52 protein-coding genes and 4 tRNA genes are annotated in these 56,455 nt (G+C 68.9%); 26 read left to right on the top strand and 30 right to left on the bottom strand.

The window, feature by feature from the left end; genetic code table 11:
- Positions 1-559 precede the first annotated feature (559 nt).
- From IG04_RS0135585 to IG04_RS0135600, 4 genes are all read left to right on the top strand, one after another.
- Positions 560-1,267, top strand: coding sequence for a hypothetical protein (locus IG04_RS0135585; RefSeq protein WP_144065548.1), 708 nt, complete (start codon positions 560-562; stop codon positions 1,265-1,267).
- Between the two features lie 60 nt (positions 1,268-1,327).
- Entirely contained in the window at positions 1,328-2,512 is a 1,185-nt protein-coding gene (locus IG04_RS0135590) for a hypothetical protein (RefSeq protein ID WP_030481140.1), read from the top strand.
- A 126-nt stretch (positions 2,513-2,638) separates the two neighbouring features.
- Positions 2,639-2,872, top strand: coding sequence for a hypothetical protein (locus IG04_RS0135595; RefSeq protein ID WP_030481141.1), 234 nt, complete (start codon positions 2,639-2,641; stop codon positions 2,870-2,872).
- 155 nt (positions 2,873-3,027) lie between these two features.
- The gene (locus tag IG04_RS0135600) at positions 3,028-3,525 is read left to right on the top strand and encodes a hypothetical protein (RefSeq protein WP_030481142.1); all 498 of its coding nucleotides are present in this window, start codon (positions 3,028-3,030) and stop codon (positions 3,523-3,525) included.
- A gap of 6 nt (positions 3,526-3,531) precedes the next feature.
- On the opposite strand, the gene IG04_RS0135605 is transcribed toward IG04_RS0135600, so the two are convergent.
- Complete coding sequence (locus IG04_RS0135605; protein WP_030481143.1) at positions 3,532-4,572, bottom strand: fatty acid desaturase family protein; 1,041 nt, start codon at positions 4,570-4,572, stop codon at positions 3,532-3,534.
- Between the two features lie 346 nt (positions 4,573-4,918).
- Here IG04_RS0135605 and IG04_RS0135610 point away from each other — a divergent pair, with 346 nt between their 5' ends.
- From IG04_RS0135610 to IG04_RS46890, 4 genes are all read left to right on the top strand, one after another.
- Positions 4,919-5,383 carry a MarR family winged helix-turn-helix transcriptional regulator gene (locus IG04_RS0135610; protein ID WP_030481144.1) on the top strand — a complete coding sequence of 155 codons (465 nt, stop codon included), beginning with the start codon at positions 4,919-4,921 and terminating at the stop codon, positions 5,381-5,383.
- A 48-nt stretch (positions 5,384-5,431) separates the two neighbouring features.
- Positions 5,432-6,352, top strand: coding sequence for an SDR family oxidoreductase (locus IG04_RS0135615; RefSeq protein ID WP_030481145.1), 921 nt, complete (start codon positions 5,432-5,434; stop codon positions 6,350-6,352).
- Between the two features lie 830 nt (positions 6,353-7,182).
- Positions 7,183-7,656, top strand: coding sequence for a DUF3995 domain-containing protein (locus tag IG04_RS0135625; protein ID WP_051771361.1), 474 nt, complete (start codon positions 7,183-7,185; stop codon positions 7,654-7,656).
- A 664-nt stretch (positions 7,657-8,320) separates the two neighbouring features.
- Complete coding sequence (locus IG04_RS46890) at positions 8,321-8,476, top strand: hypothetical protein (RefSeq protein WP_157513070.1); 156 nt, start codon at positions 8,321-8,323, stop codon at positions 8,474-8,476.
- A gap of 224 nt (positions 8,477-8,700) precedes the next feature.
- Here the strand turns inward: IG04_RS46890 and IG04_RS0135635 are convergent.
- From IG04_RS0135635 to IG04_RS0135645, 3 genes are all read right to left on the bottom strand, one after another.
- Positions 8,701-8,774: transfer RNA gene (locus tag IG04_RS0135635), tRNA-Lys, on the bottom strand.
- 77 nt (positions 8,775-8,851) lie between these two features.
- Positions 8,852-9,463, bottom strand: a complete 612-nt coding sequence (locus tag IG04_RS0135640) for a lysoplasmalogenase (RefSeq protein WP_030481147.1) — start codon at positions 9,461-9,463, stop codon at positions 8,852-8,854.
- A gap of 25 nt (positions 9,464-9,488) precedes the next feature.
- Positions 9,489-10,328 (bottom strand): helix-turn-helix domain-containing protein, encoded by an 840-nt coding sequence (locus tag IG04_RS0135645; protein ID WP_051771363.1) that lies wholly within the window; start codon positions 10,326-10,328, stop codon positions 9,489-9,491.
- A gap of 106 nt (positions 10,329-10,434) precedes the next feature.
- On the opposite strand from IG04_RS0135645, the gene IG04_RS0135650 reads away from it, so the two are divergent.
- Complete coding sequence (locus IG04_RS0135650) at positions 10,435-10,788, top strand: VOC family protein (protein ID WP_030481149.1); 354 nt, start codon at positions 10,435-10,437, stop codon at positions 10,786-10,788.
- Here the strand turns inward: IG04_RS0135650 and IG04_RS0135655 are convergent.
- A complete protein-coding gene (locus IG04_RS0135655; protein ID WP_084401899.1) occupies positions 10,703-12,265 on the bottom strand; it encodes a flavin-containing monooxygenase in 1,563 nt (520 codons plus the stop codon). The two genes, IG04_RS0135650 and IG04_RS0135655, sit on opposite strands and share 86 nt — an antisense overlap.
- A gap of 99 nt (positions 12,266-12,364) precedes the next feature.
- On the opposite strand from IG04_RS0135655, the gene IG04_RS0135660 reads away from it, so the two are divergent.
- Positions 12,365-12,991 carry a TetR/AcrR family transcriptional regulator gene (locus tag IG04_RS0135660; protein ID WP_030481151.1) on the top strand — a complete coding sequence of 209 codons (627 nt, stop codon included), beginning with the start codon at positions 12,365-12,367 and terminating at the stop codon, positions 12,989-12,991.
- Here IG04_RS0135660 and IG04_RS0135665 read toward each other — a convergent pair.
- Both IG04_RS0135665 and IG04_RS0135670 read right to left on the bottom strand, forming a co-directional pair.
- The gene (locus IG04_RS0135665; RefSeq protein WP_030481152.1) at positions 12,988-14,178 is read right to left on the bottom strand and encodes an amidohydrolase; all 1,191 of its coding nucleotides are present in this window, start codon (positions 14,176-14,178) and stop codon (positions 12,988-12,990) included. The two genes, IG04_RS0135660 and IG04_RS0135665, sit on opposite strands and share 4 nt — an antisense overlap.
- Positions 14,179-14,247: 69 nt before the next feature.
- Complete coding sequence (locus IG04_RS0135670; protein WP_030481153.1) at positions 14,248-15,189, bottom strand: hypothetical protein; 942 nt, start codon at positions 15,187-15,189, stop codon at positions 14,248-14,250.
- A gap of 226 nt (positions 15,190-15,415) precedes the next feature.
- Here IG04_RS0135670 and IG04_RS0135675 point away from each other — a divergent pair, with 226 nt between their 5' ends.
- Complete coding sequence (locus IG04_RS0135675; protein WP_030481154.1) at positions 15,416-16,621, top strand: M23 family metallopeptidase; 1,206 nt, start codon at positions 15,416-15,418, stop codon at positions 16,619-16,621.
- A gap of 74 nt (positions 16,622-16,695) precedes the next feature.
- Here the strand turns inward: IG04_RS0135675 and IG04_RS0135680 are convergent, their stop codons facing one another.
- Positions 16,696-17,856 carry a DUF418 domain-containing protein gene (locus IG04_RS0135680; protein WP_030481155.1) on the bottom strand — a complete coding sequence of 387 codons (1,161 nt, stop codon included), beginning with the start codon at positions 17,854-17,856 and terminating at the stop codon, positions 16,696-16,698.
- A 242-nt stretch (positions 17,857-18,098) separates the two neighbouring features.
- Here IG04_RS0135680 and IG04_RS0135685 point away from each other — a divergent pair, with 242 nt between their 5' ends.
- Positions 18,099-18,932, top strand: coding sequence for a GbsR/MarR family transcriptional regulator (locus IG04_RS0135685; protein ID WP_063758355.1), 834 nt, complete (start codon positions 18,099-18,101; stop codon positions 18,930-18,932).
- Between the two features lie 200 nt (positions 18,933-19,132).
- Here IG04_RS0135685 and IG04_RS0135695 read toward each other — a convergent pair.
- Positions 19,133-19,206, bottom strand: a tRNA-Lys gene (locus IG04_RS0135695).
- Positions 19,207-19,489: 283 nt separating this feature from the next.
- On the opposite strand from IG04_RS0135695, the gene IG04_RS0135700 reads away from it, so the two are divergent.
- Complete coding sequence (locus tag IG04_RS0135700) at positions 19,490-20,626, top strand: L,D-transpeptidase (RefSeq protein WP_338043644.1); 1,137 nt, start codon at positions 19,490-19,492, stop codon at positions 20,624-20,626.
- A 4-nt stretch (positions 20,627-20,630) separates the two neighbouring features.
- Here the strand turns inward: IG04_RS0135700 and IG04_RS0135705 are convergent, their stop codons facing one another.
- The 3 genes from IG04_RS0135705 to orn all read right to left on the bottom strand — a co-directional run bounded on the left by IG04_RS0135705 (position 20,631) and on the right by orn (position 23,057).
- The gene (locus tag IG04_RS0135705; protein ID WP_030481158.1) at positions 20,631-22,256 is read right to left on the bottom strand and encodes an ABC-F family ATP-binding cassette domain-containing protein; all 1,626 of its coding nucleotides are present in this window, start codon (positions 22,254-22,256) and stop codon (positions 20,631-20,633) included.
- A gap of 57 nt (positions 22,257-22,313) precedes the next feature.
- Positions 22,314-22,386 (bottom strand) — tRNA-His (locus IG04_RS0135710).
- A 65-nt stretch (positions 22,387-22,451) separates the two neighbouring features.
- Positions 22,452-23,057: an oligoribonuclease gene (gene orn, locus IG04_RS0135715; RefSeq protein ID WP_030481159.1), complete on the bottom strand. Its 606-nt coding sequence runs from the start codon at positions 23,055-23,057 to the stop codon at positions 22,452-22,454.
- A gap of 72 nt (positions 23,058-23,129) precedes the next feature.
- On the opposite strand from orn, the gene IG04_RS0135720 reads away from it, so the two are divergent.
- Positions 23,130-24,650: a helicase HerA-like domain-containing protein gene (locus IG04_RS0135720; protein WP_030481160.1), complete on the top strand. Its 1,521-nt coding sequence runs from the start codon at positions 23,130-23,132 to the stop codon at positions 24,648-24,650.
- Here the strand turns inward: IG04_RS0135720 and IG04_RS0135725 are convergent.
- The gene (locus IG04_RS0135725) at positions 24,582-25,847 is read right to left on the bottom strand and encodes an MFS transporter (RefSeq protein ID WP_051771365.1); all 1,266 of its coding nucleotides are present in this window, start codon (positions 25,845-25,847) and stop codon (positions 24,582-24,584) included. The two genes, IG04_RS0135720 and IG04_RS0135725, sit on opposite strands and share 69 nt — an antisense overlap.
- A 71-nt stretch (positions 25,848-25,918) precedes the next feature.
- Here IG04_RS0135725 and IG04_RS0135730 point away from each other — a divergent pair, with 71 nt between their 5' ends.
- Positions 25,919-26,854: a GlxA family transcriptional regulator gene (locus IG04_RS0135730; RefSeq protein ID WP_030481162.1), complete on the top strand. Its 936-nt coding sequence runs from the start codon at positions 25,919-25,921 to the stop codon at positions 26,852-26,854.
- Here IG04_RS0135730 and IG04_RS0135735 read toward each other — a convergent pair.
- The 3 genes from IG04_RS0135735 to IG04_RS48755 all read right to left on the bottom strand — a co-directional run bounded on the left by IG04_RS0135735 (position 26,833) and on the right by IG04_RS48755 (position 29,119).
- Positions 26,833-28,380: a PH domain-containing protein gene (locus IG04_RS0135735; RefSeq protein WP_051771366.1), complete on the bottom strand. Its 1,548-nt coding sequence runs from the start codon at positions 28,378-28,380 to the stop codon at positions 26,833-26,835. The two genes, IG04_RS0135730 and IG04_RS0135735, sit on opposite strands and share 22 nt — an antisense overlap.
- Positions 28,377-28,859 carry a PH domain-containing protein gene (locus IG04_RS0135740; RefSeq protein ID WP_245816513.1) on the bottom strand — a complete coding sequence of 161 codons (483 nt, stop codon included), beginning with the start codon at positions 28,857-28,859 and terminating at the stop codon, positions 28,377-28,379. Before IG04_RS0135740 ends, IG04_RS0135735 begins: the two co-directional genes overlap by 4 nt.
- Positions 28,860-28,984: 125 nt before the next feature.
- Entirely contained in the window at positions 28,985-29,119 is a 135-nt protein-coding gene (locus IG04_RS48755; protein WP_276326733.1) for a hypothetical protein, read from the bottom strand.
- A gap of 28 nt (positions 29,120-29,147) precedes the next feature.
- On the opposite strand from IG04_RS48755, the gene IG04_RS44535 reads away from it, so the two are divergent.
- Positions 29,148-30,386, top strand: a complete 1,239-nt coding sequence (locus tag IG04_RS44535) for a helix-turn-helix domain-containing protein (RefSeq protein ID WP_159460497.1) — start codon at positions 29,148-29,150, stop codon at positions 30,384-30,386.
- A gap of 228 nt (positions 30,387-30,614) precedes the next feature.
- Here the strand turns inward: IG04_RS44535 and IG04_RS47815 are convergent, their stop codons facing one another.
- The 3 genes from IG04_RS47815 to IG04_RS0135765 all read right to left on the bottom strand — a co-directional run bounded on the left by IG04_RS47815 (position 30,615) and on the right by IG04_RS0135765 (position 33,873).
- Positions 30,615-31,928 (bottom strand): response regulator transcription factor, encoded by a 1,314-nt coding sequence (locus IG04_RS47815; protein ID WP_051771370.1) that lies wholly within the window; start codon positions 31,926-31,928, stop codon positions 30,615-30,617.
- A gap of 191 nt (positions 31,929-32,119) precedes the next feature.
- Positions 32,120-33,619 carry an AMP-binding protein gene (locus IG04_RS0135760; protein ID WP_036016590.1) on the bottom strand — a complete coding sequence of 500 codons (1,500 nt, stop codon included), beginning with the start codon at positions 33,617-33,619 and terminating at the stop codon, positions 32,120-32,122.
- A gap of 53 nt (positions 33,620-33,672) precedes the next feature.
- A complete protein-coding gene (locus IG04_RS0135765; RefSeq protein WP_030481167.1) occupies positions 33,673-33,873 on the bottom strand; it encodes a hypothetical protein in 201 nt (66 codons plus the stop codon).
- A gap of 174 nt (positions 33,874-34,047) precedes the next feature.
- On the opposite strand from IG04_RS0135765, the gene IG04_RS0135770 reads away from it, so the two are divergent.
- Positions 34,048-35,235, top strand: coding sequence for an NAD(P)/FAD-dependent oxidoreductase (locus IG04_RS0135770; RefSeq protein WP_030481168.1), 1,188 nt, complete (start codon positions 34,048-34,050; stop codon positions 35,233-35,235).
- On the opposite strand, the gene IG04_RS0135775 is transcribed toward IG04_RS0135770, so the two are convergent.
- Positions 35,232-35,705 carry a MarR family winged helix-turn-helix transcriptional regulator gene (locus IG04_RS0135775; RefSeq protein WP_169746027.1) on the bottom strand — a complete coding sequence of 158 codons (474 nt, stop codon included), beginning with the start codon at positions 35,703-35,705 and terminating at the stop codon, positions 35,232-35,234. The two genes, IG04_RS0135770 and IG04_RS0135775, sit on opposite strands and share 4 nt — an antisense overlap.
- A gap of 82 nt (positions 35,706-35,787) precedes the next feature.
- Here IG04_RS0135775 and IG04_RS0135780 point away from each other — a divergent pair, with 82 nt between their 5' ends.
- From IG04_RS0135780 to IG04_RS0135810, 7 genes are all read left to right on the top strand, one after another.
- On the top strand, positions 35,788-36,369 hold the full coding sequence (locus IG04_RS0135780; protein WP_030481170.1) for an FMN-dependent NADH-azoreductase: 582 nt from the start codon (positions 35,788-35,790) through the stop codon (positions 36,367-36,369).
- Positions 36,370-36,379: 10 nt separating this feature from the next.
- Positions 36,380-36,772 carry an NUDIX hydrolase gene (locus IG04_RS0135785; protein WP_030481171.1) on the top strand — a complete coding sequence of 131 codons (393 nt, stop codon included), beginning with the start codon at positions 36,380-36,382 and terminating at the stop codon, positions 36,770-36,772.
- Between the two features lie 142 nt (positions 36,773-36,914).
- Complete coding sequence (gene rox / locus IG04_RS0135790; RefSeq protein ID WP_030481172.1) at positions 36,915-38,342, top strand: rifampin monooxygenase; 1,428 nt, start codon at positions 36,915-36,917, stop codon at positions 38,340-38,342.
- Positions 38,343-38,387: 45 nt separating this feature from the next.
- The gene (locus tag IG04_RS0135795; RefSeq protein ID WP_030481173.1) at positions 38,388-39,338 is read left to right on the top strand and encodes a tetratricopeptide repeat protein; all 951 of its coding nucleotides are present in this window, start codon (positions 38,388-38,390) and stop codon (positions 39,336-39,338) included.
- Positions 39,338-39,661, top strand: coding sequence for a hypothetical protein (locus tag IG04_RS0135800; protein ID WP_030481174.1), 324 nt, complete (start codon positions 39,338-39,340; stop codon positions 39,659-39,661). The genes IG04_RS0135795 and IG04_RS0135800 overlap by 1 nt, the downstream gene beginning before the upstream one ends.
- Positions 39,662-39,702: 41 nt before the next feature.
- Positions 39,703-41,856: a protein translocase subunit SecD gene (gene secD / locus IG04_RS0135805; protein ID WP_051771372.1), complete on the top strand. Its 2,154-nt coding sequence runs from the start codon at positions 39,703-39,705 to the stop codon at positions 41,854-41,856.
- 66 nt (positions 41,857-41,922) lie between these two features.
- Positions 41,923-43,083, top strand: coding sequence for a lactate 2-monooxygenase (locus IG04_RS0135810; protein WP_030481176.1), 1,161 nt, complete (start codon positions 41,923-41,925; stop codon positions 43,081-43,083).
- Positions 43,084-43,089: 6 nt separating this feature from the next.
- Here IG04_RS0135810 and IG04_RS0135815 read toward each other — a convergent pair whose 3' ends face one another.
- From IG04_RS0135815 to IG04_RS0135830, 4 genes are read right to left on the bottom strand one after another with little or no spacing between them, the layout of a single operon-like run.
- Positions 43,090-43,869, bottom strand: a complete 780-nt coding sequence (locus tag IG04_RS0135815) for an ESX secretion-associated protein EspG (RefSeq protein WP_030481177.1) — start codon at positions 43,867-43,869, stop codon at positions 43,090-43,092.
- A 9-nt stretch (positions 43,870-43,878) separates the two neighbouring features.
- Complete coding sequence (locus tag IG04_RS0135820; RefSeq protein WP_030481178.1) at positions 43,879-45,192, bottom strand: PPE domain-containing protein; 1,314 nt, start codon at positions 45,190-45,192, stop codon at positions 43,879-43,881.
- A 4-nt stretch (positions 45,193-45,196) separates the two neighbouring features.
- On the bottom strand, positions 45,197-45,772 hold the full coding sequence (locus IG04_RS0135825) for a DUF3558 domain-containing protein (protein ID WP_030481179.1): 576 nt from the start codon (positions 45,770-45,772) through the stop codon (positions 45,197-45,199).
- 16 nt (positions 45,773-45,788) lie between these two features.
- Positions 45,789-46,202 carry a hypothetical protein gene (locus IG04_RS0135830; RefSeq protein ID WP_030481180.1) on the bottom strand — a complete coding sequence of 138 codons (414 nt, stop codon included), beginning with the start codon at positions 46,200-46,202 and terminating at the stop codon, positions 45,789-45,791.
- Between the two features lie 147 nt (positions 46,203-46,349).
- Between IG04_RS0135830 and IG04_RS0135835 the strand changes: the two genes are divergently transcribed.
- Entirely contained in the window at positions 46,350-47,177 is an 828-nt protein-coding gene (locus IG04_RS0135835) for a hypothetical protein (protein WP_030481181.1), read from the top strand.
- Here the strand turns inward: IG04_RS0135835 and IG04_RS0135840 are convergent.
- The 4 genes from IG04_RS0135840 to IG04_RS0135855 all read right to left on the bottom strand — a co-directional run bounded on the left by IG04_RS0135840 (position 47,159) and on the right by IG04_RS0135855 (position 51,125).
- Positions 47,159-47,800 carry a DUF6597 domain-containing transcriptional factor gene (locus IG04_RS0135840; RefSeq protein WP_030481182.1) on the bottom strand — a complete coding sequence of 214 codons (642 nt, stop codon included), beginning with the start codon at positions 47,798-47,800 and terminating at the stop codon, positions 47,159-47,161. The two genes, IG04_RS0135835 and IG04_RS0135840, sit on opposite strands and share 19 nt — an antisense overlap.
- Before the next feature lie 63 nt (positions 47,801-47,863).
- A tRNA-Val gene (locus IG04_RS0135845) sits at positions 47,864-47,935 on the bottom strand.
- Between the two features lie 54 nt (positions 47,936-47,989).
- Entirely contained in the window at positions 47,990-49,369 is a 1,380-nt protein-coding gene (locus IG04_RS0135850; protein ID WP_030481183.1) for a carbohydrate-binding protein, read from the bottom strand.
- A 112-nt stretch (positions 49,370-49,481) separates the two neighbouring features.
- Entirely contained in the window at positions 49,482-51,125 is a 1,644-nt protein-coding gene (locus IG04_RS0135855; RefSeq protein ID WP_030481184.1) for a bifunctional 3'-5' exonuclease/DNA polymerase, read from the bottom strand.
- Positions 51,126-51,303: 178 nt separating this feature from the next.
- Here IG04_RS0135855 and IG04_RS0135860 point away from each other — a divergent pair, with 178 nt between their 5' ends.
- The gene (locus IG04_RS0135860) at positions 51,304-53,718 is read left to right on the top strand and encodes a tetratricopeptide repeat protein (RefSeq protein ID WP_144065547.1); all 2,415 of its coding nucleotides are present in this window, start codon (positions 51,304-51,306) and stop codon (positions 53,716-53,718) included.
- Here IG04_RS0135860 and IG04_RS0135865 read toward each other — a convergent pair.
- On the bottom strand, positions 53,705-54,628 hold the full coding sequence (locus tag IG04_RS0135865) for a proline dehydrogenase family protein (protein ID WP_030481186.1): 924 nt from the start codon (positions 54,626-54,628) through the stop codon (positions 53,705-53,707). The genes IG04_RS0135860 and IG04_RS0135865 overlap by 14 nt on opposite strands.
- 87 nt (positions 54,629-54,715) lie before the next feature.
- Positions 54,716-56,341, bottom strand: a complete 1,626-nt coding sequence (pruA, locus tag IG04_RS0135870) for an L-glutamate gamma-semialdehyde dehydrogenase (RefSeq protein ID WP_030481187.1) — start codon at positions 56,339-56,341, stop codon at positions 54,716-54,718.
- Between the last annotated feature and the right edge of the window lie 114 nt (positions 56,342-56,455).

Here is a 56,455-nt window from a genome sequence, read left to right on the forward strand (position 1 = left end):
CGTGAAGACCGCCAACGCCACCGTGTACCTCATCGACTCGGTCCTGATGCCCGCCTGACATCTCCAGGGCAGCAGTACCGCGACTCCGGGAACCGCGCTATGCGTGCGGTTCCCGGAGTTTTCACGTCTGCTCATCCAGATGTGGATCCGCTGAACGCGGTCGTTAGTCACTCCATCAGGTGGATCGGGCGGTACGGCCGATCCGGAACCACCGCGTCGCGCGGATGTAGAGAGCGCGGATCCGCCAGATGCGGTTCAGCCGGCTCGGGACGGCGCCACGCACGTCCCTGTGCGTCCACGATTGGATCCGGGCGCACAGGGACGCGGCTCCCCCGTCTGATGCAATTCGAAACGTGGCCGTTCCCGCAATGGTGATCACTGTGTGTTGACATGTAGTGCGCGATCTTGTGTCGTAAAGTAGTCAAGAATTGATGTTTGAATTATTTTGTGTCTTTGAGCTGCGACAACAAAATCTCTTCCACTTTCGAGTGAACCAGTGTCCGTGGGGTACCGAATACACGGACGTACAGGTGCTGATTCGTCGAAAGGGGGTGATTGCATGAAGTCGACATGCTCCACAACACTGCGGCGGGCACTCGGCGTGGCCGGGTTCCTGATCGGATTCGGTCTCCTGTCCGCCGGAGTGGCGAGTGCTGACGAGGGTGACCCACCCGGCCTGCTGGACGGGGTCACCACTCTCGTCGCTCCCGTGACCGAACCGGTGCTGGCGCCGCTGGCGCCGACCGTGGACACCGCCGTGCAGGCCCTGAGTCCGGTGTTGGAGCCACTCCAACCCGTGACGGCGCCACTGCTTGCTCCTGTGGCGCGCACGGTGCAGGACGTGCCCGTGGTGCCGCGGGTCGTGGAACCGTTGGTGGCACAGCCATCTGATCAGGCTGACGCTCCGCCGCCGGTCGCCGCGCAGCCCGTGCCGGAAGTACCGCGGGCACCGGCCGCCGCGCCGGAGATCCACACTGCAGCACTGTCCGACCGAGTAGCGCCGGCCACCACGCCGCGGCAGCAACAGATGTACGCACCTGATGTGGCGCCACCCATCGAGGCGCCCGAGCGGCAGTCGCCTGACGTGCCGTTCGCTCTACCCGGCACGACAGGATCGGCGTCGTCGAACGGATCGACGAGCCCGGCCGTGTCGGATCTCCCAGCTGGACCGGGAGTGCGCCCGCACGGTGAGTCGCTCGTCGTAAGCCGGGACCACCAGGTCCACGGGTCGTGGTGCTACTACTACGGCCGCAATCATCCCAGTTGATTAGTCCTGCCAACCAAGCCGACCAGATCACCAAGCTTGATTGACAGGAAAGGTTCGACAATGCACAACTCTGTGCGACGCGGCCTGCTGGCCGCAGCGTTCTCGGGAGGATTCCTCCTGTTCGGAACGGCGATGGCAAGCGCCGACACAGGAGGCAACGGTCTCCTCGGCGGCGTCGGTGACGTCGTGAACTCGGTCGTGAACGGTGGAAACGGCGGGAATTCGGGCAATGGCGGCGACGCCACCAGCTCGAACAACGCCACGTCCGGCAACTCGGGCAATTCCGGGAACTCCGGCGCCACCGGCGGCAACAGCGCCTACGGCGTGTGCGTGCTGGCCGAGTGCCACACGAACGTCAGTTCGGGCGACTCGGGTGACACCGGTGCCACGGGTGCGACCGGCGACGCTTCCAACCACAGCAACACCGTGGGCGGGAACTCCGGTCCCGCCGGCAACGGCGGCGACGCCACCGCGGCAGGTCGTGCGAAGAACGCCGATGCGACCGCGGGCAACGGTGGCAACTCGGGCAACGGCGGCGACGCCACCAGCTCGAACACCGCGCGGTCGGGCAACTCCGGTAACTCGGGCAACTCGGGTGACACCGGCGGCAACAGCGCTTACGGCGTCTGTGTGCTGGCTGAGTGCCACACGAACGTCAGTTCGGGCGACTCGGGTGACACCGGTGCCACGGGTGCGACCGGCGATGCTTCCAACCACAGCAACACCGTGGGCGGGAACTCCGGCCCGGCCGGTGACGGCGGCGACGCGGCGGTCATGAACAAGGTCCAGAAGTGGGGCCACCACGGCAAGTGGAACAACCACGGCAGGTCCGGTTCGACCGAGGCCACCGCGGGCAACGGCGGTAACTCGGGCGACGGCGGCGACGCCACCAGCTCGAACAAAGCCACGACCGGTAACTCGGGCAACTCCGGGAACTCGGGCGACACCGGCGGCAACAAGGCAGTGGTGAAGACCGAGAACAAGCACCAGAAGTGGTCCGGCCACCGCGGCGGCGACAACTGCCACGGCTGGAAGCACCACAACGGCTGGAAGCATGACTGGAAGAACCACGGCACCAAGTCCTGGACCGAGGTCACCTCGGGCGACTCCGGTGACACCGGCGCCACTGGTTCGACCGGCGACGCGTCCAACCACAGCAAGACGGTCGGTGGCCACTCCGGTCCCGCGGGCGACGGCGGCGACGCCGCGTCCTGGACCCACGGGAAGCACTCCGTGAAGGCGTGACCACCAGGTGATCACAGGGCGGGGCCGGCATCTGCCGGTCCCGCCCTTCGCTTTCCGGCGATGTGTCTTCCTCGGCCGGTGGGGTAGTCGAGTACAGGAGAACGCGATACCGGACGAGGAGGAACCGTGTCGATCAACGCCGACGCCCAGACGGTGACGGGTACGAAGGACAAGGACTACAACATCATCTGGTTCGTGGAAGCCTGCCTGAGCAACGCGCTGCGGCTGGAGACCTACGTCCAGGACGCGGAGAGCGCGGGCGACTCGGACCTGGCGGAGTTCTTCCGCCGCGCGCAGGGCGAAAGCCGCAAGGGCGCCGAGCAGGGCAAGGAACTGCTCGCACAGCGACTCGGTAAGTAGCGAACCGGACGATCGCCGCCAGGCCCCGAACTTCCAGCCGGACGCTCAGGGCCCGGCAGCAGGCCCGTGCCCGGCGCCTTCCTCTCGACCGGCTGTCTGCGACCGGCAGCGCGGCGAGCCAGTTTCGCCGCCTGGGCCACGGGTATCGCACCGGTATGGCCACATCCTCGTCCCCGGGATCGTCCGAGCACGCCGAGATCGCACTGCGCTGCCACGCGGAGGGGACCGAGGTCACCCTGCGCGCCAAGACGATGGTGCTGGACTTCAGCGGGGAGTGCCGCCTGGAACGCGGTCCGAGCAGGTTGCGGCTGACCGGGTTGAAGCTGCAGGCCGAGCTGCCGGACGCGGGTGGGGCGGAAGACGGTGGCACCGTCGTGCTGGAACAGGCGGGCACGGTCACCGCACGCCCGCAGGGTGGTGGCCAGGTGGCGTACGACCTGACGGTGCCGCTGTCGGCGACGGTCACCCAGCCGGACGGCCGGGTCCGGCTGAACGCCAGTGCGCCCGCGCGGTGGCGGGTAACCACCGCGGCGTTCCCGCCCCAGGGGGAGTTCGAGCTGGCGGGCGACGCCATCGACTTCGTGCTGCCGGAGAGCCCCGAGTCGACGACTCTCGTCGTTCGGGCACTCGCCCTGGTGATGGCGGCCGGCTGAGCCGGGTCACCGCGCCGTGCCGCGCAGAGGTGCCCCCGCGTCGTGCAGGTGGCGCAGCACCTGGGCGTAGGAGCGGATCATGGTGGTCTTGCTGTACGGGATGCCTCGCCGGGCGCAGAAGTTCTCGACGACGGGCTGTGCGTGGCGCAGGTTGGGGCGGGGCATGTGCGGGTAGAGGTGGTGCTCGATCTGGTGGTTCAACCCGCCGAGCAGGGCGTCGACCCAGCGGCCCCCGGTGACGTTGCGTGAGGTCAGCACCTGCTTGTGGAGGTGGTCGAGGCGCTGTCCCTCGGCGATGATCGGCATTCCCTTGTGGTTCGGTGCGAACGAACAACCCAGGTAGACGCCCATCAGACCCTGGTGCACGGCGATGAACACGACGGCCTTCAGCGGTGAGAGCACCAGGAACACAGCTACCAGATAGGCGGCCAGCGGCACGAACTGGAGCGCGGCCTCACGCCACGGGTTGCGCAGCTCCTTGCGGCACAGGGCGACCAGGCCGGAGAGCCGCAGCACGGCGGCCTCGGCCAGCAGCAGCGGGAAGAAGAGGAACGCCTGGTGCTTGGTGATCCAGCCGTACACGCCGCGTTTGCCGTGTGCCTGCGCGCGGCTGAAGGCGAGGGCGTGGATCTCGATGTCCGGGTCCTGGCCCTCGTGGTTGGGGTTGGCATGGTGACGGTTGTGCTTGGCCACCCACCACTGGTAGCTGATGCCGGTGAGGCTGCCGTGCAGGTGCCCGACCACGTCGTTGTTGCGGCGACTGCGGAAGATCTGCCGGTGTCCCGCGTCGTGCCCGATGAACGCGAGCTGCGTCGACGCCACGGCCATGGCCACGGCGAGGAGCATCTGCCACCAGGAGTCGCCCAGCAAAACGAACGTCACGGCGATCGCTCCGAGCACCACGCCGTTGATCGCCATGCGCAGCGCGTAGTAGCCGCGACGGCGGTCCAGCAGGCCTGCTGCCTTGAGCTCCTTGGTCAGACGGGCGAAGTCGCTGCCCCGAGGACTTTCGGCTGTAGTGGGTGACACGTTTTGGGTCGAGGTCATGTATATCTGCTCCGGTTCTCGGCTTGTCGGCTTCGGTGTTCAGGCCGGGTTCGTCCGGTCCGGACGTAGAGCGAGGCCACCACGACGAGAGAGCGCCAGTCCAGTGCCGCGCTGACGCGTAGGAGACGGGTCCCCGCGGTCGGTCATCACGACGGCGGTGCGCGCCTGCACGCCTATGAAGGGATTCCCCGCCGTCAGGTCCACAAACCCGGACCGGCTGTGGCGAGGTCGTGTCCGCGAGTCCCGTGAATACTTGGCTAGCCACAGGATTGGTGTACGCTAGTTATGTGGCCAGCCACGCTTCGGTGGTCACTAACCCCGCCCACGCGAGCTGAGAGACCGAACCATGCCCACGCCCGAACCCCGCATCCCCACGACGGCCGGCGCAGGGCCGATGAGCTACGCGATCTTCCAACTCGCCCGCGCCCACCGCGCCTACGCCGCCACCCTGCTGCGCGACATGGACCTGCATCCCGGACAGGAACTGCTGCTGATGCACCTTTTCGACCGGGACGGCCAGTCCCAGTCCGAGCTGCTCGAATGCCTAGGCGTGGACCACTCCACCGTCTCCAAGGCGCTACGCCGCATGCAGGACGCCGGCCTGGTCGTCCGCGAGCCTGCCGCACATGATCGGCGCGTCGTGGTGGTCCACCTCACCGACAAGGGCCGGGCGATGCGCGAGCCCATCGCGACCCTGTGGCAGGCCTTGGAGGAGACCTCAGCCCGGAATCTGTCGGAGCAGCAGACGGAGTCCTTCGTCGAGACCGCGTACGCCATCACGGAGGCGATCAGCAGCCGCGCGCTGCAGTAAGTGTGTCCGCAGCCACCACCTACCAGCCTGATCGAGAGTGAGATCCCCATGCCTGCCAGCGACTCAACCATCCTCCCGGTCCTCGTCGTCGGGGCGACCGGTTCCCTGGGGAGCAAGGTCGTCGACGAACTCCTGGAGCGTGGCAAGAACGTCCGTGCCCTGGTGAGGCCGGCCAGCGACGCCGGCCGGCTCGAAAGCCGGGGCGTGGAGATCGCCCGTGGCGACATGCTCGACGTCGACTCGCTCGTGGCCGCCATGAACGGCGCCGACGCGGTCATCACCACCGCCGCCGGCTACACCCGCGGTGGCAAGGACGCCGACGACATCGACACGATCGGCAACGCCAACCTCGCCGAGGCCGCCCACCGGACCGGCATCCGGCGGTTCGTCCTGACCAGCATCCTCACCAGCGACCAGACGCCCGATGTCCCGCACTTCTGGCACAAGAAGCTCGCCGAGGACAAGCTCGAACAGCTCGGCGTCCCGTTCGTCGCCCTGCGCCCAGGGGCGTTCCTCGACCAGGTCGCGAGCATGGCGGGTGACCCGGTCGACAAGGGCCGCATGGTGTGGATCGGCAAGGCCACCATCCCACTGACCTTCGTCCACACCTCAGATCTCGCGGCGTACCTGGCAGCCGCGGTCGACGCCGAGGTCGAGGCCGGCGAGCGGATCGACATCGGCTGGGACCGTCCGGTCAGCATGCGAGAGGTGGCCGGCGTGATGGGCGGCCGGGCCGGAAAGAAGATCAAGGTGTGGGCCGTTCCGTCCGCCGTCGCCCGCGCCGCAGGAGCCGTCGGCGGCCGCTTCATGCCCCTGATCAAGGACATGGCCGCGATGTTCCACTGGTTCGAGACCGGACGCTACGTCGCCGACCCCCTCCGCCAGGCGCAGGTGTTCGGCCCCGTCCCCACGGCCGAGGATGCCCTTGCCCAGTTCGCCGACGAGCTACGCACCGCACAGCGCCGGTGACAGGGCCGCGTCCCCTCGGATGTCTCGGGGCCGCAGGCCATGATCTACAAGTGAACCACGGATGATCTCTACCGTGCTCGGCAGGCGGATGCCGGGCACTGGTCTGTCCACATGCGACCGATCTCCGCGGACACTTCGTGCCGAACTCGGCGTCGGCATGGATCGCGCGCGAGACCTGGTCACGGCTCTTCGTGCTGAAGTTGCTGCCGTCGTTTCCGCTCGGGCCGGGGCAGCGGCCGAGGTGTCCGGCCGGGCCACCGTAGCGATCTTGAAGGTGTTGTCCGCGCCGAACTTGCTGATCTGATCGTTGAACGTCTTGATGGACGACGCTGCTGGACTCTGTTTGACCGTAGAGTCGAAGTGTGACGCGCTTTGAAATCATCACCGCCATCGCGGCACCACCGCAGCGCGTCTTTATCTCTCGCTGGAGATCGAGACGCACACCGCCTCGATGGCAAGCTCCGGCGAACGGGTGATCGGTGGGGTCAGCTCTGGCCGGATGAAGCTTGGCGACACCGTCACCTGGCAAGCCAGACACTTCGGCCTTCGCTGGCGGATGACGTCCCTCATCAGCGTCTATGATCCGCCTGGCCACTTCGTCGACGAGCAGGTCGAGGGCCCGTTCAAGCGTAGCGCTCGACCGGTACGTGCCTCGGCTTGTCCGTATCCGCAACGATCACCTCAAGGCCGCCGTCGAGGTGGACTGCTGAGCGAGGGCAGCGCTCGCGCATTCCCTTGACAGATAGGCAAAGCAGTCATCTTCACCAGGTCAGGCAACGGGTCCGCGACCTCGTCACAACGATCGGGACGAATACCGAAAGAGGATCGCGATGTCGGGAAGTCCGGCTGAACCAGCCATCCGGGCCGGTGCCCCCTGGTTCAGCTACGCCACGGCCGCGTGGGCTTTCGCCTTCGCGCTCATCCATGTCTACTGGGCGTTCGGCGGCGGGCTCGGTCTGCCCGACGGGTTCTCCGTGCCGGACAACACCGCCCTGCTGATCATCGACATCATCGCGGTGCCGCTGTGTGTCGGCGGTGGACTGCTCGGCCTCGCGCTCGTACGGCCGTGGGGCGCCCGCTTCCCGCGCAGGCTGCTGCTCGCGGCCGCGTGGTCGATGTCCGCGCTGTGCCTGATCCACTCGGTGCCCACCGTCATCTCGGCGGGAATCGTGCTGGCACGGGGCACTCGGCACACGCTGTCGTTGCCCGAACAGTTCAGCTACTTCGGCTACGAGCCTTACTGGTTCCTCGGCGGGCTGCTTGCCGGTCTCGCCGCCTTGGTCTACCAGCGTGCGACGCGCTGAAACAACTTTACGGTCGGGGGTCGCAACTACAACACCGCGATCCAGCAGAGGGTGCACGACGGCAGCGGCACGGTCGTCGAGGAATCCAGGACGCCATTGGAGGTCGGGCGCGGGCTCGTGCGGCCCAACTACCTCTCCGGTCTCTACCGCGGGATCAGCCTCGACCAGGACCAGCGGATCAAGAAGATCACCGGCGTCGACGTCGCGCTGGACCGCCGATCGCGGCCTCACCCAGCTCGACGACGCCACCCACCTCGCCTACGTGACCAAGCGCGTGATCGTATGGCCGGCCTGGGACGCGGGTGGCCGGTTCAAGGGCTACGACGACGGCAAGGACCACTCAGCGGAGGTTGCGGTCTGCGGACCCGGATCACGCGCGAGCACCGGGTCTCTCCCCGGCTGATCGTCGACTTCGAGTGGCCGATGTCGTTGCTGCTCGCCGGAATCGACCCGCAGCAGGAGGCCGCGCTCGTCGGCCTCAACGCGCAAAGCGCCTATGACAGCGCGCGATCGGCACCCGGCACGCGTACCGGTGAGTCGTGCATGGACGCCACCGACGTCTACGGCGCGGCCGTGCGCGACGAGCTGCGGGCCCAGCTGACCGTTGTCGTGCAAGCGGGTTCTCCCGAGTACGACCAGCAGCCCGACGGGTCGCTGCGGCCCCGTGACGTCGACCCTCGCGAAGTTCAATCCCGGCAAGCCGGGCGGGGAGCTGTTGTCCGCCGCCGCGGCTGGCGTGTTCGACGCGACCAAGCTGCGCGGCTTCGCCGAACTCCCCGCCGTGCCGCTGGAGACCTACCACCCGCCGAAGGCTGCCTGATGGCTCTTCATCCTGTCGTCAGTACCGTGCACGTTCCGTTTGGTACCGCGCAAGGTCACCTCATACCGGGTGATTGCGGACCGTCCGGCAAACGAAGATCATCCGCGTCTCGGGCCAGTCTCGGGCTCGCAAACCATGATCCACAGCAATGAGACGGAGAATGACGATGAGCACGGAAACACAAAAAAGCAGGCCGAGACGAATCTCGACCTGCTTCTCCAAAGTACGCCGCCAGGGATTCGAACCCCGGACCCGCTGATTAAGAGTCAGCTGCTCTAACCAACTGAGCTAGCGGCGCTTGTTTGTGTGCCGGAGGCTTGCTCGTTCCGACGACAAGAACGTTAGCACAGGGGTTCCAACGCGTTTTCACGCGGGTCACCCGTTCGCCTTCTCGAACCCCGTGTGGAGGAGCCACTGGGCCGCCGCGTAGGTCGGCATGACCCCCGCCGACGCGACTCGCGCGGCGCGTTCGCCGAGGACGAAGCGGCTCGCTCCGAGCAGTGCGTCCGACACCGCGAACAGGGTCGCACCAACGAGAACTCGTCGCGCGCCGGCGCCGCGGGCCGTCGACGCGGCGGCGACCATCGTGCCGAGCGTCAGGGCGTAGAGGCCCACCGGCTTGCCCTGCGGGCCTGCCGCGCGGGCGAACACGGCGGCTCCCGCGGCCGATGCCGCGACGATGGGCACGACCGCCTTGCGGGAGCCCGGCGAGGAGCGGCGGGCCAGGGCCGCGGTGTAGCCGACGTGGGCGACGAGGAAGCTGAAGAGTCCCGTGCGGAATGCCCGGTCCGAGTCGCCGAGGAGCGCCACGTCGCCGAGCCACGAGCCGGCGAGACCTACCGCCATGCCGGGGTCGCGTGGTGGGCTGGCCACGGCCAGGGCGGGCATCAGTGCGGTCTTCGTCACGGGGCGCACGGGCTTGGCGCCGCGCACGGCCGCCGCGATCGAGTCCGCGACCGCGGCGACCGCGTACGCCTGCTTCTTCATTGAGCACCTCTCGCCGTGGAGGCGCTCAGACTAAGAGTTTCGGCTCGAGGTCACCGCCGTGTCGTCGATCACGAACGACTCGATCTGCTCCGAGAAGCCTGCGCAACGCGGTCGGTGTGTGTCCGAGGTGGTCGCGCACCGTGCGGCACAGGTGTGCCTGGTCAGCGAAGCCGAGATCGGCGGCGAGCACGGCGAGGCTGGGTTCGCCCTCCTCCAGGCGGTCCAGCGCACGGGAGACGCGAACACCGTTGCGGTAGCGGGTGAGCGACACCCCCAGCGTGCGGGTGAAGGCACGACTCAACCGGTACGGCGAGACGCCCAGGAGGCCGGCGAGCGGGATCAGTCCCGAGGCAGCCGGGTGGTCGTCGCCGACCACACCACGAGCCTTGGCCACCAACGCCTCGTCGCCGCCACCGTCCGGAGCCGCAGTGGTGACGACCTGCCCGACGGCCTGTGCCACCAGGCCCACCAGCTCCTCGGCCCCGTCGTCGCGCGCGGCCGCGAGAAGCCGCCGGTGGGCCAGGTCGAGCCGGCCGTCCACGTACAGCGACGACCCGGCGAACCTCGGTGCCTCGCCTGCCAAGGCCCGCCACAGGTCGGACCGCACGCTGATCGACGTGCACGCGTCGCCGCCGGCGGGGTGGGAGAACTGCTCTTCCTCGCCGGGTAACCCGAGATAGCCGATCGTGCGGTCCAAGTCGGTGCTCACACCCCGGACGCGGCGGCGGAACCTGCCACCGCGCACGAGGACGAGCCGCACGTCCGCGCGCGGCTGCTCGGCCGACCAGCCGCGGTGGTCGTCGCGGCAGTCCACCGAGGACACGGTGAACTCCGGACGGGCCGCGAGAGCGTTGAAGGACAGCACTCACTCAGGTTAGAGACGGGGTCTGACAATTTTGGCGCAAGGATGTTCAAGACCCAGGAGCGGCCGCGGCGCAGGCTGGTGCGCACCAACCCAGAAGGAGCGGAACATGCCCGCACTCGCGCAGCTCACCACGATCGTCCTCGACTGCGCCGATCCCGGCCCGCTGGCCGAGTTCTACCGCGCGGTCACGGGGTGGAAGATCACCTCCAGCGACGACGATTCGTCCTACCTCGGGGAGGACGGCGTCCAGCTCGCGCTCGTCCGCGTGCCGGACTACCGGCCGCCCGCGTGGCCCGGTTCGGACAAGCAGGCACACCTCGACTTCCACGTCGAGGACGTCGCACTCGCCGTCAAGCAGTTGCTGGAACTCGGTGCTACGAAACCGGATTTCCAGCCGGGCGAGGGCCAGTGGACCGTCCTGGCCGACCCGCAGGGTCACCTGCTGTGCCTGTCCGAGTGACGGGGATCGGCGAGAAGTCGTAGTCCGACAACGGAAAGCTGTTCGCGGCACGGTGTGCGCTCATCGTCGAGGTCGGCCGCAGCAGCGTGGCTTCACCGTGCTGGTTGAAGTAGGAGCTGCGTGCGGTGGCGCATTGGCCGAGCGAGAACACCGTGTTCTGCACGACCTTGGCGCGCATCCGGCCGAGGAACTCGTCGTTGGCCCGCTGTGTGACCTCGAAGACCGACGAACCACGTGAGCGCATCGCCGTGAACAGCCGCCGCATGTGGGTCATCTGGCATTCGATCGTCGTGAAGTACGACAACCCGCTGTAGGAGTACGGACTGTTGAGCGACAGGTAGTTCGGGAACCCCGGCACCGTCACGCCCTCGTAGGCCTGGAACCGGTTCTCCCGCCACCACGCGCCCAGGTCCCTGCCCTCACGGCCGATCACCTCGAACGCCGGGAAGTTGGTGTCCCACAGGTCGAACCCCGTTGCCAGCACGAGAACGTCGGCCTCGGCCCTGCCCTCCGCCGTGACGATCCCGGACGCGTCGACCCGCTCGATCGCCGACGTCTCGAGTCGCACGTGCGGCCGGGTGAACGTGCGGAAGTAGTCGTTGGAGAAGGTGGGCCGCTTGCAGCCGAACGAGTAGTCCGGCGTGAGCCTGCGCCGCAGTTCCGGATCGCGGACCTGCCGGCGCAGGTGCAGGCGGCACCACCGCTCGGCCAGCCGGTTCACCACCCGCAACTGCTTGTAGCGCACCACTCCCGAGATCATCATCAGTTCGAGGACCGCGCTGCCCAGCCACCGCACGGCCCGCTGCGCGAACGGCAGCCGCGCGAACAACGTCCTGACCGCAGGGGGAATCGGGTAGTCCGGCTTCGGGCTGACCCAGATCGGCGTGCGCTGGTAGACGGTCAGCGCGGAGGCCTGCCGGGCCAGTTCGGGAATCAGCTGCACGGCGGTGGCGCCCGTGCCGATGATCGCCACCCTCTTGCCGGCCAGGTCACAGGGCTCCCAGGCGGCGGTGTGGACCACCTCGCCCTGGAACGACTTGATGCCGTCGATGTCCGGCGTCTTCGGCATCGACAGGAACCCGGTGGCGGTCACGAGGTACCGCGCGGTGAACGTCTCCTCGCCGGCGGCGACCTCCCAGTGATCGTCCCGCCAGCGAGCGCCGTTCACCGTCACGCCGAAGCGCATCAACGGCCGCAGCCCGTACTTCACCGCCACGTGCTCGGCGTACCGCTTGAGCTCGGCACCCGGCGCGAACAGCCGTGACCAGTGCGGATTCGGCTCGAACGAGTACGAGTACGTCGAGGACAGGATGTCGACGGCGAGCCCCGGATAGCGGTTCACGTGCCAGGTGCCGCCGAGGTCGTCCTCCCGTTCCAGGATCAGCAGGTCGTGCAGTCCGAGCCGCTTGAGCTCGATCGCCGCGCCCATGCCGCCGAATCCGGCACCGACCACGACCGCGTCGTACTGCGGGGCCATTCCCGACCTCCTTCGCTCTGCGGAATCGCTTGTCAGTTTCGGAACCGTATGTCAGTTTTGGGGGTGATCGCAAGACTCCGCAGGTCATAGACTTGAGCCATGACGTCCAGTGCCGAACCCGTCAGCCGTGCGGAGCGCAAGAAGCAGGAGCTGCGCCGCGAGATCATCGACGCGGCCTTCGACTGCTTCGCCGAACGCGGCTACCACGCCACCGGGATCGCCGACGTGGCCACGCGGCTCGGCATCGGGCACGGCACGTTCTACCGCTACTTCCAGAACAAGCGGGACATCGTCGACCACGTCGTCGACGACCTGGTCGGCCGCATCACCGGTGCCCTCACGGCGGAGAACGCCCCGGACGCGGTGTCGACGCTCGCCGAGTACCGCGAGCAGTCCGCGCGCATCGGCGAGGCGCTCGGCCGGATCTTCGGCGAGGACCCGCGGGTGCCGCGGCTGCTGCTGTTCGAGGCCCCCGGCATCGACCGGGCCATGGCCGAACGGATCCTCGACCTGTTCGACCTGGCCGCCGCGCTGACGTCCGCCTACCTCTCACACGGCGTCGAACTCGGCTACCTGCGCGCCGACCTCGACGTCGGCAACACCGCCAGGGCCATCAACGGCATGATCCTCGGCACCGCGATCTCCTCACTGCGCACGCCGGAAGCCCAGGCCGCGCAGAGCGAAGCGCTGCGGCGCGTCATGTACGACGGAATCGCCGCACGCTAGCCGAGCCACGTCCGCGCGGCCACGATCAGCGCGTCGACCCCGGTGGTCAGCGTCGGCTCGACGTCCGGCGCGTACTCGGGGGAGTGGTTCATCGCGACGGCCTGACCGGGTTCGCGGGTGCCGAAGTCGGTGCCGCCGAGGAACCAGAACACGGTCGGCACACCCGCGGCCGTGCCGAACACGCCGACGTCCTCGCTGGCGTTGACGACCGCGCCGGGGATCAGGTTGCTCTTGCCGAAGTGCTCGGCGAACGCGGCCATCGTCCTCGTGGTCGCGTCCGGGTCGGACACGAGCACCGGAGTGCCGTCGTACCAGTCGAACTCGGGTTCACGCGGCGCCCCGGACGCGGCGGCCTCGGCGCGCACGATCCGTTCGACGGCCGTCCGGACGATGCCGCGGATGTGCTCGTTGAACGTCCGGATGTTGACGCCGATCTCGGCCGTCTCCGGGATGACGTTCTCCTTGGTGCCCGCCTGCAACCGCCCGACCGTGACGACGGCACGTTCGGACGGCGCGACCTCGCGCGCGACGATGCCCTGCAGCCGCACGACGGTATGCGCGGCCATCAGCACCGGATCGATCGCGGTCTCCGGCGCCGAACCGTGGCCGCCGCGCCCGAACAACGTGACGCGGACCGAGTCGGAGGCCGCCATCAGCGGACCGCTGCCGTACGCGATCATCCCGGCGGGCAACGGGCTGACGTGTTGCGCCAGCACGACCTCCGGCTTGCCGAACCGGCCGAACAGGCCGTCCTCGACCATGTCCCGCGCGCCACGGCCCAGTTCCTCCGCCGGCTGGAACACCACGAGCAGCGTCCCCGACCACTCCTCGCGGGTCTGCGACAAGCGTTCGGCCGCCCCGATCAGGCACGTGGCGTGCATGTCGTGCCCGCAGGCATGCGCCACCGGCACGTCCTCACCGTCCGGATTGGTCGCACGGACCGTTGAGGCGTAAGGCAATCCCGTCGTCTCCTGCACGGGCAACGCGTCGATATCCGCCCGCAGCATGACGACCGGACCGTCGCCGTTGCGCAGCACGCCCACCACACCCGTGCCGCCGACCTCCGTGGTGACGTCGTAGCCCAACGGCCGCAACGCGTCCGCGAGCACGCCGGCCGTGCGGAACTCCTGCAGCGACAGTTCGGGGTGCTCGTGCAGATCGCGGTAGAGCGCGTGCAGGTCGGGCACTGTGTCTCCCTCAGTCCTGGCCGAGCTTCGGCAGTTCGCCGGGCTTGAGGCGATCCGGCAGGACTTACCCTAGGACCAGTCCCAGCCGATGCCGAGCACGCCAGGCTGGACGTCCTTCGCCACCATGTGCAGCACACGGCCCGGCGCGAGCGCGAGTTCGTCCCCCCGCACCAACGCTGCGTCCACGCCGACCTGCGCGAGGGTGTAGCAACGGACCGGGAGGCGGGGCTCGGTGAACTGCACGCTCATCACGTACGCGCCCACGGGATAGCGGAACGCTCGCCGGTAGTCGTTGGCCACCGCGCCTGTCTCCGCGATGGTGAAGCGGTACTCCAGCAGGTGGGTCTGGCCCGCGCGCAGGGTGTGGTCGAACAGCAGTTCCGCGGCGATCACCGGAGCTCCGGGGTGCCTGCGCACGCGTCCCAGCCGGCAGTTGCGCACGGCCTCCGCGCCCAGCGCCTCCGGTGGCGTGCCGTCGTCCGCGCAGTACACGGCCAGGTAGCGGTCGGGGTGACCGGCGACCGCGCGCAGCACCTGTCTGGTGTGGACCGAGCGGAGCGCGCCGTGCCGGTCCACTGTGGCCGCGTCGTCCTGCGACCACAGGCGCAGGTCGCTGTCGGACGGACCGACCAGCGCCTCCACGGTCTCCGCCAGCGACTGCGCGGGTTCCAGCATCCGTCCATAACGCCGGGGCTGTCGCTGCTCCGTCACCCACCTGCCACGCGGGCGCGGCGGCCCGAGCAGGGCTTCCAGCGAGTGCCGCGGCAGGCCGAGGATGGTCTCGATGGCCTGGACCGCGCGCAGCGAGTCGGCGCGTTCGGGACGGCTGCGGCCCAGACGCCAGTAGCTCAGCGTCGACAGGCTGACGTGGATGCCCCGGCGATCCAGGCGGTCGCGCAGGCGTTCCAGCGTGAGGCCGCTGCGCTCGATGGCGGCGCGCAACGCGGCGTGGAACGGACCGGCGTGCAACAGGACCTCGACCTCGTGGCCGACGTCGGGCGGAACGGCCACCGGCCACCCCCTCCACTGTGGAAGAAACAGTTTAGAAGGCTCCCCACGCCCGATATGACCGACGAAGGTGGGTATCCATCCACAGTATTGAAGGTGCCTTCCACAGTTGTGGACGTCCGCCGGAGGCGACCTTGACCGCGTCGGACCACCGGTATGTCATCGGCGCGGCGGCCCCTGCAAGAGCCGCCGAATCCCTGCACTGTGCCGATTTCCCCCTGGAGGGCACATGTCCCGTCCGTTGTCCGCGCGCCGATTCGCCGCGCTTTTCTCCGCACTCGCGACCGGTGTGGCGGTGCTGGCCGCGCCGTCCGCGACGGCCGCCGAGGCCGACCTCGCCACGACCGTCCGCGCCACCATGCTCCAGCAGCACGGCGACGCGCTGAAGAGGGAGTGGGACACGCAGACCTTGCGTGAACCGCTGTTCGAGCCGACCCGCAAGTCCGGTGCGTGGGTGTTCGGCAGCACCACCATCCCGATGGCCCACGGCCAGGAGCACGGGGCACCGCACATGGCGTTGTTCCTGGCCCGCAAGGAACGATCCACGTGGCGCGTCGAGCTCGACGGCACCGCCGGGTTCGCCGCTCTCGCCGCCCAGGCGCCGTCCGGCGTGCTCAGCGACGGCGAGAAGCGCACGTTCGCGGCCAACCAGAACAACCGCGCACAAGCGCTCGCACCCACCGGCCTCGGTCTGCCGTGGCCGGTGAACGTGGCCTGGTGGATGGGCGGCGGTCCGCACGGCAACAGCGGCAACAGCCGGCCGTTCAGTTCCATCGACTTCAACGGCGGCGACGGCCGAGTCCTGTCCGCAGGCACCGGCCGCGTCTACAAGAGCTGCATCGTGGGCCGCAGCGCGTTGGTGAAAGTCGTGCACGACAACGGTTACAGCACCACCTACTACCACATGTACAACCTGACGACGCTCGCCGACGGCAGCGCCGTGCGCACCGGCACGTACCTCGGCAACATCGGCAACGAACTGCCTTGCGGCGGTTCGAGCAGTGGAGCGCACGTGCACTTCTCGTTGCTGCGCGGCAACACACACGTGAGCGTCAACGGGATGACGATCGGCGGCTGGACGTTCTACGAAGGCTCCCAGGCGTACGGCGGCTATGCGCAACGCGGCAGCACGCGCGTGTCCGTCGGCGGCCGGATCACGAACTACGGCGGTGGCGGCACGACGCTGCCCACCGGCACCGTCGACGCGGGTCCGAACAGCACGGTGAACCTGCGGTCCGGCCCCGGCCTGAGCTACTCGGTCGTGGGCACGGTCGCGGACGGCGCGGTGGTGTCCATCGCGTGCACCAGCCGCGGTGAGGCCGTCGACGGTGTCTGGGGCCGCACCGACCTGTGGAACCGGCTCGAAGACGGCAAGTGGATCAGCGACGGTTTCGTCGACACCGGCTCGAACGAACCGGTCGCTTCGAACTGCTGACCCCGAAACAGCGGGTCCGGGGTTCAAGCCCCTGAAGCAGGCCGAGATCCGTCTCGGCCTGCTTCTCCGGGTGACTACGGAGAGGCGGCGTTCGACGCGGTCGGGCGCGGGTACGACATCCGTCGCAGCAGTACCTCCATCGGTCCGCGCTGTCCGGTGCGGCGCATCCATTCGGCGAGCAGCACCGAGACCACGAAGACGACGGCGGCGATGCCGTAGCTACCAGCCACGCTCACCTCGTCGCGCAGGTTGAAGGTGAACGGGTAGAACAGCGCCAGCCACACGGCGGACTGGACCAGGTAGAACGTCAGGGACCGCTGACCGAGCGCGGCCAGTGCGGTGGTGAATCCTCCCGGCCGGTCGCCGATCCTGGCTGACGCCAGACCGACGGCGGCGGCCAGGCCGATCCCGCCCGCGAATCCGGTCAGGTCGTGCGCGACGGCGACCATCCACTGCAGACTCATCGTGTCGGTGTGCCACACCCCGGCGGCGAGAAGGGCGGCGGGCAGCCGGCCGATCAGCGCCAGGGTCAGCAGACCGAGAGTGGTGCGGCGCAACGTCGTGCGGTGCTCGGCGGGGCGGTCCAGGTACCGGCGGCGTGCCGCCCAGACACCCAGCAGCATGCCGGGCAGCACCATCACGACACCCAGCAGCGCCTCTGCGGGCTTGGTCAGGTTTGCGAGCACGTGCGCGGCATAGGCAGGCTCCATGAACGCCGCGAAGGTGACCGGTGCGCCGGCCTCGATGCCGAGTTGCGCGTTCACGCTTTGCCAGGCCAGCAGCAGTGTCGCCGGAACCAAGGTCAAGGCGGCGGTCCAGCCGAGTGTCCTGTCCGTGGCGCGCACCAGCGGGGTGAACAGCAGCAGCGCGAGTCCGTAGATGGCGACGATGTCGATGGGTACCAGAAGGATGGTGTGGGCGAACCCTATTAGGACGAGCCAGATGCTGCGGCGTCGCAGCAGGGCGCGCAGCCCTGGCCAGTCGCCGCCGCGAGCGTGGTGCCGGTGGGCGAGCTGACCCATGCCGTAGCCGAACAGGAACACGAACATCGCGCGGGCCTGGTTGTCGGCGATCAGCGACTTGACGAACAGCGCGATGTCGTCGAGCACCGGCATCCCGGACCGCCAGGAACTCAGGAACCCGGGCGCGTGCGCCAGTGCGATGAGCAACAGCATCAGCCCGCGCGCGAGGTCCGGAGCCAGCGAACGGCCGGTCGAGACACGTTCGGTTGTCATGTCGTCCCGTTCGGAAGAGGTATGCGTGATCTTTACGATCTCCGAAAGCTACGTAGCCTTTACCAAACCGTCAACGAGTGAGGAGAGGAATAGAGCCCGTTTGAACTGGTCAGTCTCACGTGATTCTTGCGTTGGCGCTGCCGATGAACGCAACGAGAGTGCGCGGCCTGTGTTGCGATGACCCTGGTGCCGGAAATACTGTCGGCAGCCGGACACCACCACGCGCGGGAGACGGAACGCCGATGCCCGAACGCAGACTGAGCCAGCAGGATCGGCAGCGCATCGCCGCCGGCCTGGCCGCGGGACGCGGATACGCCGACATCGCCCGCGGTCTGGGGCGACCCACCTCGACGGTCACCCGTGAGGTCGCCCGCAACGGCGGACCTGCCGACTACCGGGCGGGGGAGGCACAGCGAGCCTCCGTACGGCGGGCGCGTCGGCCAAAGATCGTCTCCGCGCCTCCGGCGCCGACGATCGCGGATCCGTACCGGCGCGAACCCGAGGCGGTGGCCGAGGCCTTCGAGGAACTCACCTCCATGCTGGCGCGGACCGGCCTGCCGCAGATGGCGGCCGGCGTGTTCGCCTGCCTGTACGTCACCGACTCCGGCAGCCTCACCGCCGCCGAGCTGGTGCGAAGGCTGCGGGTCAGCCCCGCTTCGGTCTCCAAGGCCGTGGCCTTCCTGGAAGCGCAGGGCATCATCCGGCGAGAGCGCGCCGCCGCGAGCCGGCGAGAGCGGTACGTACTGGGTGGCGACCTCTGGCACCGGTCGCTGCTGGCGACCGCCCAGCGCAACATCGCGCTGGCCGAGAGCGCCCGTCGTGCCGCCGCGATCCTCGGCACCGCCACTCCGGCCGGCACCCGGTTGGCCGATACGGCCGAGTTTCTCGACCGTATCGGCGACGAGCTCGTCCAGGCCATCCAGCGTTGGTGGCAAGCCCGCCCCGAGGAAGGCCCAACGGCAACCACAACCCTGAAGGCAGCCCGAACAGGCGCCTCCGGTCTTTGCCGAAGGTGCGGGCAAGAGGTACAGCAGGGGATGGGCACTGCGGGAAACGTCGCTGGTCATCCCGAGTAACCGGGTCGTGGCCCTGGTGTGCCCGGCCGCGAACGAGTCCGCTGTGGACGGAGCTGTGATCAGCGCGACCCGCACACCCCGAACTACGCGGTGGCCGTGCAAGGTCGTCCCGGGCTTGCAAAGCGAGATCCACAACAGCGAAATGAGTACGGAAAAGCAGAAAAGCAGGTCGAGACGAATCTCGACCTGCTTCTCTGGAGTACGCCGCCAGGGACTCGAACCCCGGACCCGCTGATTAAGAGTCAGCTGCTCTAACCAACTGAGCTAGCGGCGCTTGTTTGTGTGCCGGAGGCTTGCTCGTTTCCGACGTGAAGAACGTTAGCACAGCGCCTCAGCGCGCTCCCAATCGGCTGGTCAGCACCGGTTGGACGGTGCATCGGCCAAGTAACGATCCGGCCACTTGCGCAACTTCGGGCCACCCCCTGTCGTCCCCTGATCGGGGGACGCCAAAACACCTTCGTGCAGGCGATCTCGGGAGCGGACACAAGCAGATCGGAAGTACGTCCATGGGGATGTGGAGCAGGCGCGGTCTTGGGGTGGTCGCAGCGGGAGTCGCTGTGATTCTGATCGCAGGCTGTTCGGGGGGCGGCGGCGAAGCGGTGACCGGTGCCGGCGGGGAGTCGAGCGCTCCTCCGCCTCCGCCGAAGCCCGTCACGCTGACGCTGGCGTTGAACAACGGTGCGGCCGAGGTGTCGCCCGGTCTGCCCGTCATCGCGACGGCGGCGGACGGGAAGCTGACCGACGTCAAGCTGACCAACCCCGACGGCAAGGTCGTCGAGGGCAAGATGAACGCCGAGTCGACGCAGTGGACCAACATCGAGCCGCTCGGGTATTCCAAGACGTACAAGCTGGTCGCCACGGCCACCGGCGAGGACGGCAAGGTGGAGACCAAGGAGTCGTCCTTCACCACGGTGAAGCCGCGCACGCTCACGTACGTGTCGACGAACCCGCAGGACGGCACGACCATCGGCGTCGGGCAGCCGCTCGCCTTCTACTTCGACGAGCCGGTGTCCGACAAGGTCGCGGCCGAGAAGATGCTCGAGATCACCACCGAGCCCAAGGTCGAGGGCGCCTTCTACTGGTTCAACAAGAAGGAGGTGCACTGGCGTCCGGAGAAGTTCTGGAAGTCGGGCACCAAGATCACGATGAACATCAAGGTCTACGGCAAGCACATCGGTGACGGCATCTACGGCCAAGAAGACCGCACGATCACCACGACGGTCGGCGACGAGGTCATCCACGAGGCCGACGGCCAGACGCACCAGGTGATCACCAAGGTCAACGGCCAGGTCGTCCGCACCATGCCGACCTCCATGGGCAAGCCGGCCGACGCCACCCCCACCGGCACGTACGTGCTGATGGAGAAGCACAGCCACATGATCATGGACTCGACCACGTACGGCCTCGCGCTGGAGAACGGCGGCTACAAGACCCCGGTCGACTGGGCGTACCGCATGTCCAACAGCGGCATCTTCTTCCACGGCGCGCCGTGGTCCATCGGCGACCAGGGCAAGCGCAACGTGAGCCACGGCTGCCTGAACCTGTCGCCGGAGAACGCCAAGTGGGTGTTCGACAACAGCAAGCAGGGCGACGTCGTCATCGTCACCAACTCCGGTGGCCCGGCGCTGGAGTCGTGGGACGGCTTCGGCGACTGGCAGGTCCCGTGGGCCACGTGGGTCCAGGGCAACCGGTAAAGCGCTAGGAGACCGTCACCTGACCGCCCGACACGGTCAGGTGACGGTTCACCTGCACCGCCTCCAGCATCCGCCGGTCGTGCGTCACCAGCAGCAACGTGCCGGGGTAGCTCTCCAGCGCCGACTCCAGCTGCTCGATCGCGGCCAGGTCCAGGTGGTTCGTCGGCTCGTCCAGCACCAGCAGGTTCACCCCGCGGCCCTGCAGCAACGCCAGCGCCGCCCGCGTCCGTTCACCCGGTGACAGCGACGCCGCCGGACGGATCACGTGCGCCGCCTTCAGGCCGAACTTCGCCAGCAACGTCCGCACGTCGGCCGGGTTCATCTCCGGCACGGCCTCCTCGAACGCGTCGACCAGCGGCAGATCGCCCAGGAACAGCCCGCGTGCCTGGTCCACCTCGCCGACCACGACGCCGGAGCCCAGCGTCGCGTAGCCGGAGGTCAGTTCGGCACGGCCCAGCAGCGCGGCCAGCAACGTCGACTTGCCCGCGCCGTTCGCCCCGGTGATCGCGACCCGGTCCGCCCAGTCGACCTGCAGGTCCACCGGGCCCAGCCGGAAGTCACCGCGCTCGACCACGGCCGCCCGCAGCGACGCCACCACGGCACCGGAACGCGGGGCCGCGGCGATCTCCATCCGCAGCTCCCACTCCTTGCGGGGCTCCTCGACGACGTCCAGCCGTTCGATCATGCGGTCGGTCTGCCGGGCCTTCGAGGCCTGCTTCTCGGTGGCGTCGGCACGGAACTTGCGCGCGTTCTTGTCGTTGTCGCCCGCCTTGCGCCGGGCGTTCTTCACGCCCTTGTCCATCCACGACCGCTGCATGCGCGCACGGGCCTCCAGCGAGGCCTTGGTGTCCGCGAACTCGTCGTAGTCGTCGCGGGCGTGCTGACGGGACCGTGCGCGCTCTTCGAGGTACGACTCGTAGCCGCCGCCGTACAGGCGCACGGAGTTCTGGTGCAGGTCGAGCTCCAGCACGCGCGTGACCGTGCGGGCCAGGAACTCGCGGTCGTGCGACACCACCACCGTGCCGGCGCGCAGGCCCGTGACGAACTTCTCCAGCCGTTCCAGGCCGTCGAGGTCCAGGTCGTTGGTCGGCTCGTCGAGCAGGAAGATGTCGTACCGGCTGAGCAGCAACGACGCCATGCCCGCCCGCGCCGCCTGGCCGCCGGACAGCGAGGTCATCAGCGCGTCGAGGCCGACGGAGAGACCCACGTCGGCGATGACTTCGAGCGACCGTTCCTCCAGGTCGGCGCCGCCCAGCGCGAGCCACTGGTCGAGCGCGTCCGAGTAGCCCTCGTCGTTGCCGGCGGTCAGCGCCTCGGTGGCCACGTCCAGCGCGGCCTGGGCGTCCGCGACACCTGTGCGCCGGGCCAGGAATTCGCGGACGGTCTCGCCCTCGCGGCGTTCGGGTTCCTGCGACAGGTGCCCGACGTTGGCCGCGGGCGGGCTCAGCGTCACGCGGCCGGACTCGGCGGGGATGAGGCCGGCCAGCGTCTTCAGCAACGTCGACTTGCCCGCCCCGTTGACGCCGACGAGGCCGATGACGTCGCCGGGAGCGACCACGAGGTCGAGTCCGGAGAAGAGGACGCGGTCACCGTGGCCGGCGGCGAGATCCTTGGCGACGAGCGTGGTCATGAAAACTCCCGGAACGTGAAGAAAGGCCCCCGCTGGTGCGGAGGCCTTTCGACAAAGGGTGAGTGACGGGACTTGAACCCGCGACACCTGGGATCACAACCCAGTGCTCTACCGACTGAGCTACACCCACCATTGCTGGTCGTTGACCGGCGAGGGAAGCATAGCAACGACGACTACCGATATTGAAATCGGGGGTCAGTCGGTGTTCTTGAGCAGGTCAGCGGCGACGGCCTGGGCCTGCTCGGTCGACGGACCGGGCTGCGGCACGAACGCCGTCCGCCGGTAGTACGCGAGCTCCCGGATGGACTCGATGATGTCGGCGAGCGCCCGGTGCGCGAGGCCCTTGCCGGGCTGCGCGTAGTAGATGCGCGGGTACCAGCGCCGGCACAGCTCCTTGATCGACGACACGTCGACCATGCGGTAGTGCAGGTGGGCGTCCAGCGCCGGCATGTCGCGGGCGATGAAGCCGCGGTCGGTGGCGATGGAGTTGCCGGCCAGGGGAGCGGTCCTCGGGTCCGGGACCCACTCCTTGATGTAGGCCAGCACGGCGGCCTCGGCTTCCTCCAGGGAGACCGCGGACGCGCGCACCTCCTCGGTCAGGCCCGACTTGGCGTGCATCTGCATGACGACCTCCGGCATCGAGGCGAGCACGTCGTCATCCGCGTGGATCACAATGTCCACGCCGTCGCCGAGCACGTTGAGCTCGGCGTCCGTGACCAGTGCCGCGATCTCGATCAGAGCGTCCTTGCCCAAGTCGAGTCCGGTCATCTCGCAGTCGATCCACACCAGACGATCCATCACGACCGGAACATTACTGCGCGGAGCCTCAACTTCGAGTGGCGGCGTGCGGCAACCTGGTTACGCTCCTCGTGCATGACGGCTCAAGCTGAGATCGCTGCTGGATATGCGTCGGAGAGCGCGGCCATCGAACTCGGCGCCGTGCTGGTCGGCGGGAGCGTCGAGTCGACCGCCCACGTCCGCATCCCGCTGGCCATGGTCAACCGCCACGGACTTGTCGCGGGCGCAACGGGAACCGGCAAGACGAAGACCCTCCAGCTGCTCGCCGAACAGCTGTCGAACAACGGCGTGCCGGTGCTGATGGCGGACGTGAAGGGCGACCTGTCCGGTCTGTCGCAGCAGGGTGCGGACGGCGACAGGATCAAGACCCGGGCCGCGGACACGGGTGACGACTGGCAGCCGGCGTCGTACCCCGTGCAGTTCCTGTCGATCGGCACGGGCGGTCTCGGCGTTCCCCTGCGCGCCTCGATCACGAGCTTCGGGCCGATCCTGCTGTCGAAGGTGCTGGGCCTGAACGACACCCAGGAGTCGACGCTCGGGCTGATCTTCCACTGGGCCGACAGCCGCGGCCTGCCGTTGCTCGACACCAAGGACCTGCGCAGCGTCATCCAGCACCTCACCGGCGACGAGGGCAAGGAGGACCTGAAGGGCATCGGCGGTGTCTCCAGCTCCACGGCCGGTGTGATCCTGCGGGCGCTGGTCAACCTGGAGGCGCAGGGCGGCGACAGGTTCTTCGGCGAACCGGAGCTCGACCCGGCCGACCTGATGCGGCAGCGTGACGGCAAGGGCGTCGTGAGCCTGCTGGAACTGGCCGAGCTGCAGGGCAACCCCGCGTTGTTCTCCACGTTCCTGATGTGGCTGCTGGCCGAGCTGTTCGAGACTCTGCCCGAGGAAGGCGACGTCGAGAAGCCCAAGCTCGTCTTTTTCTTCGACGAGGCACACCTGCTGTTCTCCAACGCTTCCAAGGCGTTCCTCGACCAGATCACCCAGACCGTGAAGCTCATCCGGTCCAAGGGCATCGGCGTCTTCTTCTGCACGCAGCTGCCGACCGACATCCCGAACGACGTGCTGTCGCAGCTCGGCGCGCGCGTTCAGCACGCACTGCGCGCGTTCACGCCCGACGACCAGAAGGCGTTGGCGCGCACGGTGAAGACGTATCCGACGACGCCGCACTACGACCTGGAGAAGGCCCTCACGTCGCTCGGCATCGGCGAGGCGATCATCACCGTGCTGAGCGAGAAGGGCGCGCCGACACCGGTCGCGTGGACCCGCCTGCGGGCGCCGCGCTCGTTGATGGACACCATCGGCAACGACGCGATCAAGCAGGCGTCCCAGGCGTCGGACCTGCACGGCAAGTATTCGGAGACCGTGGACCGCGAGTCGGCCTACGAGCAGCTGATGCAGAAGGTCGCGCCGCCGCAGGAAGAAGAACGAGCCCCAGGTGCCCCTGTCCAGCGACAGGAGAAGGAGGACCCGGGGCTCGTCGGGAAGGTGCTGGGCAACAGCGCCGTGAAGTCGTTCCTGCGGTCAGCGGGCAGCGCCCTGGCGCGCGAGATCACGCGCGGCATCTTCGGGACCTCGCGCAAGCGACGCTGACAGCACGGCCGCGCCGATGCACAGGGCGCCCGCGACGTACCAGGCCAGGTCGTAGCTGCCCAGGTGGTCGCGGGTGAGCCCGGCCGCCGAGGCCGCGACGGCCGCGCCGAGCTGGTGCGACGCGAACACCCAGCCGAACACGACGGGGCCGGACATGCCGAAGTACTGACGGCACAACGCCACGGTCGGCGGCACCGTCGCGACCCAGTCCAGGCCGTAGAAGATGATGAACACCAGCATCGACGGGTGCGCCGACTCGCCGAACAGCTGTGGCAGCAGCATCAGCGAGAGGCCGCGCAACGCGTAGTAGCCCGCCAGCAGCAGCCGTGAGTCGACGCGGTCGGTCAGCCAGCCGGACGCGATCGTGCCCACGATGTCGAACACACCGACCAGCGCCAGCAGCCCGGCGGCGGTCGTCGTCGGCATGCCGTGGTCGTGCGCGGCGGGGATGAAGTGCGTGCCCACCAGACCGTTCGTGGACGCGCCGCAGATCGCGAAACCCCCGGCCAGCAACCAGAACGGCCGCGTCCTGGCCGCCGTGGCCAACGCGCCCAGAGCGCGCTTGGCCGCACCACCGGACGGCGGCGGGGGAGTGTCCTCGGTCGCGCCGAGCGGCAGCAGCCCGACGTCCCGCGGGTACTCGCGCAGGAAGAACCCCGCCAGCGGCACGACGGCCAGCGCGGCGATGCAGATCACCAGCGAGGCGTACCGCCAGCCGTAGGACTCGGACAGCCAGGCCACGGTCGGCAGGAACACCAGTTGGCCGGCCGCGCCACCGGCCGTCAGCACGCCCGTGACCAGGCCGCGGTGCTTCACGAACCAGCGTCCGGTGATCGTCGCGACGAACGCCAGCGCCATCGAACCGGTGCCGACCCCGACCACGACGCCCCAGAGCATGATCAGCTGCCAGGACGCGGTCATGAACACCGTCAGCCCGCTGCCGATCGCGACCATCGTCAACGCGCTGGTCACCACGACCCGCACGCCGAACCTGTCCATCAGCGCGGCCGCGAACGGCGCGGTCAGCCCGAACAGCAACAGGTTGATCGAGATGGCGAGCGAGATCGTGCCGGTCGTCCAGCCGAACTCCGCCCGCAACGGCTCGATCAACGCTCCCGGCGCGGCCCGGAACGACGCGGCGCCCACCAGGGCGATGAAGGACACGCCTGCGACAACCCAGGCCCAATGCACTCTCACGCCGACAAGGTTCGGCGACGAGCGACCCGGCGACCAGTGGCCCGATGGCCAACATGTGAAAGAATCAGGCCATGCACCGGATCGCCGTTCTCGCGCTCGAGAAGTCCGTCGCGTTCGACATCGGCAGCTCGACGCACATGTTCGGGCGGCTCGAAGACAGGTACGAGGTCGTCGTCTGCTCGCCGGACCGCCGCCCGATCCCGACCACCGGCGGCTTCACCATCGCGCCCGACCACGGCCTGGAGGTGCTGAAGGATGCGGACACAGTGCTCGTGCCGGGCACCCACTACCAACCGGCGCGCGAGGGCCGGCTCGAACCCGCGGTCCTGGAGGCGCTCACGACGACGAACGCTCCACGGATCATGTCGATCTGTACCGGCGCGTTCGTGCTCGCCGCCGCCGGGCTGCTCGACGGCCGGCCCGCGACCACGCACTGGAAGACCACCGACCAGTTCAGCGCGCTGTACCCGAAGGTGCGCCTCAACCCGGACGTACTGTTCGTCGACGACGGCGACGTGCTGACGTCCGCGGGCGTCGCGGCGGGCATCGACCTGTGCCTGCACGTCATCAGGTCCGACCATGGCAGCGAGGTGGCGAACTGGGTCGCCCGCTACTGCGTCGTCCCGGCGTGGCGGCAGGGCGGGCAGTCCCAGTTCGTCGACCGGCCGGTGCCGGACTACCCGGACACCTCGACCGCGCTCGCCCGCGAATGGGCGTTGGAGCGGCTCCAAGAGCCGCTCGACCTCGCCGCGATGGCCGCGCAGGTGCGGATGAGCGTGCGGACGTTCACCCGCCGGTTCCGCGCGGAGACCGGCATGTCACCGGGACAGTGGCTGACGCAGCAGCGCGTCGACCGCGCCCGGCACCTGCTGGAGTCCACCGACCTGCCGATCGACCAGGTCGCGAACCACGCCGGTTTCGGCACCGGCGCGGCTCTGCGGCAGCAGCTGGCCGCCTCGGTCGGGATCTCGCCGAGTGCCTACCGTCAGGCGTTCCGCTCGGCCTGACCATCCACAGTGGAGTCGACCAGGAACGGGCGCAACAGGTCCGGCACGGCCTCGTCGGCCAGTGCCAGCCCGTGAGACTCGCCGACGTCCGTCACGTGGTAGATGCCCGCACCCGCCGCCGTGGTCGCGCCGATCGTCATCAAACCGCTGCGGCGCTGGAAGAACGACCGCTCGATGCGCCAGCCGATGATGCCGGTGCGCTGCAACGCGACGGTGCTGCGCACGAGGGAGTTGTTGCGCGTCACCAGATAGCGCTCGTCCAGGGCGTTGCCGAGCGACCGGTAGTTGTCCCAGCCGACCAGCGCGGCGAACGGGATGATCGCCACCGGGATGGGCCACGCCCACGACGGCGCCCAGATCGCGAGGCCTGCCGCGATCACGGCCCACGGCATCACATGCCGGAAGACGCTGCGGCGCAACGCCGCGAACGGGTGCTTGCGGAGCCGGAGCGTCGTCGGGTCGCTGCCGACCTTCAGCACGTCCCGCGACACCTGGTGCGCCACCGACAACGGCGCGGGCGGCAGCAGCAGGTTGCTCTCGCCCTTCGAGCCCAGGCCCGTGGTCACCGCGGCGAGCTTCGCGCCCTTGCCGGCACGCACCAGCAGCGGTTCCTGGATGTCGACGCCGCGCAGGCGTTGCTCCTCCACCGAGACCGACCGGGTGGTGAGCAGACCCCGTTGCACGCGCAGGGTTCCGTCCGGCTCGCGGGTCAGCCGGTAGTTCCAGAACTGCAGGATGTAGAGCGGGATCGACAGGACCAGCCCGACCACGGCCAGCACGATCAGGAACCCGGCGAAGAGCGCGAGACTCGGGTTCCCGAACAGCCACTCCCACAGGTCCTGCACCGGGTGCAGGCCCAGGTCGTCGGCGTAGTTGGACAGCACACCGAACACGGCGCCGATCGCGACGAGACCGGACAACGACAGCGGCGCGAACTTCAGCCACTTCAGGTCGAGCTGCGAGATGACCTCGGACTCGGGCACCGGAACCGGCTCCGCGTGCTCGCCCTCGGCAGCCGCCTTGGGCGTGACTCCCTTCTGCAGCAACAACAACCGCAGCCGTTCGGCCTCCTGCTTCGTCACCGCGTCGAGCGTCAGGCCGTCCGTGCCGGGGACGTCCTGCTGGCCCGTGCCGATCCGCACCGCCGAGAGCCCGAAGATCCGGTGGCCCGGCTTGGAGGTGAGGTCGACCGTCCTGATGCGATCACGCGGCACCGCGAGCTGCTTGCGGGTCAGCAGTCCCGTGTGCAGCTCGACCTGGTCGTCGGTGATGCGGTACCTCGTGGTGCGCCAGATGAGATAGCTGAACGCGAGGATCGCCGCGACCGTCGCGCCGCTGGCGAAGAGCCGCCACTTCTCGCCGTTGCCGGTGAACAGCAGCACCAGGATCGGCACCAGCATCGCGATGCCCTCGTTGAGCGGCCGCACGACCAGCATCCGCACGTGCAGGCGGTGCCACTCCTGCAGCGGCTCGACGAACTCCGGTGCGGCGGGAAGCCCGGCCGGCACCTCCGAAGGAGTGCTCACGTGGCATCACCGGGGGTGGCCTGGGTGGTGTTGGTCAGTTCCACCACGAGCCTCTGCGCTACCTCGTGCTCCAGGCCCTCGATCTCCACCGGACCGGCGGCCGACGCCGTCGTCACCGTGACCGTGGACAGGCCGAGCATCTGCTGGAACGGCCCGCGTTTCGTGTCGATCGTCTGGATCCGCGACACCGGCGCGACTCTCCACTCCTGGTTCAGCCAGCCGGAGAGGGTGTAGACGGCGTCCGGCGTGGTCTCCCAGCGGTGGACGCGGTAGCGCCAGCTCGGTTCGACCGCGGTGTGCACGATCCCGACGACCAGCGTGGCGATCAGGAGCACGAGCTCCCACGTCGGCGGCTCGTCCACCAGCAGGAACACGACCAGCTGGGGCACGAAGAGCACGAGCCAGAAGAGGGCGGCCTGCATCGTCCACAGCAGGACGGACTTCGGGCTCACCTGGTGACGAGGCGTGCGCAGTTGCAGAGTCACCCCACAAGGGTGCCTCACCCGTACCTGGTGGTGTGGCCAGGTGCGTCAATTGGTGCGTCGGTGGCCGGGGTGGTCTTGCTTGCGAGGGAGGCAAGACCACCTCGGGCAGGGCGAGTCGATCAGGGCTGCGAGCAGTACGGCGGGGTGAACCCGGCGTCGCGGGCGTCAGCCGAGGCCGCGCCCGGCATCACCAGCAGCGCCCCCAAACTGAGGATCACGGCCGCGACGGTTCGAGCGATAGTGTTCAACTTCATTGAGGGGCTCCTTCGTTAGGTGGCGGCCGTGGATGAGGGCAGGAAGTCTTTGACGAGGTTCGGTGCGCGGTTGCGGGCGGTCCGGCTGCAACGCGGTTTGTCGCAAAAGGACCTCGCGTGCCCCGGTGTCTCCATGAGCTACGTGTCCCGGCTCGAGTCCGGTGAACGCGTTCCGTCGCCCACGGTCGTCCGCAGGCTCGCCGAGGTGCTCGGCGTCGACCCGTCCGAGCTGGTGGTCGACGAGGACCGCACCGCCATGCAGGACGAGGCGCTGGCATGGTGCGAGGCGCTGCTGGCCTACCACGACGGAGACCTGGTGCTGGCCGTCGATCTGCTGGAAACCCTGGGAAAGCGGACGGACGAGGAGATGTTCGGCTGGTGCGTGCGCTGGACGCGCCTGGTGATGCTCGCGCGGCAGCGCGACCACGAGGGTCTGCTGCTGGCGGCGGCGAAGCTGCGCAAGTCGTGGTCTCCCGGTCCGGCGGTGGACGCGCTCGTGGAGATCCTGCGCGCATCCTCGTTGCGGCGCCTCGCCCGGACGGCCGAATCCGTGCGGGCCGCGACCGAGGCCGTCGAGCTGGCGAGCGGTGACGGCGAACGGGTGCGCCGCGTGCACACGCGCGCTCTGATCGCGTTGTGCGCGGAGCTCACCGTGGCCGGACGCCTGGCCGATGCCGAACAGATCGTGGACCAGCTTTCCGTGCGGCTGCCCGAACTCGGCCGCGACCGGCTCGCGATCTCCACGTGGTGGGTGCGCGCCAAGGTCGCGGATCGCCTGGGGGACCGGATGGAGGCCGCGCACTGCATCCGCGAGGCCGTCGCGCTGCTGGACGACTTCGACGGCGATCCCGAGTACCGCTGCCGGGTCCGCCTGGCCGGGGCGTCCATCGCGTTGCGCACGCCGGGCGCGAACCTCGACGAGGTGGTCGCGTTGCTGGACGAGGTGGAGACGACGGTCGCCGCGATGCGCCGGCAGGACGGTCTGCTCGCGCACGCCCGTGCGTTGCGGGCGGAGCTGGCGTTGCGCGACGGAGAGGTCGACCGGGCCCGGGAACTGGCGGAGGTCGCGCTCGCCACCGGACAGCTCGACGCCGAGCAGCAGTTGCGATGCCACCTGCTGCTCGTGCGGGCGGCGGACGAGGTCGATCCGGACGGCGCCGGCGACGCGCGCACGGCGCTGGCCGCGTTGTTGGAGCACATCAACCCCGAGGGCGTCGACCCGTTGCTGTGGCGGGACGTGGCACGTATCGCGCTCCGAAAGCACTAACGCGACCACTCGGCGGCGTTGCCTCCCCATGACCGCCCCTCGCTCAGCAACCGGACACGTTGTTAACGGAGCATGACACAGACCAGTTACCGATCACATCACCCAATTCAACCGCGCGAGTGTGGGTAGAACACCCGGGAACCGGCAGTTCCTCGTCCACGACAAGCGGCCGAACGGGCGATGGTCACCCTGTCCGCTCGGACCAGTTGTCAATAACTTGACAATGCATTACTGGTCGGCGGTCAAGTTCATCCACCAGACGATGGCTCCAGCGCGGCCGTTGACGTCAAGGGTCGTGTAGATGCGCTGGAGGTGGTTCTGCACGGTCTTGGGGGACAGGCCGAGTGACTCCGCGATCATCGCCGTGGTCGCCCCGGCGGCCACGAGCCGCAGCACCTCGATGCCGCGTTTGGTGAGTCCTGCTCGCAGTGCGCGCGCGATCCGGGCGTTCGTGTGTTCCGCGGTGCCGGTCTCGTGCAGTTCGCCGGCCTTCGGCACGCGCACCACCGCGTTCTCCCGCTTGGGTTCGAAACGCTTGTGCGCCAACTGTTCCACGAGCCGTGACGACAGGTCGTGCTCGCGCATCCGAAGCAGATCGCGGCCCTCCTGCAGCTCCCACAGGCGGTACTGCTCAAGTTGCATCCGCGCGTGGCGCAAGGCCCGTTCAAGATCCCCGGTTCGTTCGTGCGCCTCGCTCAGCTGCTGGTGCGCATGCACCGCCACCTCCCGTGCCAGACAGCTCATCGCGAGTTCCGCGGCCTGGGAGAGCTGGGCGATCTGCTCGGGGTAGCGCGCCCGCGCACCGCTGAGCCGAGCCCGAGCCATCAGCGCCTCCGCCCGCGCCACCGGGCGGTTCCTTCCGGCAAGCAACTGGTCAGCGCGCTGCCAGCTGCGGTGTGCGCGGTCAAGTTCACCCAGATCGATGCGCACGTGTGTCAGCAGGACGTTGACCATCGCCATCCGCACCGGGTCGCCGAGGGTCTTCCAGCGGTCGCGCACCTGAGCGCACAACGCTTCCGCGCGGCGGAGCTTGCGCACGCACGGCTCCCCGTCGAGGCTGCAGCGGTTCTCCTCGGTGCGGATCATGCAGTGCTCGTGGTACTGCATGCGCATCACCCGTGCCTGTTCGAACAGCACCGAGCCGATCAGCTCGTTGTCGCCGGTGAGCTCCGCGAGGCCCAGCGCGCGAGCGAAGGAGTTGAAGCTCCGCTCCCGCGAGTCCAGCCGCAGTTCCACCACGGCACGGGAAAAACTGCACCGCGCCTGGAGTCCGATGTGGCGGTTCGCCGCCGCGATCGCCTGCACCTTGTCGATCGTGTCGAGCGCGCTGGGCCACAGTCCCCGCTTGCCCAGCGCCACCGACTGCGCCAGGACGCCTTCGGCCACGCCCTCCGCGTCGTCCAGCCACGAGTACGCGGCCACGGCCTTCTCCGCGTACTCCAGGGCCTCGCCTGGCCTGCCCTCGTCCAGCGCGATCCGTGCCTCGCGCAGGTTGTGCACGGCGTTGGATCGCGGATCCGCGGTCCTGCCGGGAACCGTCATGGTCGAGCCCCCTCATTCGGAGGCTGAGCCTAGTGGTGTGGCCCAAAATCTTGGCGGGCTGTTTCGCGGTCAGCAGGGCGGCTCGCGGTGCCGCCCCCACGCCCCCATACGTCCAGTATGAGGACGTGGGGGCGGCACCACGATCCACCCGTCTGACCGCGAAACAGCCCGGCAAATTTCGGGCCACACCACTAGTGCTGTTCGCGCAACTGACGTTTCAACACTTTTCCGGCTGCGTTGCGCGGCAACTCGTTGACGAAGAAAACATCCCGGGGAACCGAGTACCGCGCCAGATTCGCCTTCACATGTTCACGTACTTGTTCGGCCGTCAGGGTTTCGGCGCCGACGACGAACGCGGCGAGGCGCTGGCCCCACTCGTCGTCCGGCACGCCGAGCACCGCCACCTCCGTGACGCCGTCCAGCGTCGAGAGGAGGTCCTCGACGTCGTGCGGGTACACGTTCTCGCCACCTGAGACGATCATTTCGTCGTCGCGGCCGGCCACGAACAGCAAGCCGTCCTTGAGGTAGCCGAGATCGCCGGTCGACATCAGGCCGTTCAGCGACTCCTTGCTGGTGCCGTTGGTGTAGCCGTCGAACAGCATTTCGTTGCCGACGAAGATCCGTCCGGTCTCGCCCGGTGCCACGGGTTTGCCCTGATCGTCCACAATGGCCAGTCTGGTGCCGAGTGGTGGTTTTCCGGCCGTGCCCGGCTCGCGCAGCATCTCCTCGGGCGTGGCGATGCTCGCCCAGCTCACTTCCGTTGAGCCGTAGAGGTTGTAGAGCACCGGGCCGAACTCCGACAGCGTGCGGGCGGCGACCTTCGGTGGCAGGGCGGAGCCGCTGGACGCGATGATCCGCAGCTTCGGCCGGTGCTCCACCTCCAGCATGCGTTGCAGCATCACCGGAACCACGAACATCGCGGTGCACCTGTCGGCGTCCTTCAGCGCCTGCGCCGGGTCGAACCTGCGGCGCAGCACGAGGGTGGCGCCGAGCACGAGCCCGAGCTGGAACGCGGCGAGGCCCCAGGCGTGGAAGAGCGGGGAGGTGATGGAGATGACGTCGCCGTGCCGGAGCGGGATCCGGGACAGCAGCGCGGCGGCGGGCGCGAGGCTCGCGGGCTCCGGCCTGCGGGCGCCCTTCGGCGTGCCGGTGGTGCCGGAGGTGAGGATGATCAGCCGGCCGCGCGGGGGCCTGCGGGGGAGTGACCTCGTGGGCCCGTTGGCGATCAGCGACTCGAGCTCGTCGGTGAAGAACGCCGGGAGGTCCGGCAGGACCTCGGCGAACTCGCGGTCGGCGACGATCCTGTCGATCTTCTGGTCCTGGGCGACCTCGGCCAGTTGTCCCTTGCTCAGGCCGGTGTTGAGCAGCACGGCGTCCGCGCCGATCTTCGTGCACGCGGTCATCGTCTCGATGAAGGCGCGGCCGTTGCGGCACAGCAGGCCGACGCGTTCCCCTGGGCGGAAGGCATGCGCGAGCCTGCTCGTGCGCTCGTTCACTTCCGCGTACGTGAGCACGCCGTCGTCGTCGATGATCGCCGCGCGGTCCGGGTGCCGTCCCGCGCCGGTCTGGTAACCCCACGCGAGCGTGATGTTCCAGTGCAGATACCCGCGCACGGTGCCGGCGAGCCCTCGCGGGCCCAACGGCCGGATCACTCCGGCTTTGACCAGGGTCAGCAGCACGCGGGTCACCATGCGACCTACTTTGCCAGCTATCTACTAGCGAGTAGGTAACGCTGTGACGGCGGTCACATGTCAGTGTCGGACGCGCTCACGACGGCGTCGCGCAACGCCGCCCGCAGACGGCCCACCTCCAGTGGCGTCAGCACGGCGGCCTCTCCCGGCGGCACGGTGATCACTATGTGCCCCTGGCTGACGAACACCGTCATGTCCCGTCGGCGCGAAGCGATGTCGCGGCAGCTCACCTGCCACTCCTCTTTGGCTCCCACGGGTTTCTTCCTCCAGCTCGCTCGGCGCGCCGGCCCGGTGTTCCGGCGCTCGCGTCAGGGAGACGCGCGTCACCGCCGGTCATGACGGAGCTCGGCGTACTCCGTCCGGCGACCGTGCCGAGCTGCGGATAGCGTCGCATGTGGGACGAGACCAGGTCACCTGGAGGGGTGAAAATGGCGGAACCGCAACGCATTGTGATCGTCGGTACCGGCCTCGCCGGTGCCTCCGCGGCGGGAGCGCTCCGAGACCGCGGCTACGGCGGCAGGATCACCATGTTCGGCACCGAGCTCCACCGCCCGTACGAACTTCCCGCGCTGTCCAAGGACCTGCTGCTCGGCAAGGCCGCGGAACCCGCGTGGGTGCACGAGCCGGGCTTCTACTCCGACAACGAGATCGACCTCCAGCTCGGAGTGTCCGTGCTGGAGCTGCGGCCCGGCGACCACACGATCGTCGACTCGGATGGAGCAGTGCGCCCCTACGACCGGCTCCTGCTCGCGACCGGCTCGCGGCCGCGCGTTCTGCCTGGCGCCCAAGGACATGTGCTGCGCACGCTGGACGATTCGCTGGCGCTGAAGCCGGCGTTGCGCGAGGGCAGGCACGTCGTGATCGTCGGCGCGGGCTGGATCGGTTGCGAGGTGGCGTCCGCCGCCCGCGCGCACGGCTGCCGCGTCACGGTGGCCGACCCGCTGGCCGAACCGCTGGTGCGCGTGCTGGGTGCCGAGATGGGCGCGATGTTCCGCGGCCTGCACGAGGAGCACGGCGTGGAGTTCAAGCTGGGCACCGGCGTCGCGAGCTTCTCACCGTCCGGTGTGCGGCTGGACGACGGCACCGAACTGATCCCGGACGTCACGGTGCTGGCGGTGGGAGCGACGCCACGACTTGAGCTGGCCGAAGCCGCAGGTCTGGAGCTGACCGACGGTGGCATCGCGGTCGACGCCACGTTGCGCACGTCCGCCCCCGACGTGTTCGCGGCCGGCGACGTCGCGGCGCAGGACCACCCGCGCTACGGCCACCGCGTCCGCGTCGAGCACTGGGCGAACGCGAAGGACCAGGGCACGCACGTGGCGGGGTCGCTGATCGGGCTGGACGAGCCGTACCTGAAGTCGCCGTACTTCTTCACCGACCAGTACGACCTGGGCATGGAGTACCGCGGCCTCGCCGGTCCGGACGACGAGCTGGTCGTGCGCGGCGACGTCGCGTCGCGGGAGTTCATCGCGTTCTGGCTGCGTGACGGACGGCTGCGGGCGGCGATGAACGTCAACGTCTGGGACCACGGCACGGCGTTGAAGGCGCTGGTGGACGCCCAGGCGACGGTGACGGCGGAGCAGTTGCGCGAAGCGGACCTGGCAGATCTTGCCTAGATGCAGGAGCCGTGTATCGGGCCATCGCCGAGCGAGAGGTCCTGCAGGGCTTTGCGGAGGATCGCCATCTCCTGGGGCGTGAAGCGGGAGTGGAAGGCGCGTTCGACCTCGGCGAGCGCGTCACCCGCCTTCTTCTGCAACTCGAGGCCCTTGTCGGTGATCATCGGCGTGCGCACGCGCCGGTCGTTCGGATCGGGGACGCGCATGACCAGGCCCGCCCGCTCCAGCTTGTCGAGCTCGCTGGTCAGCGTGGTCTTGTCGAGGCCGAGCATCGCGCCGAGCTTGAGCTGGGTGCGCTGGGCCTCCTCGGTGGCGAGCGCCTGCAGCACGAGCTGACCGCGCAGCGACACCCCGAACTTCGTGATCTCCTCGGCGAACGCGGCGCCGACGCGCTGGGCGGCACGGTGCAGCAACCAGTTGATGTCCCACTTCTGCAAGCAGGCTTCGACGAGTTCTGGCTGCTCCTCCATGTGTTCCATCCTACCTCCCGGAAGAGATGTTCTTGACTAAGAACATATTGACTCGGAAGTTCTTCAGTCGTATGTTCCGAGCATGACCAATCTGCTGCACCTCGACACGAGCATTCGGTACGAGGGTTCCGTCACCCGCGAGATCTCGGGTGCGTTCGCCGAGAACTGGCGTGCCGCGAACCCCGGCGGCGGCTACGTCCACCGCGACCTGCACGCCTCGCCGATCCCGCACAAGGACGGCACCGACCAGGGCATCTCCGCCGACCTGATCGCCGAGGTCGACGCCGCCGACGTGATCCTCATCGGCGCGCCGATGTACAACTTCTCGATCCCGTCGACGCTGAAGGCGTGGATCGACCAGGTCGCGACCTCCGAGCACTTCGCCCGTGAGGACGGCACGTTCGCGTGGGGCGGCAAGCGCGTCGTAGTGGTGACGGCGCGCGGCGGTTCGTACAAGCCGGGCACGCCGCGCGAGAGTTTCGACTTCCAGGAGCCGTACCTGCGTGCGGTGCTGTCGATGGTCGGTCTCGACCAGAACCTGGAGTTCGTGCACGCCGAACTGACGCTGGCGGACGTGGTGCCGCAGATGCACCAGTTCCGCGAGCTCGCCGTGGAGTCGCTGGCCGACGCGCACCGCGTGGTCAAGGAACTAGCCGGCGCCTAATGTCGGTCGCGTGATCGACAAGGTGGCTTGGCTCTATCTCAAGGACGGCCGCGTGCTGGGCACCCGGTCGGCAGGCAAGGACACGTACTACCTGCCCGGCGGCAAGCGCGAGCCGGGAGAGTCCGACGTCGAGACGCTCGTGCGCGAGATCCGCGAGGAGCTGTCCGTCGAGATCGACGCCGCGTCGGCGGAGCACGCGGGGACGTTCGAAGCGCAGGCGCACGGCCACACGTCGGGGGTGACCGTGCGGATGACCTGCTACACCGCGTCGTTCGACGGGGAACCGGTGGCATCGGCCGAGATCGAGGAACTCGCCTGGCTCACCACCGCCGACGCGGACCGGATCTCGCCGGTCGACCGGATCATCTTCGCCCGCCTGAACGAGGCAGGGCTTCTTCGCTGACCCTCGAAAACGCAAGAAGAGGAGAGCGCTGCTCTCCTCCCACTTCAACATATAGCGCACCCGGGGCCTTGCCACAAGACCCCGGGTGTGCTCCATCATTTCCCAGCCAACGTCATCTACCTGGGGAAATGGGGAAAACTCCATGATCGACGTCATCATCGCCGGCGGTGGACCGACCGGCATGATGCTGGCTGGAGAACTGCGGCTGCACGGCCTGGGCGTGGTCGTGCTGGAACGGGACATCGAGCCGACCGAGGTCGTCCGGGCGCTCGGCCTGCACGCCCGCAGCATCGAGGTCCTGGACCAGCGCGGCATCGCCGGCCGGTTCCTGGAGGCGGGCACGACGCACCCGCTCGCCGGGTTCTTCGCGGGCATCGACAAGCCCGCGCCGGAACGGCTCGACACGAAGTACCCGGTCGTCCTCGGCCTGCCGCAGCCGCACATCGAGCGCCTGCTCACCGGACACGCCGTCGAGGCAGGCGCCGAGATCCGGCGCGGCAGCACGGTGACCGCCTTCGCGCAGGACGATGACGGCGTGACCGTCGACCTGGCGGACGGCACGTCGTTGCGGGCCCAGTACCTGGTCGGGTGCGACGGAGGGCGCAGCACCGTGCGCAAGCTGGCCGGCATCGACTTCCCCGGCGAGCCGTCGCGGGTGGAGACGCTGCTGGGCGAGATGGAGATCGGCATCCCGTGGGAGGACGCGCTGCCGCTGATGCTGGAGGTCCGCAAGACGCAGAAGCGCTTCGGCATCGGCCCGATCGGTGGCACCGCGACGTACCGCGTCATCGTGCCCGCGGAGGGCGTGAACGAGGACCGGGCGGTCATGCCGTCTTTGGACGACTTCAAGGAGCAGCTCCTCAAGATCGCCGGGACCGACTTCGGCGTGCACTCGCCGCGCTGGATGTCCCGCTTCGGCGACGCCACCCGGCAGGCCGAGCGCTACCGGTCCGGCCGCGTGTTCCTCGCGGGCGACGCGGCGCACGTCCACCCGCCGACCGGCGGCCAGGGGCTCAACCTCGGCGTGCAGGACGCGTTCAACCTGGGCTGGAAGCTCGCCGCGGCGGTGCACGGGTGGGCTCCGGAGGGGTTGCTGGACACCTATGAGGCCGAACGGCACCCGGTGGCCGAGGAGGTACTCAACAACACCCGCGCGCAGATCGAGCTGATGAAGGTCGAGCCAGGGCCGCAGGCGGTGCGGCGGCTGCTCACCGAGCTCGTGCAGTTCGAGGAGGTCAACCGGTACCTGATCGAGAAGATCATCGCGGTCTCGGTCCGGTACGACCTCGGCTCGGAGAACGACCTGGTGGGACGGCGGATCGGCGACCTCGCGCTCAAGCGCGGCGGGCTCTACGACCAGATGCACGCCGGTCGCGGGATCCTGCTCGACCAGGCCGGAACGTTGTCGGCCGCGGGCTGGGAGGACCGGATCGACCACGTCGTCGACGTCACCGAGGACCTGGACGCGCCCGCGGTGTTGCTGCGTCCGGACGGGCACGTGGCGTGGGTCGGCGAGGACCAGGCAGGCCTGGAGGGCGAGTTGGCCCGCTGGTTCGGGACGGCTCGCTGAGGTCACCCGTTCGGGGCCCGGAGGCGCTTTGTCACACTGTGCGGCGTGTCCGAGCCGATGACAGCGGTGCTCTTACGAGCCGCCGACCTCACCGCCTCGGGGAAGCCGCGGCAGGCAATCGACCTGTTGCGGCCCCTCGTGGCGGCGAACCCTCGGCACGCCGAGGCGTGGTGCCGGCTCGCCGCCGCCCACCTCGACCTCGGTGAGGCGGACCAGGCCCTCGACTCGGCCAAGCGCGCGATGGTCCTCGAAGGCGAGCCCGCCTGGCCCCAGCGACTGGCGGCCCTGGCGCTGAGCGACCTCGGCCGGCACCAGGAGGCGGCGGTCGCGGCGCGCGAGTCCGTGCGGCGCAAGCCCGGCGACTGGCGTTGCTACGTCGTGCTCGCCGAGGTCCTGGCCGACGCCCCGGACGGTGCCGTCGAGGCGTTCGACTTGGCCCTGCACGCCTCCCAGCTGGCGCCGACCGAGGCGCGGGCGTTCCAGGTGCTCGGCGACGCGGCCCTGCGGATGCGCGACTGGGGCACCGCCGAGCACGCGTACCGCTCGGCGATCAAGCTCGATCCGTCCGACGCGGACTCCAAGGCGAACCTCGCGACCGTGCGACGGCGGCGTTCCGCCAAGCCCGCGCCGCTGCAGTTGAACAAGGTGCAGGTGTGGCGTTCGCTGCGCACGCTCTCGTTGCTGCTGATCGGCGGCGGTTTACTGGCGTTGGTCGCCGGCATGCCCCGCCCGACGCCCTACCTGGGCTTCTTCACCGGCGCGCTGGTGCTGTGCTGCCTGGTCGTGGCGCTGCGGCTGCGGCCGTTCACGCTGCTCTTCAGCCTGCGCAAGCTCGCAGTGACGGTGTCCCTGCTCGCCGTTTCGGCCCTGGTCCTGCTCGGCTGGACCGTCGCTTTGTTCTTCGGGGCTACGACGATGCAGCCACTTGTGCTTTCCTGGTTGTGCGCTGTCGTGGGGGGAGCGCTCGTCTACGTCGGTGGAGGCAGGAAGCGGTGATGCGTCGTAACGCGGTCGCGCTCGCGTTCCTGCTGTTCCTCGGACAGCTGTTCATCGTCGCCGCGCCCGCCGAGTCCGTCACGTCCGGCTCCGTCATCCAGCACGGCCACGACGTCGCGAACCTGCCGGTCACCGCGCCCAAGCCGCACAACCCCAACGCCGCCCAGGTCCCGCAGGCCCAGGTGGCCTCCGACGTGCCGCCGGTCGCGAAACCCGCGATGCCGATGCGGTTCGTCGTCTCCTTCGCCCGGCGCGTGCACCGCACGCCCGAGGGCCTCCGCTGGACGCCGCAGCCCGCTCGTTCACCGCCTTCCGGTCGCTGAATCCCTTTTCCAGCAACCCACTCCGGAAGGTCTACCCACCCATGTCGCGCGACAACGCGCGACGAGGGCTCCTCGTGCGCGCACTCATAGCGCTCGGGGTCCTCGTCGCATCCGCTTTTCTGCTGCTCACCACGGATCCCCGTCTCGGCCTCGATCTCCGGGGCGGAACCCAGATCGTCCTGGAAGCCAAGGGCGATGCCGATGCCGCCGACCGTTCGATGGAGGTGTTGCGGCGCCGCGTGGACGCTTTGGGCGTCGCCGAACCCGTGATCGCCCGCTCCGGCGAGAACCGCATCGTCATCGAACTGCCCGGCGTCCAGGACCCGCAGGAGGCCGTGAAGGTTCTCGGCCAGACCGCGCAACTCACCGTGCAGCGCAACGGCCAGACCGTCATGACCGGCGAGGGCATCTCCGACGCGCAGTCCACGCGCAACTCGCAGGGCGCGGGTTTCGTGGTCAACATCCAGTTCCAGGGCGACGCCCCGGCGAAGTGGCAGAAGGTGACCGGCGAGGCGGCCTGCGAGCCGTCCGGCAGCCCAGGCCGGCAGATCGCGTTCGTGCTGGACGGCAAGCCGATCTCGTCCCCCGAGGTCAGCCTCGACACGCCCTGCGGCGCAGGTCAGGCGGGTGGCTCGACCACGATCACCGGCCGTTTCTCCCAGCCGGAGGCCAAGGAGCTCGCCCTCGTCATCCGTTCCGGCGCGCTGCCGGTGCCGGTCGAGGTGATCGAACAGCGCACCGTCGGCGCGACCCTGGGCGCCGAGGCCATCGAGGCCAGCGCCAAGGCCGCGATCATCGGCATCGCCCTGACCTCGCTGTTCCTGATGTTCGCCTACCGGCTCGCCGGATTCCTGGCCGTGGTCGCGCTGGCCGGCTACGCGGGCGTCGCGTACGCCGGGCTGCTGGCGGTGGGGGCGACGCTGACCTTGCCGGGCCTGGCCGGCTTCGTGCTGGCGATCGGCATGGCGGTCGACGCGAACGTCCTGATCTTCGAACGGGCGCGCGAGGAGTACGCCAGGAAACCCAATCTCCGCCGCGCCTCGGAGAACGGTTTCCGCGGCGCCCTGAGTGCGATCGCCGACTCGAACGTGACGACGCTGCTGGCAGCCGGTCTGTTGTTCTGGCTGGCCACGGGCCCGGTCCGCGGCTTCGGCGTCACCCTGACCATCGGTGTGCTGGCGTCGATGTTCAGCGCCTTGGTGCTCTCGCGCGTGCTCGTGGTGTGGGCGCTCGGCACCCGTTTCGTCACCAAGCGGCCTCGGCTGAGCGGTCTGCACACGCTCGGTTTCGTCCGTCAGCGCCTGTCCGTCGTGCTGTACCGCCGCCCGTCGCTGTGGCTGATCAGCGCCGGCGCCGTGGTGCTCGTGGCCATCGCAGGTCTCTTCGCACGGGGCCTGAACCTGGGCGTCGAGTTCACCGGCGGACGCATGCTCGACTTCACCGCGGGCGGCACCGTGGACTCCGGCCGGGTGCGCACCGCTCTGGCCGACGCGGGCTTCTCCGACGTCGTGGTCTCGTCGTCGGGCAACGAGGTCTCCCTGCGCACCGCCCCGATCGACGACGCCACCTCAGCACGCCTGGGCGAGGTCGTCTCCTCCGCCGTCGACGGCGGCGCCCGCCAGTCCAGCAACGAGCTCATCGGCCCGTCGCTGTCCTCCGAACTGCGCCGCAACGCCATCATCGGTCTCGCCATCGCCGTAACCGCCCAGCTGGGATACCTGGCCGTGCGTTTCGACTGGCGTCTCGGCGTCGCCACGGTCGCCGCGCTGCTCAGCGACGTCCTCGTGCTCGTCGGCGTGTTCGCGTGGATGGGCAAGACGGCCGACGGCGTGTTCCTGGCGGCCCTGCTGACCGTGATCGGCTACTCGGTCAACGACTCGGTCGTCGTCTTCGACCGTCTCCGCGAACTGCGAGGGTCCCGCTTGAAAGCCTCGTACCCGGACGTGGTGTCGGACGCGGTCGTCCAAACCGTGCCGCGCACCGTGAACACCGGCCTCGGCGTGCTCTTCGTCCTGTCGGCGTTGCTGGTGCTCGGCGACGGCTCCCTGGCCAACTTCGCGATCGCGCTGCTGATCGGCCTCGTCGCCGGCACGGCGTCCACAGTGGTCACCGCCGCTCCGATCGCGATCTGGCTGGAGTCGCGCTGGCCCAGGCGAGCGGTTGCGAAGAAGCGTCCGGTGGGGGCACGCGCCTAGCGTTCAACGATCCTTTCGGCAACGAGTTCTTCCTAGTGCAGCTCGCTTCGTAGCAAAGTAGGCGGCATGACCTCCTTCGCCGCGTACCAGAACGAGATCTACCTGCAGGGGCTCGGTGGCGTCGTGCCACCGTTCACCACCGATCCCGACGCGCTGGAGCAGTCCGCGCGCGACAGGCTGGGACCGGGCCCGTTCTGGTACGTGGCGGGAGGCGCGGGTTCGGGCGCCACCGTGCGGGCGAATCGTGAGGCGTTCGACCGGGTGCGGATCGTGCCGCGCATGCTGACCAACGCGACCGAACGGCATCTGGGTGTTTCGGTCCTCGGCACGGAGCTGCCGGCGCCGGTGATGTTCGCACCCGTTGGCGTGCAGTCGATCCTGCACCCGGACGGCGAGCTGGCGACCGCGCGGGCCGCCGCCGAGCTCGGGGTGCCGATGGTGTTGTCCACCGCCTCCTCACACACCATCGAGGAGGTCGCCGAAGCGTCCGGCGACGGGCCGCGCTGGTACCAGCTCTACTGGCCGAACGACCCCGACGTGTGTGCGTCGTTGCTGGATCGTGCGCGCAAAGCCGGTTACACGGCGCTGGTCGTCACCTTGGACACGTGGACGCTGGCGTGGCGGCCGCACGACCTTGATCAGGCCTACCTGCCGTTCCTGCGCGCGGTCGGCACGGCGATTCCGTTCAGCGACCCGGTTTTCCGCGCCGGGCTGCAGAAGTCGCCCGAGGAGGACCTGCCGATGGCGATCCTGCGGTGGGTGCAGCTGTTCACCGGCACTGACAAGTCGTGGGACCAGCTGGCGTTCCTGCGCGAGCACTGGGACGGCCCGATCGTCCTGAAAGGAATCCAGCACCCCGAGGACGCGCGCAAGGCCGTCGAGTACGGAATGGACGGTGTCGTCGTCTCGAACCACGGCGGGCGTCAGGTCGACGGTGCCGTCGGGTCGCTGGACGCGCTGCCGTCCATCGTCGAGGCGGTGGGGGAGCAGGTCGACGTGCTGTTCGACTCCGGCATCCGTACCGGCGCCGACATCGTGAAGGCGCTGGCGCTGGGGGCGAAGGCCGTGATGGTCGGGCGGCCCTTCGTGTACGGGCTGGCGCACGGCGGCCAGGTCGGCGTGCGGCACGTGTTGCGCAGCCTGCTCGCGGACTTCGACCTGACGCTCGGGCTGTCGGGTCACCGCAGCCCGGCCGACCTGGGGCCGGACGCGCTGCGGTTCTCCTGACAGTCTTTACGGCATCGTCGCGGTCATCCGCGTCAACGTGCCGAAGTCGGCCGGCTGCACCCGCAGCCAGCCGTCGCTCTTGGCCGCGAGGTACCGCCCGCTCGGCGTGTCGATGTACGTCAGCGGGTTGACGCAACGCTGCTTGCGGCCCAGGTGGTCCCGCTTGGCCGAGAAGACCTGACCGCCGCCGGTACGCGGCTGGCTCATGATCTCGTTGAGCTGCGCGACGAGCTGGTCGTTCGGCGTGCTCGTCGGCCGGCTCTGCTGCATGAACGAGCCGGTGTCCTCGTAGGACGGCTGCCGCTTCTGCTGCAGCGCCTCCTCGGACAGCGTGATCGGGTTGCCCCTGCCCGCCGGCGTGGGCGGCAGGGCGCCGACCAACGCCTGCGGCGCCTCGTCCGCCCGCACCGGTTCGAGTACGAACTGCTGGTCCGGCGTGAGCAGGATCCGCAGCGCGTCCTGGCCGTTCGACACGACCAGCACGCTCTGCTGCGGGCCGTCCTTCAGGCTGAAGAACGCCCAGTACTCCACGCCGGCCTCGACCACGAGCCGCAGCGCGTTCGTCAGATCCGGGTGGATCTGACCGCCGCGCGCGAGCCCGTACTGCTCGAGCTGCGCCCACGCCGACCGCTGCAACCGTTCGAGCTCACTCACGTCGCCCGACTCGAGGAGTTCCTCGTCGAAGTCGACCTGAGCGAGCAGCGCACGGTGCATCGTCGGCAGGCCCGCGGCCTGCCACGCCTGGTAGAGCGCCGTGACAGGGATGGCGACCCTGCTCCGCAGCACGTTTCCCCCTTATCCGCCGATGACCGGCGGAGCGACCATCGTTCCATCGCCGAAGATGTCTTCGGTCTCCTGCAGATACGAAGCGGACTTGTGCTCCGCATCCTCCGAGCCTTCACCACGACCGCCACCGGCGCCCATACCTCCGGCGCCCATGCCGGCCGCACCACCACGACCGGCAGCACCCGCGGCACCGGCACCGGACGGCCCGAAGCCACCAGCGCCACCACGACCGTCACCGGCGACACCGGCCGCGCCACCGAAGCCGCCACCCATACCGCCAGGTCCACCCATGCCCTTGGCTGCCGCGGCGCCGCCGAGGCCACCACCGCCACCGCCACCACGACCGCCGCCGGCGCCACCACCGGGACCACCACCGGGACCGTTGGGTCCGCCGGGACGGTTGCGCGGGTTGTTGGGGTCGAGCGGACCGCCGGGCCTGCGCGGGTTGTTGGGGTCGAGCGGACCGCCAGGCCTGCGCGGGTCGTTCGGGTTGTACACATTGTCCGGTGGCAAGGTCGGAACGCCGATGTTGGGCGGCGGGCGGCGCCCGCTGTCGTCGATGGGCGGAGGAGTGAACTTGGAGTCGTCGACGCCGGCCTTGCCGGTGTCATCGCCGCCGCCGGTGCCCGGCGGCTTCCAGCCGGACAGGTCCGTGCCGTCCTGGCCACCGTTGCGGTCGCCACTGCCGGGCGGAGGGTTGCTGCCGATCGGCGGCGGGTTCTTGCTGTTGGGGCCGACCTCGTCGATCTTGTACTTGCCGTCGGGCGGTCCCTCTTGGACGCTCCCGTCGTTGGCGGTCGGCGCGATGAACGTCGGCTGGTTGCTCATGCTCGCGTTGACGGCGCCCGCGTACTGGTTGAACGCCCGGACGTTCTGCTCGCTTACCTGCTGGTTCTGCTCGAGTGCCTTGTCGTAGTCCGTGTCCCACGGACGAAGGTCGTTCAGGAACGGCTTGTCCGGCACGGTCGGCGGCTTGGACATCGAGTTCTTGGCGTTGACGTACGCATCGCCGACGGTGTCGGCGGTCGTACCCGCCTGAGTAGCTGAATCGCCCGTGACCGTGGCCCACGTTGCGAGTGGTGAAGTGCCGCCACGAGCCGCGTCGCCCGCGGAGCCTTCCCAGGAGGCACCGGAGTCGCGCACGGCCTTCTCGATCAGCTGTGCAACGTCTCCGTGGCCGCTTGAGAGATCCCGCCAGCCATCTGACATGAGCGAGGTGCTCTGGCCCGGTCCCTTGCCGTTCTCGAACCACTTGTAGATCGTTTCACCACCCGCGAAGGGCAGAATGGCGAAACCAGTGATGTTCGGCTCAACCCCAGCCATCTCGCTACCCCTTCAGGTTTGTGATGATCAGTTGTGCGACCCGCTCGGCCTCCGGGCAGGGCTTCTTCGTCGCGCGCTCGTCTGTGGCACTGGAGATCTGCACTGTGACTGAATCGGTCTTGGAGACCTGAATCGAGGTCAGGCAGCTGATCGATCCATCGGTCTGGTCGGTGGAGATGACCCGGACGCCGTCGAGCTTCTTGTCGACGAAGACCCCGTTGTTCTTGACGTTCTCGACCTGGGCCTCGAAGTTCTTGTCCTTGGTCACCGAGATGTCGTAAGTGGAGTTCTTGATGACATCCTGGCCGTTCCAGACGCAGTTGGGGCCGAGTTCGGCGGTGCCGGCCTGGGGCGCTCGCACCGAACCGAGTGTCGCGATCTGACTGGCGGTCAGGATGCTGCATGGGTCGCTGACGAACTTGGCGATGCTGAGGCCTGTGTCGGAACCGTCGCTGGTGGGCTGGCTGCTCGTCTGTCCGTTACCGGTCGGAGAAGCCGTGGTCGGGCTTCCGCCGGTTTGATTGCCCGTGCATCCGGCCAGCGCAACGGAAACGAGCGCAGTGCTGAGCAGAACGGTCATGCGCTTCAAGATCGTGTCAGCCCTTCATCGCGGTCTGTGCCGCTTCGTCGGTGGCCCGGTACTCGGCGAGGGCCTTCTCGATGTTCTTGATGGTCTGTTCCAGCGCCCTCACGGCCTGATCGTTCGCCCACTGGTAGCCGCCAGGCTCAGCGCCTGCGGTCTTGCGCATGGCGAGAGTCGCGTATCCGCTGAAGGGATCGGGGCCAGGGGCGCCGGAGAGCTTGAGCTTCTCGCTGGACCTCCGCAGCTCCAGCAGCTTCCTGAGAGCCTCTTTGAGGCCGTCGATCATCTTCTGCGCCTGGTCCGGGTCGACGCTGAACTTCGCGACTCCGCCAGCGCCTGCGCCGGGCGCGGCACCCGCGGCTGCGCCGACACCCTTGCCGGCGGCTCCGGCAGCCTTCACGGGTACGAGTGCGTCGAACATCAGCATCCTGGCCAGCTCCCCTCAGAACTCCACACCCCTGTCAGAGGATTTTCGCATAGGACCGGTTCCCGTTGGAGCGGATCGAATCAGCTGATCAGGTCACATGGCCGATTCGTTCAAGACCCCGCACCCTGACCGGCATAGGTTCGGGGCATGATCGAGCAAGCGAGGACCTTCCTCTGGCACAACGCCCGCACGCTGGAACAGCGCTGGTTCGAGCACGCCTTCGACGGCGGAAGGGCCGAGCACGTGGTCCAGGCGGTGCTGGCCTACCGCAACGACGACGGTGGTTACGGGCACGGCCTCGAGCCTGACCACCGCGGGCCCACCAGTCAGCCGCTGCACGCCCTGCGCGCGCTCCAGATGTTCGGCGAGGTCAACGCCCCCGAACAAGCTGAATCGATCCTGGCCTGGCTGGCCGGCACCTGCCCCGACGGGAGTGTCCCGTTCGGCATGTCCACCTCGAAGGACCACCCCAAGGCGCCGTGGGTCGCCGCCGACGACCAGGGCGGACTCCTCCTGACCGCCCAGATCGCCGCCGCCCTCCTCGCACTCGGGGCAACGGACCCGTGGCTCGACAGGGCCATGGAGTACTGCTGGCGGGAGATCGAGAAGCTGGAGAACACCCACCCGTACGAGCTGCGGGCAGCGGTGATGTTCCTGGACGAGGTGCCGGACCGGGCTCGGGCCGAGCTGGCCGCCGAGAGGCTCAGGCACCTCAAGCCGAGCACCGAGGGGTATGCCGAGGGCGAAGGCCTGGACCTGCACATGTACGCGCAGAAGCCCACCAGCCTCGCCCGCGCGTGGTTCACCGACGACGAGTTCGGCAAGGACCTCGACGAACTCCAGAACGGCCAGCAGGACGACGGCGGCTGGACCGTCGGTTTCCCCGCCTTCACCCCGATCGTCGACTTCGAATGGCGTTCCATCGCCACGGTCGACGCACTGCTGACGCTGCGCCGCTACGGCCGGATCAGCTGACCCAGGGGCACGCCGGCCAGCGCACGCACTTCGCGGGCCAGGTGCGCCTGGTCCGCGTAACCCGCCTCAAATGCCACGGCTGAGAACGGCACACCGTTCCATGCCAGCCGCAGCGCCGTGTCGAACCGCAGCACCCGTTGCAGCACCTTGGGCGGATAGCCGAACGCGTCCAGGCACCGCCGCCGCAGCTGACGTGAGCTCAGCCCGATCTCCCACGCGACCGCACCGACGTCACCGGACCGCAGCAACGACGCGGTTGCGGCCAGAGCCGGATCGACGACCACCCGCGAAGCGCAGAACGACACCATGTCGGAGAAGGAGTCGAGCCGGGCCGAGGGAACCAGTTCGGACAGCGGCACCCGCAGATCCCGGACGGCGTGCGCGGGCGCACCGAACACCGACGGGAACGCTCCGGGTGGCAACCGCACCCCGTACAACGTGCCGGGAGCGACCGTGGCGAGCTGAGCCGAAGTGTCCGGACCGGCCACGAACAACGTGCCGGACGCAGGGGTCCATATCAGGTCCGTGCAACCGTCCGGCACTACGCGCTGCACGGTCGGCGATGACACCGTGCGCGTCCAAAGGCAGGCCAGACCCGCAGGAGCGGGACGTTCGGCATACACAGACCGACCGTACCTCGCGACAGCAAGAACGGGCCCGGTCAAGTGACCGGGCCCGTTCTCGTATGGACGATACTGGGATTGAACCAGTGACCCCTACCGTGTCAAGGTAGTGCTCTCCCGCTGAGCTAATCATCCGCGTCTTGCGGATGCCATCTTAGCGGACGAGCTCAGCGGGCCGCGAACCCAGGGTCAGGTTCCGAACTTCACCCAGTTCAAACTGACGTAGGGCGCGGGCTGGCCGCTCGTGAACGTCACGTACACGTCGTGCGTGCCCGAGATGTTCGAGATGTTCGCGGGGATGGTTCTCCACGCGTCCCAGCCACCCGTGTTGCCCACCGCGAACGATCCGACCGGCGTGGCCGTGCGCGACCCGAGCCGCACCTCGATCAGCCCGCTCACGCCGCCTCCGGCTCCGGAGGCCACGCGGGCGTAGAACTGCCGGGCGGGTCCGGTGCCGAAGTTGACGCCGGAGAACTTCACGAAGCCGCCGTTCGCTATCTGGTGTACGCCCGAACCGCCATCACCGGGCGCCACCGAACCGCCGGACCGCTCGGAAGCGTTCTCCGCCTGCAGTTCGCTGTACGCGGAACCCCCACCGCCGGGGTTCGACGTCGTGGTCGTAGTGGTGGTGGTCGGGGTGGTGCCGCCAGCCGAGTAGACGGCCACGTAGTCCACGACCATCGAGTGCCCGGACTGGGTAGCCGCGACAGGGGTCGGCTGGTTGTTGTTCAGCGCGTTCGGGAACGCGCCGCCCATCGCCAGGTTGAGCAGGATGAAGTGGCCCGCATGCGACGTCATCGCGTTCCAGACGTTGACGCCGACACGAGCCTGCGTCACCTGGTGGTAGGCCTGGCCGTCGACGAACCACGTGAACGTCTTCGCGGCGTCGTCCCACTCGAAGCGGTAGGTGTGGAAGGCGGACTGGCAGGACGCGCCGGGGCACGTCCGCGAGTTGCCGATGCCGGTGAACTCGCCGCAGGCACCGCCGGGAGCGACGTCGCAGTGCAGCACACCCCAGACGGAGTTGATGCCGTTGACGTTCTCCATGATGTCGAACTCGCCGATGCCCGGCCAGTTCCAGTAGTTGCCGCGGTACGGCGCGCCGAGGGTCCAGAACGCGGGCCAGTAGCCCAGGGCGGCCTGGCCCGTGACGTTCGGCATCTGGATGCGGCCCTCGATGGCGAGCTTGCCGCCGGCCGCCGGCTTGAAGTTCGAGCGCTGGGTCTCGATGCGCGCCGACGTCCAGTTGCCTCCGCCGTCCTTCAGGGCGGTGATGCGCAGGTTGCCGTTGCCGTCGAGCTTGAGGTTGTTCGTGCTGTTCGTGTAGTTCTGGATCTCGCCGGTGCCCCAGTTGGCAGGTCCGCCGGGGTAACCGTGGCCGGTGTCGATGATCCAGTTGGCGCTCGACGGCAGCGATCCGTTCGAACCGTTGAAGTCGTCACCCCACACCTGCGTCCATCCCGGGGCAGGGGGTGGGATAGCAGCGTTGGCGGACATGGCGACGATCGCCAGGGGTACCGCGGCAATAAGAGCTGTCGTGGCCGCGAAGATGCGGCGGCGTTGCCTCATGCGCGAGTGACCTCCTTGTCACGGGTGCAGTCCATTTATGAGAGCGCTCTCACGGTGTAAGAGCAATCGCCCGTTCGGACCAACGATCCGGGACGAACCGTCTCGTTCGGACTTATTTCGCGTCGGCGTAGCAGGTCACGGGCACCGCGTTCATCGGGAAGCGCACCGATGTCTCACCGAACAGCAGCCGGGTCGCCTCGCGCCCGGCTGCGGCGATCGCCTCGACCACGGCGTCGGCATCGGCGCGCGGGCAGTGCACCAGCACCTCGTCGTGCTGGAAGAACACCAGGTGCGCGTCGGCGGGAAGTCTGGTGCGCAGCACGCCCAGCAACGCCGCCGTCCAGTCCGCCGCGCTGCCCTGCACCACGAAGTTCCGGGTGAACCGCCCCCAGTTGCGTGCCGCCTGCCGCGACGAGCTCGACGACTCCCCGGACTCGTCGGCGCCTCCGGTCAGCTCCTGCCACGCCGCGGACGGCGTCGGCGACGTGCGGCCCAGCCGCGTGCGCACCATCCGGCCCTGCTCGCCGGCCCTGGCGGCGTCCTCCACGTACCCGACCGCGACCGGGAACCTCTTGCGCAGCACGGCGAGCAGCGGCCCGGCCTCACCGGAGGTGCCGCCGTACATCGCCGACAACATCGCGATCTTCGCCCGCGGCCGCTCGCCCTTGAACGAGTCCTCCGCCAGTGCGGCATAGAGGTCGTCGTCACCGCAGACCTCGGTCAGCCGCGGATCCCCTGACAGGGCAGCGAGAATCCGCGGTTCGAGCTGCGACGCGTCCGCAGCGACGAGGCACCAGCCGTCGTCGGCGATCACCGCCTGCCGCATCAGCCGCGGGATCTGCAACGCGGCTCCGCCTCGCGACGCCCAGCGTCCGGTGACGACGCCACCCACGACGTAGTCCGGCCGGAACCGCCCGTCCTCGACCCACGTGTCGAGCCACGACCAGCCGTGCGCCACCCACAGCCGGGCGCGCTCTTTGTAGTCCAGCAACGGTTTCACCGCGGGGTGGTCGACCTTCTTCAACACCCACCGCCGCGCGGACGGCACCTCGATGCCGGCGCGCGCGAACGCCTTGACGATGCTGGCCGGTGCGTCCGGGTTCATCTCCCGGCCGCCGAACGCCTCCTGGATCTGATCTGCCAGGTCCTGCAACAACTTCGGCCGCCGGCCGGATGCCGGACGAGGCCCGAGGACCTCCTCCAGCAACCTGTTGTGCACGTCCTCCCGCCACGGCAACCCGTGGTGCGTCATCTCCGCGGCCACCAGCGCCGACGCCGACTCCGCCGCGATCAGCAGCCCCAGCGCCGGGTTCCGTTGCTGTGAGCGGAAAACCAGCGACAAAGCAGCCAACGGGTCGGTGTCGCCCGGCAGCACCACCGGCTCCGGCCCGAACAACGTCAGCGCGTCGTCCTTCTTGGCCGGCCCGGCGTCGGCCGGAGCGGGCAGCCCGAGCACCCGCGCCAACGCCCCCGCGAGCTCCTTCGGCTCACGGTGCCGGCCCTCCGCGCCGAGCAGCAACGCCTCGGTCAGGTGCAGGTCCCAGCACCGGTCGACGCGCACCCCGGCGGCGAGCAGCACCGGGTAGACCTCGGACGTGTCCGCCCAGACCCAGCGCGGTCTGTGGGCGCGCTCCAGCGACGCGACGGCGGCGGCCGGCGACGAAGCCGTCATCGCGGGACCTGCCGGAGTCCCGTCGTCGAGCAGCTTCTGCCACCGGCCGGCGCCGTCAGCGTCGATGACGAGGGCGACCAGCACATCCCGGATTGTGCCGGGGAGGTCTGACAATTTCAGTCCAGAGTGAAACTGGTGCCATCGCAGGTAGCTGTTGGACCTTCTCCAAGCCAGTAGACATTGGGGTGAAGGAAAAACGGGAAAAGGCCACGATGGTGTGGTCTTGCTACCCCTGGGCTGACCAGCGACCGACTATGAAACGGTGGACCGAGCACTCAGCGTTGCCGCATTGCTGGATCCCACCCAGCAGGTGGTCCCCTTTCACGGCAGAGAATCCGAGCTGCACACACTCACGCTCTGGCGCGACAGCCCCGCGCCACAGGCGTCCCTGCTGCTGCACGCCCAGGCGGGCGCGGGCAAGAGCAGGCTGCTCCAGCAGTTCCAGGAGGAGTGCTGGGACGATGCCGCGCACGGCAGGCTGCTGGTGATCGACGACGCCGACCGGCTCCGCTGGCAGGACGTCTTCCTGCTGCTGCAGGACACGCTGCGGCACGGGCCGGCGCGCACGCGGGTGCTGCTGGCGGCGAGGACCACGGGCTGGTGGTGGTCGTCCACCCGCCAGCGGATCGCGGACTTCGACCACGAGGTCATGGCCGTCGAACTCGCCGCGACGCTCGAAGACCGCGAGGAGTCGTTCACGCTCGCCTGCCAGCACTTCGCCAAGCAGCTCGACGTCACGGCCCCGGACGAGCCGCCGCCGAACATCGCCCAGGAGACGGTCCTCGACCTGCACATGGCCGCGCTGACCGTGGTGCACGGCGATCCGTGCGACGTGAACCGCACCCAGCTCGTCCGGCAGCTTCTCAAGCGCGACGCCGGCCGCAAGACCGGCCGCATCGCCGAGGACTACCTGGCGGTCGCCACCCCCGACACCCCGGACCCGGACCTGCTGGCGCGCGCCGCGCACAGATGGCCGGCGCTGAGTCCCAGGCTCGACGAGCTCGTCACGGGGAACCCGAAGATCGTGCGCGACATGGCCCGCGACAGCCTCCGCATCGCCGCGGAGATCGGGTCCACCGCCACCGTGGAGACCATCGCCCGGCAGGTCTTCCGCGACGAGCGGTTCGCCACCGACGCGATCCCGTCGATCCTCACCCGCCGCCTGCTCGAGCGCGCCGACGACCTCCTCGAACGCGCCGAGATGTACGGGATGCTGAGCGCCCGCACGATGTTGTGCGGCCTGCGCCAGGAGTCCGTCGAGGCCTCCCAGGCCGAGGTCGGGTGCTACCGCGAGCTCGCGGCACGGGACCGGGAGAACCGGCCGCTGCTCGCGGACGCGCTGGGCGACCTGGGACTCAGGCTGATCAACGCCCAGCGCAACGACGAGGTGCTCGCCGTCTCCGAGGAGGCGATCGACCTCTGGCGCGAGATCGCGGAGGACGACCCGGAGACCATTCCGCACCTCGCGGCGGCCCTGGAGCAGATCAGCTACCGCTATCAGGCCCTCGGCCTCGACGAGGACGCGATGACCGCCATCAGCCGCGCCACCCTGCTCTTCCAGGAGCTCGCGAAGAACCACCCGGCGCTCTTCCGCGCCGACTTCGCCAGGGTCGCCGCCGTGATGGCCCGCCGCTTCCACGTCGAGGGCAACAGGCAGCACGCGGCCGACTCGATGCAGCTCTCCATCGCGAACTGGAGGGTGGTCGCGCAGGAGGACCCGCGCTTCGAACCCGAGCTCGCCCGCAACCTCGTCACGGCCGGTGCCATGTTCGTCGACCTGGACAGGGCCGAGGCCGCGAACGAGACGTTGAAGGAGGCAGTGGACCTGTTCCGCCGTCTCGCCCTCGCCCACCCCGATACGTTCCGCACCGAACTCGCCGACGCGCTGACGCGGCGCAGCCAGGCGTTGCTGGAGCTGGCCGGCGACATCGACGCCGCGCTCACCGCACGGGAAGCGGTCATGCTCTGGCGCGAGACGGGGGACCGCAAGGGCCTGGGCGCCGCCCTGCTCAACGTCGCCAAGGTCGTGGGTGACGTCGGCGCGGCCGAGGAGGCCGTCGAGGTGTACCGGGAACTGGTTGCCGAGGACCTCGTCCGGAACCAGGCGGACCTCGTGATCGCCCTTGCGACGCTGGTCGAGCAGCAGCTCCTGCTCGGCCAGGACGGTCAGGCGATGATCACGGCCGACGAGTGCCTCGACGCCTGCCACCGCCTGCCGTCACAGCTCATCGAGTTCTTCGGCGCGAAACTCGCGCCACCGCTGCAGAACACGGCCCGCGCACTGTCCGAATCGGACCACCACGTCCGCGCGGTGGGGATGTCCGAGTTCACGGTCGAGATCTGCCGGGCGCTGCGAGCGAGGACGGCGCCCACCGTCTACCTCTCGGCCCTGCAGCGGCACGTGTGCAGACTCCGTGCCGCGGAACGGAAGGAAGAGGCACGCAACACCGCGCACATCGCGGTCGTGCTGTGGCACATGGCCGGCCTCGACCTCGACGTGCACGCCGACTACGCCGATGCGCTGACGATCTACGGCCGGCTCTGCGCCGAGACGAGGTACGGGACGGAGAAAGCACTCCGGCTCACCCGCCGCGCGGTCGAGATCCTCCGCGGGGCAGGCGAGCCGGTGAAGTTGCAGTTCGCCCTCGAAACAGTCGAGGAGCTCAGCTCTTGGTGAGCAGCGACCTCGCGAAGAACGCCACGTTGGCCGGACGCTCCGCGAGACGGCGCATGAAGTAGCCGTACCACTCGTCGCCGTACGGCAGGTACACGCGCATGCGGTTGCCCTCGGCGGCGATGCGGCGCTGCTCCTCGGGCCGGATGCCGTACAGCATCTGGAACTCGTAGGTGTCCTTCGAGCGCGCGGACGCCAGGTCGGCGGCGATCGCGATCAGGCGCGGGTCGTGCGAGGCCACCATCGGGTAGCCGTCGCCCTCCATGAGGATCTTCAGGCACCGCACGTACGACAGGTCGACGTCGTGCTTGTCCTGGTACGCAACGGAAGCAGGCTCCTGGTACGCACCCTTGCACAGGCGTACGCGCGAACCGGCGTACGCCAGGTCGCGGCAGTCCTGCTCGGTGCGCTTCAGGTAAGCCTGCAGCACCGCGCCGACCCACGGGAAGTCGATCCGCAGCTCACGCAGGATGCCCAGCGTGGAGTCCGTGGTGGTGTGGTCTTCCATGTCCAGCGTCACGGTCGTGCCGACGACGGCGGCAGCCGTGCAGATGCGCCGCGCGTTCTCCAGTGCGATCTTCTCGCCGTCGATCGCCAGCGACTGGCCGACGGCCGACAGCTTGACCGACACCTCGGCGCCCCGCGTGAGTCCCTGCGACTCCAGCTTCGACAGCAGCGTCAGGTACGCCTCGACGGTGGCGTTGGCCTGCGACTCCTCGAAGGTGTCCTCACCGAGGTGGTCGAGCGTGACCAGACGACCGTCGCCGAGCACCTCGGCGGTCGCGCGGATCGCGGAGGAGACGTCGGCACCGGCGACGAACCGCTCGACGACGGGCCGGGTCAGCGGCGTCGACTCGACGAGCTTGCGGGCACCCGCGCTGCGGGACGCCAGAAGAAGGCTGGAGCGCAACATGGTTCACGTCCTCAGGGTGTGAAAGGTGAGGGGAACGTCCAAGCGCTTGTGGCGCAAGGACGTTCCCCTCACTCAGGAGGGCCGGATCTAGCCCTGGTGCGGGTGGAGGTGGTTGGTGGGCGCCGCGAAGGTCTCCTTGATGGAGCGCGGGCTGACCCAGCGGAGCAGGTTGTGGACCGACCCCGCCTTGTCGTTCGTGCCGGACGCGCGACCGCCGCCGAACGGCTGCTGGCCCACGACGGCACCGGTGGGCTTGTCGTTGACGTAGAAGTTGCCGGCGGCGAACCGCAGCTCTTCCTGCGCGTGCGCCACGGCGGCGCGGTCACGGGAGATGATCGAGCCGGTCAGGCCGTAGGGCGCCGCGCTCTCCATCTGCTTGAGCACGGTCAGGTAGTCCGCGTCCTCGAACACGTGGATCGCGAGCACCGGGCCGAAGAACTCGGTGGTGAACACGGAGTTCGCAGGGTCGGAGCCGACGAGCACGGTCGGCCGCACGAAGAAGCCGTCGCTGTCGTCCGCGGTGCCACCGGCGGCGATCTCCAGCGAGGAGTCGGCGCGAGCGGCCTGCAGCACGCCCGACAGCTTGTCGAACGAGCGGCGGTCGATCACCGCACCACCGAAGTTGGAGAAGTCGGTGACGTCGCCGTAGGTCAGCGCGTCGACCTCGGCCAGGAACTGGTCCTTGATCTTGTTCCACACCGAGCGCGGCACGTAGGCACGCGACGCGGCGGAGCACTTCTGGCCCTGGTACTCGAAAGCACCGCGGATCAGGGCGACGCGCAGCACGTCCGGGTCGGCCGACGGGTGCGCCAGGATGAAGTCCTTGCCGCCGGTCTCGCCGACGATGCGCGGGTACGAGCGGTAGTTCGCGATGTTCGAACCGACCTGCGCCCACAGCCTCTGGAACGTCGGGGTGGAGCCGGTGAAGTGGATGCCCGCGAGGTCGGGGGAGCTCAGCGCCACCTCGGACACCGCGAGGCCGTCACCGGGCAGCAGGTTGATGACACCGGGCGGCATGCCCGCCTCTTCCAGCAGCCGCATGGTGAGGTGCGCGGCGAACGACTGGGTGGGCGACGGCTTCCACAGCACCACGTTGCCCATCAGCGCGGGCGCGGTCGGCAGGTTGCCGGCGATCGCGGTGAAGTTGAACGGCGTGATCGCGTAGACGAAACCTTCGAGCGGACGGTGGTCCGTGCGGTTCCACACACCGGGGGAGGAGATCGGCTGCTCGGCCAGCAGGTTGCGGGCGAACTGCACGTTGAAGCGCCAGAAGTCGATCAGCTCGCACGCCGCGTCGATCTCCGCCTGGATCGCGGTCTTCGACTGGCCGAGCATCGTCGCGGCGTTCAGCGTCTGACGCCACGGGCCGGCCAGCAGGTCGGCGGCGCGCAGGATGATCGCCGCGCGGTCGTCGAACGACATCGCGCGCCACGCCGGAGCGGCCTCGCGGGCCGCACGCAGGGCATCGGTGGTGTCCTGCTGCGTCGCGCCGGCGAGGGTGCCGAGGACCGAGCGGTGGTTGTGCGGCTGGACGACGTCGACACGCTCACCGCCACCCATGCGCTGCTCGCCACCGATGGTCAGCGTCAGATCGAGCGGCTCCTTCTGCAGCTCGACCAGCTTGGCCTGCAGCTCAGCGCGCTCCGGGGTACCGGGGGCGTACTGCAGGACCGGCTCGTTGACCGGGGCGGGAACCTGGGTGACCGCGTCCACTCGCAACTCCTCCTGCGCAGCAGCAACCCAAATCATGGGCGCCGTGCGTCTCGTGCCGCCGACCTTTTATGGCAGCGCTTGTTCGGTACGCAAACCGTAAGTCCGGGCAGGTCA

This window comes from Lentzea albidocapillata (assembly GCF_000719115.1).
GTDB classification, from domain to species: Bacteria; Actinomycetota; Actinomycetes; order Mycobacteriales; family Pseudonocardiaceae; genus Lentzea; species Lentzea albidocapillata.

What these genes read in the sequence shown, in the direction of transcription:
- IG04_RS0135585 (WP_144065548.1), top strand. Translation starts at nt 560, where the DNA reads ATGAAGTCGACATGCTCCACAACACTGCGGCGGGCACTCGGCGTGGCC.
- IG04_RS0135590 (WP_030481140.1), top strand. Translation starts at nt 1,328, where the DNA reads ATGCACAACTCTGTGCGACGCGGCCTGCTGGCCGCAGCGTTCTCGGGA.
- IG04_RS0135600 (WP_030481142.1), top strand. Translation starts at nt 3,028, where the DNA reads ATGGCCACATCCTCGTCCCCGGGATCGTCCGAGCACGCCGAGATCGCA.
- IG04_RS0135605 (WP_030481143.1), bottom strand. Translation starts at nt 4,572, where the DNA reads ATGACCTCGACCCAAAACGTGTCACCCACTACAGCCGAAAGTCCTCGG.
- IG04_RS0135610 (WP_030481144.1), top strand. Translation starts at nt 4,919, where the DNA reads ATGCCCACGCCCGAACCCCGCATCCCCACGACGGCCGGCGCAGGGCCG.
- IG04_RS0135615 (WP_030481145.1), top strand. Translation starts at nt 5,432, where the DNA reads ATGCCTGCCAGCGACTCAACCATCCTCCCGGTCCTCGTCGTCGGGGCG.
- IG04_RS0135625 (WP_051771361.1), top strand. Translation starts at nt 7,183, where the DNA reads ATGTCGGGAAGTCCGGCTGAACCAGCCATCCGGGCCGGTGCCCCCTGG.
- IG04_RS0135640 (WP_030481147.1), bottom strand. Translation starts at nt 9,463, where the DNA reads ATGAAGAAGCAGGCGTACGCGGTCGCCGCGGTCGCGGACTCGATCGCG.
- IG04_RS0135650 (WP_030481149.1), top strand. Translation starts at nt 10,435, where the DNA reads ATGCCCGCACTCGCGCAGCTCACCACGATCGTCCTCGACTGCGCCGAT.
- IG04_RS0135655 (WP_084401899.1), bottom strand. Translation starts at nt 12,265, where the DNA reads ATGGCCCCGCAGTACGACGCGGTCGTGGTCGGTGCCGGATTCGGCGGC.
- IG04_RS0135660 (WP_030481151.1), top strand. Translation starts at nt 12,365, where the DNA reads ATGACGTCCAGTGCCGAACCCGTCAGCCGTGCGGAGCGCAAGAAGCAG.
- IG04_RS0135675 (WP_030481154.1), top strand. Translation starts at nt 15,416, where the DNA reads ATGTCCCGTCCGTTGTCCGCGCGCCGATTCGCCGCGCTTTTCTCCGCA.
- IG04_RS0135680 (WP_030481155.1), bottom strand. Translation starts at nt 17,856, where the DNA reads ATGACAACCGAACGTGTCTCGACCGGCCGTTCGCTGGCTCCGGACCTC.
- IG04_RS0135685 (WP_063758355.1), top strand. Translation starts at nt 18,099, where the DNA reads ATGCCCGAACGCAGACTGAGCCAGCAGGATCGGCAGCGCATCGCCGCC.
- IG04_RS0135705 (WP_030481158.1), bottom strand. Translation starts at nt 22,256, where the DNA reads ATGACCACGCTCGTCGCCAAGGATCTCGCCGCCGGCCACGGTGACCGC.
- IG04_RS0135720 (WP_030481160.1), top strand. Translation starts at nt 23,130, where the DNA reads ATGACGGCTCAAGCTGAGATCGCTGCTGGATATGCGTCGGAGAGCGCG.
- IG04_RS0135730 (WP_030481162.1), top strand. Translation starts at nt 25,919, where the DNA reads ATGCACCGGATCGCCGTTCTCGCGCTCGAGAAGTCCGTCGCGTTCGAC.
- IG04_RS48755 (WP_276326733.1), bottom strand. Translation starts at nt 29,119, where the DNA reads ATGAAGTTGAACACTATCGCTCGAACCGTCGCGGCCGTGATCCTCAGT.
- IG04_RS47815 (WP_051771370.1), bottom strand. Translation starts at nt 31,928, where the DNA reads ATGACGGTTCCCGGCAGGACCGCGGATCCGCGATCCAACGCCGTGCAC.
- IG04_RS0135760 (WP_036016590.1), bottom strand. Translation starts at nt 33,619, where the DNA reads ATGGTGACCCGCGTGCTGCTGACCCTGGTCAAAGCCGGAGTGATCCGG.
- IG04_RS0135770 (WP_030481168.1), top strand. Translation starts at nt 34,048, where the DNA reads ATGGCGGAACCGCAACGCATTGTGATCGTCGGTACCGGCCTCGCCGGT.
- IG04_RS0135775 (WP_169746027.1), bottom strand. Translation starts at nt 35,705, where the DNA reads ATGGAGGAGCAGCCAGAACTCGTCGAAGCCTGCTTGCAGAAGTGGGAC.
- IG04_RS0135780 (WP_030481170.1), top strand. Translation starts at nt 35,788, where the DNA reads ATGACCAATCTGCTGCACCTCGACACGAGCATTCGGTACGAGGGTTCC.
- rox (WP_030481172.1), top strand. Translation starts at nt 36,915, where the DNA reads ATGATCGACGTCATCATCGCCGGCGGTGGACCGACCGGCATGATGCTG.
- IG04_RS0135800 (WP_030481174.1), top strand. Translation starts at nt 39,338, where the DNA reads ATGCGTCGTAACGCGGTCGCGCTCGCGTTCCTGCTGTTCCTCGGACAG.
- secD (WP_051771372.1), top strand. Translation starts at nt 39,703, where the DNA reads ATGTCGCGCGACAACGCGCGACGAGGGCTCCTCGTGCGCGCACTCATA.
- IG04_RS0135810 (WP_030481176.1), top strand. Translation starts at nt 41,923, where the DNA reads ATGACCTCCTTCGCCGCGTACCAGAACGAGATCTACCTGCAGGGGCTC.
- IG04_RS0135820 (WP_030481178.1), bottom strand. Translation starts at nt 45,192, where the DNA reads ATGGCTGGGGTTGAGCCGAACATCACTGGTTTCGCCATTCTGCCCTTC.
- IG04_RS0135825 (WP_030481179.1), bottom strand. Translation starts at nt 45,772, where the DNA reads ATGACCGTTCTGCTCAGCACTGCGCTCGTTTCCGTTGCGCTGGCCGGA.
- IG04_RS0135830 (WP_030481180.1), bottom strand. Translation starts at nt 46,202, where the DNA reads ATGCTGATGTTCGACGCACTCGTACCCGTGAAGGCTGCCGGAGCCGCC.
- IG04_RS0135835 (WP_030481181.1), top strand. Translation starts at nt 46,350, where the DNA reads ATGATCGAGCAAGCGAGGACCTTCCTCTGGCACAACGCCCGCACGCTG.
- IG04_RS0135850 (WP_030481183.1), bottom strand. Translation starts at nt 49,369, where the DNA reads ATGAGGCAACGCCGCCGCATCTTCGCGGCCACGACAGCTCTTATTGCC.
- IG04_RS0135865 (WP_030481186.1), bottom strand. Translation starts at nt 54,628, where the DNA reads ATGTTGCGCTCCAGCCTTCTTCTGGCGTCCCGCAGCGCGGGTGCCCGC.